The sequence below is a fragment of the Mesorhizobium sp. Root695 genome, from assembly GCF_001428185.1.
In the GTDB taxonomy this organism is placed as follows: Bacteria; Pseudomonadota; Alphaproteobacteria; order Rhizobiales; family Rhizobiaceae; genus Mesorhizobium.
Map to the genome: position 1 here is coordinate 163,549 of NZ_LMHO01000045.1, position 55,210 is coordinate 218,758.

Annotated in this window: 57 protein-coding genes and 2 tRNA genes (1 of these 59 cut by a window edge); 21 read left to right on the forward strand and 38 right to left on the reverse strand. The window is 61.3% G+C overall.

The window, feature by feature from the left end:
- The first annotated feature begins 147 nt into the window (after positions 1-147).
- Positions 148-363: a hypothetical protein gene (locus ASD99_RS29975; RefSeq protein WP_244482998.1), complete on the forward strand. Its 216-nt coding sequence runs from the start codon at positions 148-150 to the stop codon at positions 361-363.
- Between the two features lie 85 nt (positions 364-448).
- On the opposite strand, the gene ASD99_RS29980 is transcribed toward ASD99_RS29975, so the two are convergent.
- The 3 genes from ASD99_RS29980 to ASD99_RS29990 all read right to left on the reverse strand — a co-directional run bounded on the left by ASD99_RS29980 (position 449) and on the right by ASD99_RS29990 (position 2,402).
- Positions 449-637 carry a DUF3008 family protein gene (locus tag ASD99_RS29980; RefSeq protein WP_057145829.1) on the reverse strand — a complete coding sequence of 63 codons (189 nt, stop codon included), beginning with the start codon at positions 635-637 and terminating at the stop codon, positions 449-451.
- 69 nt (positions 638-706) lie between these two features.
- On the reverse strand, positions 707-1,507 hold the full coding sequence (gene murI / locus ASD99_RS29985) for a glutamate racemase (protein WP_057145830.1): 801 nt from the start codon (positions 1,505-1,507) through the stop codon (positions 707-709).
- Positions 1,500-2,402: an RNA methyltransferase gene (locus tag ASD99_RS29990; protein WP_162256734.1), complete on the reverse strand. Its 903-nt coding sequence runs from the start codon at positions 2,400-2,402 to the stop codon at positions 1,500-1,502. Before ASD99_RS29990 ends, murI begins: the two co-directional genes overlap by 8 nt.
- Before the next feature lie 236 nt (positions 2,403-2,638).
- On the opposite strand from ASD99_RS29990, the gene ASD99_RS29995 reads away from it, so the two are divergent.
- A complete protein-coding gene (locus ASD99_RS29995) occupies positions 2,639-3,850 on the forward strand; it encodes an NADP-dependent isocitrate dehydrogenase (RefSeq protein WP_056594320.1) in 1,212 nt (403 codons plus the stop codon).
- Positions 3,851-3,862: 12 nt separating this feature from the next.
- A complete protein-coding gene (locus ASD99_RS30000; RefSeq protein ID WP_057145832.1) occupies positions 3,863-4,489 on the forward strand; it encodes a glutathione S-transferase family protein in 627 nt (208 codons plus the stop codon).
- Positions 4,490-4,761: 272 nt separating this feature from the next.
- Here ASD99_RS30000 and alaS read toward each other — a convergent pair whose 3' ends face one another.
- Positions 4,762-7,428 (reverse strand): alanine--tRNA ligase, encoded by a 2,667-nt coding sequence (gene alaS / locus ASD99_RS30005; RefSeq protein ID WP_057145833.1) that lies wholly within the window; start codon positions 7,426-7,428, stop codon positions 4,762-4,764.
- 294 nt (positions 7,429-7,722) lie between these two features.
- Positions 7,723-8,820 (reverse strand): recombinase RecA, encoded by a 1,098-nt coding sequence (recA, locus tag ASD99_RS30010; RefSeq protein WP_057145834.1) that lies wholly within the window; start codon positions 8,818-8,820, stop codon positions 7,723-7,725.
- A 281-nt stretch (positions 8,821-9,101) separates the two neighbouring features.
- On the opposite strand from recA, the gene ASD99_RS30015 reads away from it, so the two are divergent.
- Entirely contained in the window at positions 9,102-10,046 is a 945-nt protein-coding gene (locus ASD99_RS30015; RefSeq protein WP_057145887.1) for a carbohydrate kinase family protein, read from the forward strand.
- Positions 10,047-10,121: 75 nt separating this feature from the next.
- A complete protein-coding gene (locus ASD99_RS30020) occupies positions 10,122-11,039 on the forward strand; it encodes a pseudouridine-5'-phosphate glycosidase (protein WP_056594567.1) in 918 nt (305 codons plus the stop codon).
- Between the two features lie 56 nt (positions 11,040-11,095).
- On the opposite strand, the gene ASD99_RS30025 is transcribed toward ASD99_RS30020, so the two are convergent.
- Positions 11,096-11,419, reverse strand: coding sequence for a TfoX/Sxy family protein (locus tag ASD99_RS30025; RefSeq protein WP_057145835.1), 324 nt, complete (start codon positions 11,417-11,419; stop codon positions 11,096-11,098).
- A 90-nt stretch (positions 11,420-11,509) separates the two neighbouring features.
- Here ASD99_RS30025 and ASD99_RS30030 point away from each other — a divergent pair, with 90 nt between their 5' ends.
- Positions 11,510-12,007 carry a GFA family protein gene (locus ASD99_RS30030; RefSeq protein ID WP_057145836.1) on the forward strand — a complete coding sequence of 166 codons (498 nt, stop codon included), beginning with the start codon at positions 11,510-11,512 and terminating at the stop codon, positions 12,005-12,007.
- Positions 12,008-12,038: 31 nt separating this feature from the next.
- On the opposite strand, the gene sufA is transcribed toward ASD99_RS30030, so the two are convergent.
- The 8 genes from sufA to ASD99_RS30070 all read right to left on the reverse strand — a co-directional run bounded on the left by sufA (position 12,039) and on the right by ASD99_RS30070 (position 19,555).
- A complete protein-coding gene (gene sufA / locus ASD99_RS30035; RefSeq protein ID WP_013532156.1) occupies positions 12,039-12,419 on the reverse strand; it encodes a Fe-S cluster assembly scaffold SufA in 381 nt (126 codons plus the stop codon).
- A gap of 109 nt (positions 12,420-12,528) precedes the next feature.
- Positions 12,529-12,921, reverse strand: coding sequence for an SUF system Fe-S cluster assembly protein (locus tag ASD99_RS30040; protein WP_056594294.1), 393 nt, complete (start codon positions 12,919-12,921; stop codon positions 12,529-12,531).
- Positions 12,922-12,942: 21 nt separating this feature from the next.
- Positions 12,943-14,184, reverse strand: a complete 1,242-nt coding sequence (locus ASD99_RS30045) for a cysteine desulfurase (RefSeq protein WP_057145837.1) — start codon at positions 14,182-14,184, stop codon at positions 12,943-12,945.
- Positions 14,185-14,299: 115 nt separating this feature from the next.
- Positions 14,300-15,568, reverse strand: coding sequence for a Fe-S cluster assembly protein SufD (gene sufD / locus ASD99_RS30050; protein WP_057145888.1), 1,269 nt, complete (start codon positions 15,566-15,568; stop codon positions 14,300-14,302).
- Positions 15,569-15,587: 19 nt separating this feature from the next.
- Positions 15,588-16,343: a Fe-S cluster assembly ATPase SufC gene (gene sufC / locus ASD99_RS30055; protein WP_057145838.1), complete on the reverse strand. Its 756-nt coding sequence runs from the start codon at positions 16,341-16,343 to the stop codon at positions 15,588-15,590.
- Positions 16,336-16,623 (reverse strand): hypothetical protein, encoded by a 288-nt coding sequence (locus tag ASD99_RS30060; protein ID WP_057145839.1) that lies wholly within the window; start codon positions 16,621-16,623, stop codon positions 16,336-16,338. Before ASD99_RS30060 ends, sufC begins: the two co-directional genes overlap by 8 nt.
- Before the next feature lie 6 nt (positions 16,624-16,629).
- The gene (gene sufB / locus ASD99_RS30065) at positions 16,630-18,147 is read right to left on the reverse strand and encodes a Fe-S cluster assembly protein SufB (protein WP_057145840.1); all 1,518 of its coding nucleotides are present in this window, start codon (positions 18,145-18,147) and stop codon (positions 16,630-16,632) included.
- Between the two features lie 244 nt (positions 18,148-18,391).
- Positions 18,392-19,555: a cysteine desulfurase family protein gene (locus ASD99_RS30070; protein WP_057145841.1), complete on the reverse strand. Its 1,164-nt coding sequence runs from the start codon at positions 19,553-19,555 to the stop codon at positions 18,392-18,394.
- A 239-nt stretch (positions 19,556-19,794) separates the two neighbouring features.
- On the opposite strand from ASD99_RS30070, the gene ASD99_RS30075 reads away from it, so the two are divergent.
- Together ASD99_RS30075 and ASD99_RS30080 are read left to right on the forward strand one after the other, a co-directional pair.
- Positions 19,795-20,469 carry an alpha/beta hydrolase gene (locus ASD99_RS30075; protein ID WP_013532163.1) on the forward strand — a complete coding sequence of 225 codons (675 nt, stop codon included), beginning with the start codon at positions 19,795-19,797 and terminating at the stop codon, positions 20,467-20,469.
- 21 nt (positions 20,470-20,490) lie between these two features.
- Positions 20,491-21,141: an FMN-binding negative transcriptional regulator gene (locus ASD99_RS30080; protein ID WP_057145842.1), complete on the forward strand. Its 651-nt coding sequence runs from the start codon at positions 20,491-20,493 to the stop codon at positions 21,139-21,141.
- A 20-nt stretch (positions 21,142-21,161) separates the two neighbouring features.
- Here the strand turns inward: ASD99_RS30080 and ASD99_RS30085 are convergent, their stop codons facing one another.
- The 3 genes from ASD99_RS30085 to ASD99_RS33780 form a co-directional block, all read right to left on the reverse strand.
- Positions 21,162-21,911, reverse strand: coding sequence for a phosphatase PAP2 family protein (locus ASD99_RS30085; protein ID WP_244497954.1), 750 nt, complete (start codon positions 21,909-21,911; stop codon positions 21,162-21,164).
- Positions 21,912-22,022: 111 nt separating this feature from the next.
- Positions 22,023-23,666 carry an ArnT family glycosyltransferase gene (locus tag ASD99_RS30090; RefSeq protein WP_057145844.1) on the reverse strand — a complete coding sequence of 548 codons (1,644 nt, stop codon included), beginning with the start codon at positions 23,664-23,666 and terminating at the stop codon, positions 22,023-22,025.
- Complete coding sequence (locus ASD99_RS33780; protein ID WP_156389110.1) at positions 23,663-23,968, reverse strand: hypothetical protein; 306 nt, start codon at positions 23,966-23,968, stop codon at positions 23,663-23,665. The genes ASD99_RS30090 and ASD99_RS33780 overlap by 4 nt, the downstream gene beginning before the upstream one ends.
- Between ASD99_RS33780 and tyrS the strand changes: the two genes are divergently transcribed.
- Positions 23,955-25,208, forward strand: coding sequence for a tyrosine--tRNA ligase (gene tyrS, locus ASD99_RS30095; RefSeq protein ID WP_057145845.1), 1,254 nt, complete (start codon positions 23,955-23,957; stop codon positions 25,206-25,208). The genes ASD99_RS33780 and tyrS overlap by 14 nt on opposite strands.
- A gap of 133 nt (positions 25,209-25,341) precedes the next feature.
- Here tyrS and ASD99_RS30100 read toward each other — a convergent pair whose 3' ends face one another.
- Complete coding sequence (locus tag ASD99_RS30100) at positions 25,342-27,084, reverse strand: restriction endonuclease (RefSeq protein WP_057145846.1); 1,743 nt, start codon at positions 27,082-27,084, stop codon at positions 25,342-25,344.
- 98 nt (positions 27,085-27,182) lie between these two features.
- Positions 27,183-30,563 carry a DUF3971 domain-containing protein gene (locus ASD99_RS30105; protein WP_057145847.1) on the reverse strand — a complete coding sequence of 1,127 codons (3,381 nt, stop codon included), beginning with the start codon at positions 30,561-30,563 and terminating at the stop codon, positions 27,183-27,185.
- Between the two features lie 95 nt (positions 30,564-30,658).
- Between ASD99_RS30105 and ASD99_RS30110 the strand changes: the two genes are divergently transcribed.
- Entirely contained in the window at positions 30,659-31,126 is a 468-nt protein-coding gene (locus ASD99_RS30110) for a peroxiredoxin (RefSeq protein WP_056594560.1), read from the forward strand.
- A 150-nt stretch (positions 31,127-31,276) separates the two neighbouring features.
- Positions 31,277-32,581 carry a M23 family metallopeptidase gene (locus tag ASD99_RS30115; RefSeq protein ID WP_057145848.1) on the forward strand — a complete coding sequence of 435 codons (1,305 nt, stop codon included), beginning with the start codon at positions 31,277-31,279 and terminating at the stop codon, positions 32,579-32,581.
- A 72-nt stretch (positions 32,582-32,653) separates the two neighbouring features.
- Here the strand turns inward: ASD99_RS30115 and ASD99_RS30120 are convergent, their stop codons facing one another.
- Both ASD99_RS30120 and ASD99_RS30125 read right to left on the reverse strand, forming a co-directional pair.
- A complete protein-coding gene (locus ASD99_RS30120) occupies positions 32,654-33,868 on the reverse strand; it encodes a M20 metallopeptidase family protein (protein WP_244497955.1) in 1,215 nt (404 codons plus the stop codon).
- A gap of 10 nt (positions 33,869-33,878) precedes the next feature.
- Entirely contained in the window at positions 33,879-35,057 is a 1,179-nt protein-coding gene (locus ASD99_RS30125) for a M24 family metallopeptidase (protein WP_057145889.1), read from the reverse strand.
- Positions 35,058-35,280: 223 nt separating this feature from the next.
- On the opposite strand from ASD99_RS30125, the gene ASD99_RS30130 reads away from it, so the two are divergent.
- From ASD99_RS30130 to ASD99_RS30150, 5 genes are all read left to right on the forward strand, one after another.
- Positions 35,281-36,447: an ROK family transcriptional regulator gene (locus ASD99_RS30130; RefSeq protein WP_057145850.1), complete on the forward strand. Its 1,167-nt coding sequence runs from the start codon at positions 35,281-35,283 to the stop codon at positions 36,445-36,447.
- Positions 36,444-37,208, forward strand: a complete 765-nt coding sequence (locus ASD99_RS30135) for an ATP-binding cassette domain-containing protein (RefSeq protein ID WP_057145851.1) — start codon at positions 36,444-36,446, stop codon at positions 37,206-37,208. The genes ASD99_RS30130 and ASD99_RS30135 overlap by 4 nt, the downstream gene beginning before the upstream one ends.
- A gap of 39 nt (positions 37,209-37,247) precedes the next feature.
- Entirely contained in the window at positions 37,248-38,288 is a 1,041-nt protein-coding gene (locus ASD99_RS30140; protein WP_057145852.1) for a sugar ABC transporter substrate-binding protein, read from the forward strand.
- A 115-nt stretch (positions 38,289-38,403) separates the two neighbouring features.
- Positions 38,404-39,399 carry an ABC transporter permease gene (locus ASD99_RS30145; protein WP_057145853.1) on the forward strand — a complete coding sequence of 332 codons (996 nt, stop codon included), beginning with the start codon at positions 38,404-38,406 and terminating at the stop codon, positions 39,397-39,399.
- A 13-nt stretch (positions 39,400-39,412) separates the two neighbouring features.
- Positions 39,413-40,183 (forward strand): SDR family NAD(P)-dependent oxidoreductase, encoded by a 771-nt coding sequence (locus ASD99_RS30150; protein ID WP_056594244.1) that lies wholly within the window; start codon positions 39,413-39,415, stop codon positions 40,181-40,183.
- A 536-nt stretch (positions 40,184-40,719) separates the two neighbouring features.
- On the opposite strand, the gene ASD99_RS30160 is transcribed toward ASD99_RS30150, so the two are convergent.
- The 9 genes from ASD99_RS30160 to ASD99_RS33785 form a co-directional block, all read right to left on the reverse strand.
- Positions 40,720-41,712: a tyrosine-type recombinase/integrase gene (locus tag ASD99_RS30160; protein WP_413813967.1), complete on the reverse strand. Its 993-nt coding sequence runs from the start codon at positions 41,710-41,712 to the stop codon at positions 40,720-40,722.
- Positions 41,613-41,912 (reverse strand): helix-turn-helix domain-containing protein, encoded by a 300-nt coding sequence (locus ASD99_RS35565; protein ID WP_082583460.1) that lies wholly within the window; start codon positions 41,910-41,912, stop codon positions 41,613-41,615. The genes ASD99_RS30160 and ASD99_RS35565 overlap by 100 nt, the downstream gene beginning before the upstream one ends.
- 178 nt (positions 41,913-42,090) lie before the next feature.
- The gene (locus tag ASD99_RS35570; protein ID WP_057145856.1) at positions 42,091-42,396 is read right to left on the reverse strand and encodes a DUF6074 family protein; all 306 of its coding nucleotides are present in this window, start codon (positions 42,394-42,396) and stop codon (positions 42,091-42,093) included.
- Positions 42,393-42,962, reverse strand: coding sequence for a DUF1376 domain-containing protein (locus ASD99_RS30170; RefSeq protein WP_162256735.1), 570 nt, complete (start codon positions 42,960-42,962; stop codon positions 42,393-42,395). The genes ASD99_RS35570 and ASD99_RS30170 overlap by 4 nt, the downstream gene beginning before the upstream one ends.
- Complete coding sequence (locus ASD99_RS34015; RefSeq protein ID WP_057145858.1) at positions 42,959-43,165, reverse strand: hypothetical protein; 207 nt, start codon at positions 43,163-43,165, stop codon at positions 42,959-42,961. Before ASD99_RS34015 ends, ASD99_RS30170 begins: the two co-directional genes overlap by 4 nt.
- Positions 43,165-43,356, reverse strand: coding sequence for a helix-turn-helix transcriptional regulator (locus tag ASD99_RS30180; protein WP_057145859.1), 192 nt, complete (start codon positions 43,354-43,356; stop codon positions 43,165-43,167). The genes ASD99_RS34015 and ASD99_RS30180 overlap by 1 nt, the downstream gene beginning before the upstream one ends.
- Before the next feature lie 227 nt (positions 43,357-43,583).
- Positions 43,584-43,790 (reverse strand): hypothetical protein, encoded by a 207-nt coding sequence (locus ASD99_RS30185; RefSeq protein WP_057145860.1) that lies wholly within the window; start codon positions 43,788-43,790, stop codon positions 43,584-43,586.
- On the reverse strand, positions 43,787-44,005 hold the full coding sequence (locus tag ASD99_RS30190; RefSeq protein ID WP_057145861.1) for a hypothetical protein: 219 nt from the start codon (positions 44,003-44,005) through the stop codon (positions 43,787-43,789). Before ASD99_RS30190 ends, ASD99_RS30185 begins: the two co-directional genes overlap by 4 nt.
- Positions 44,006-44,233: 228 nt before the next feature.
- Positions 44,234-44,488: a hypothetical protein gene (locus ASD99_RS33785; RefSeq protein WP_156389111.1), complete on the reverse strand. Its 255-nt coding sequence runs from the start codon at positions 44,486-44,488 to the stop codon at positions 44,234-44,236.
- 253 nt (positions 44,489-44,741) lie between these two features.
- On the opposite strand from ASD99_RS33785, the gene ASD99_RS30195 reads away from it, so the two are divergent.
- Positions 44,742-45,383 carry a hypothetical protein gene (locus tag ASD99_RS30195; RefSeq protein WP_057145862.1) on the forward strand — a complete coding sequence of 214 codons (642 nt, stop codon included), beginning with the start codon at positions 44,742-44,744 and terminating at the stop codon, positions 45,381-45,383.
- Positions 45,384-45,440: 57 nt separating this feature from the next.
- On the opposite strand, the gene ASD99_RS30200 is transcribed toward ASD99_RS30195, so the two are convergent.
- Positions 45,441-45,686: a hypothetical protein gene (locus ASD99_RS30200; protein ID WP_057145863.1), complete on the reverse strand. Its 246-nt coding sequence runs from the start codon at positions 45,684-45,686 to the stop codon at positions 45,441-45,443.
- Between the two features lie 75 nt (positions 45,687-45,761).
- On the reverse strand, positions 45,762-45,983 hold the full coding sequence (locus ASD99_RS30205; RefSeq protein WP_057145864.1) for a DUF768 domain-containing protein: 222 nt from the start codon (positions 45,981-45,983) through the stop codon (positions 45,762-45,764).
- A gap of 74 nt (positions 45,984-46,057) precedes the next feature.
- On the opposite strand from ASD99_RS30205, the gene ASD99_RS30210 reads away from it, so the two are divergent.
- Positions 46,058-46,363 carry a hypothetical protein gene (locus tag ASD99_RS30210; RefSeq protein WP_057145865.1) on the forward strand — a complete coding sequence of 102 codons (306 nt, stop codon included), beginning with the start codon at positions 46,058-46,060 and terminating at the stop codon, positions 46,361-46,363.
- A 47-nt stretch (positions 46,364-46,410) separates the two neighbouring features.
- Here ASD99_RS30210 and dgt read toward each other — a convergent pair whose 3' ends face one another.
- The 3 genes from dgt to ASD99_RS30225 all read right to left on the reverse strand — a co-directional run bounded on the left by dgt (position 46,411) and on the right by ASD99_RS30225 (position 49,263).
- Positions 46,411-47,871: a dGTP triphosphohydrolase gene (dgt, locus tag ASD99_RS30215; RefSeq protein ID WP_082583462.1), complete on the reverse strand. Its 1,461-nt coding sequence runs from the start codon at positions 47,869-47,871 to the stop codon at positions 46,411-46,413.
- 783 nt (positions 47,872-48,654) lie between these two features.
- Entirely contained in the window at positions 48,655-49,008 is a 354-nt protein-coding gene (locus ASD99_RS30220) for a phage portal protein (protein WP_057145867.1), read from the reverse strand.
- Between the two features lie 179 nt (positions 49,009-49,187).
- Positions 49,188-49,263: transfer RNA gene (locus tag ASD99_RS30225), tRNA-Val, on the reverse strand.
- Positions 49,264-49,479: 216 nt separating this feature from the next.
- Between ASD99_RS30225 and ASD99_RS30230 the strand changes: the two genes are divergently transcribed.
- Positions 49,480-49,556: transfer RNA gene (locus ASD99_RS30230), tRNA-Asp, on the forward strand.
- 129 nt (positions 49,557-49,685) lie between these two features.
- Here ASD99_RS30230 and rbsK read toward each other — a convergent pair.
- Genes rbsK through ASD99_RS30245 form a run of 3 tightly spaced genes read right to left on the reverse strand, consistent with a single transcriptional unit; the run spans position 49,686 to position 52,152 of the window.
- Positions 49,686-50,615, reverse strand: coding sequence for a ribokinase (rbsK, locus tag ASD99_RS30235; RefSeq protein WP_057145890.1), 930 nt, complete (start codon positions 50,613-50,615; stop codon positions 49,686-49,688).
- A 4-nt stretch (positions 50,616-50,619) separates the two neighbouring features.
- Positions 50,620-51,072, reverse strand: a complete 453-nt coding sequence (locus ASD99_RS30240; RefSeq protein WP_057145868.1) for an RbsD/FucU family protein — start codon at positions 51,070-51,072, stop codon at positions 50,620-50,622.
- Positions 51,073-51,093: 21 nt separating this feature from the next.
- Positions 51,094-52,152: an ABC transporter ATP-binding protein gene (locus tag ASD99_RS30245; protein ID WP_057145869.1), complete on the reverse strand. Its 1,059-nt coding sequence runs from the start codon at positions 52,150-52,152 to the stop codon at positions 51,094-51,096.
- A gap of 289 nt (positions 52,153-52,441) precedes the next feature.
- Here ASD99_RS30245 and ASD99_RS30250 point away from each other — a divergent pair, with 289 nt between their 5' ends.
- Positions 52,442-54,106 carry an ABC transporter substrate-binding protein gene (locus ASD99_RS30250; RefSeq protein ID WP_056594552.1) on the forward strand — a complete coding sequence of 555 codons (1,665 nt, stop codon included), beginning with the start codon at positions 52,442-52,444 and terminating at the stop codon, positions 54,104-54,106.
- Between the two features lie 89 nt (positions 54,107-54,195).
- Positions 54,196-55,210, forward strand: partial view of a carbohydrate ABC transporter permease gene (locus ASD99_RS30255; protein WP_057145870.1) — the 5' portion only. It continues 107 nt past the right edge of the window; the window shows 1,015 of its 1,122 coding nt (coding positions 1-1,015); it begins with the start codon at positions 54,196-54,198; its stop codon lies beyond the right edge, outside the window.

The window sequence follows — 55,210 nt, forward strand, 5'->3', positions numbered from 1 at the left end:
AACGGAGATTTAACCGGTGTCAAGCTTGGCGGCTGGCCTTGGCGATGGCGACGATATAGCGTTTGGGGGTTAAGGGCGGTGCCGGAAGTGGCGGGAGGTTGCGCCACGGCATTGGGAAGGGACTGGAGCAGAGGAGCCACAATTCGCATGAACATGAAGAAGTTCTTCCTTACCCTGACGGGAGCCGCGGTGTTGGCGGGATCCATGGCGGTCATAACGCCGGAGCCGGCAATGGCGCGGCATTGGCATGGCCACCGGCATCACGAGGTCTGCCGCATCGTGGTCAAGAAGAAGGTTGTCTGGCGGCACGGCCACAAGAAGGTCATCCGCTACAAGGTCAGGCGCTGCTGGGCGCGTTGGTAAGCTCCGGTTCGGTCTCAGGCGGTCGACAGATCATTTCAAAGCCCGCGGTTTTGGCTGCGGGCTATTTGATTCCGGATGCTTAACCCTAGTCTTTCGATTTCTTTTCCGGCAGGCCCTTGCGCTTCGTCTCGGCGAATTCCTCGAGCTGTTTTTCGCTCATCGATTCGTACATTTCCTTGGAAGCACCCTTGAGTTCGCCCTTCCTGATCTCGCCGCGCTTGGCGGAAAGCGCCGCACCGGCGGCCATTTGCTGGGCTTTTGAGGTGGCAGGCATGATCGCTTCTCCCGTTGCATCAGGAGAAAAACGTAGCGACCGCGGTGATGTTCCCGATACTTCCGAATATCAGGACATTGCCAGCCCGAACCCCTGTATCAGGCGGCGGGTAGGGAAATCGGCTCTGTTCGATGTGAAGACAGCAAGGTCGGGGCCTTCCGGCAGTTTCTCGCCACGGCCGGTCGGATCAATATCCGCAAGAAGCGAAAGTGCCCGACGCGCAATCGCTTCAGCGGGGTCGAGCCAATCGACCGGCCAAGGCGCCGTCTTGCGCATGCGATTGGCGAGAAAGGGGTAGTGTGTGCAGGCGAGCACCACGATATCCGTACGCAATGCATCATGTTCGACGAAGCACGGCGCAATCTCGGCGCGGACGGCCTCTTCGTCGACGAAGCCCTCGCGCATATAGACTTCGGCAAGCCCCGCCAGCCTGTCGCTGCCGACCAGCCGGACATGACACTTCTGCGCCCATTTGCTGATCAGGTCGCGGGTGTACTGGCGTTTGACGGTGCCAGGCGTCGCCAGCACCGAAACCAGTCCTGAACGCGTGCGTTCCGCCGCCGGCTTGATCGCCGGCACCATGCCGACGAAAGGATGCCCGGGAAATCTTTCGCGCAGCGCATCGATCACCAGCGTCGAGGCGGTGTTGCAGGCGATGACCGAAATGGCTGGCGCAAACCGGTCAAGCAACTTGCCGAACAAGTCGAGTATATGTGCCCTCAGCGCTGGCTCCTCCCAAGCGCCATAGGGAAACGCGGCGTCGTCGGCGACATAGATGAAGCGGCGGTCGGGCATCAGCACGCGCGCCTCGCGCAGCACGGTAAGCCCGCCGATGCCCGAATCGAACATCAGGATCGGCCGCTCAGTCATTGTCAGTTCCCCTGCCACCCAGCGGCGGCGTGTCATTGTCGTCACCATTGGCATCGGGCGGCTGGCGATCCACCACTTCCGCCTTGCGGGCACGCGCGGCGGCCGCGGGCAGGCGCCGTGGATCATCGCCAGGGGAGCCATCGCCGCGCGGCATCGCCGGCGAAAATCGGTCGAGCGACGAGATGATGCCGCGCAGCACCTTCAGCTCCGGTTCGGCAAAACCGGCGCGCGTCAGCACCGCGCGCAGATTGTCGATCATCTTCGGCTTCTTCGGTGCCGGCCGGAAATAGCCGCGTGCTTCCAAAGCGCCTTCCAGATAGGCGAACAGACCGTGCAGTTCCTCCTTGCTTGCCGGCTTCATGTCCGGACCGGAAAAATTGGTCTTGGTCTCATCCTCGAGGCCGGACTTCATCCACTCGTAGGACATCAGCAGCGCGGCCTGGGCGATGTTGAGCGAGGAGAAATCAGGATCTACCGGGAAGGTGACGATCTCGTCGGCAAGCCCGACCTCGTCATTGTAGAGGCCGAAGCGCTCGCGTCCGAACAGGATGCCGGTGCGTTGGCCCATTGCGTGACGGGTCCTCAGCACCCTGCCCGCTTCCACCGGCCCGCGCACGGATTTGAAGCCGTCGCGCTGCCTGGCCGTGGTGGCGAAAACGAAGTTCAGGTCGGCGAGTGCCGAGGCCAGATCGTCGAAGACGGTGACAGCGTCGATGACATGATCGGCGCGGCTGGCCGCCGCGCGCGCCTTCTCGCTCGGCCAACCGTCTCGAGGGTTGACGAGACGCAGCTCCGACAGGCCGAAATTGGCCATGGCGCGAGCGACCATGCCGATGTTCTCGCCGAGCTGCGGCTCTACCAGGATGATCGCCGGGCCGGTGGCTGGAATGGTCATGGCGTCTTCAGTGGCTGGCATGATTGTCAATGAACTGCTGTTTGCGGCATTTCAGCGTCCCCTGCCATATTCGGCCGCGAAAATGAAGCATTCGCAAATGACAAAGGTTATCGCCTCGCGTTCGTGACCGATCGCCGTTTGCGTGGCCAAAAACGCTTTGATATACGGGCGGCATCCCCGGCCCAACGCCACGCGGGCAAGGCCGTCCCATTTTCCAGCAACGAGGCATTCTTTCCATGGCGAAGATCAAGGTGGCGAACCCGGTCGTCGAACTCGACGGCGACGAGATGACCCGCATCATCTGGCAGTTCATCAAGGACAAGCTGATCCACCCTTATCTCGACCTCAAGCTCGAATATTACGACCTCGGCATCGAGCATCGTGACGCCACCAACGACCAGGTGACCATCGATTCGGCCAACGCCATCAAGAAATACGGCGTCGGCGTGAAATGCGCGACGATCACCCCCGACGAGCAGCGCGTCGAGGAGTTCAAGCTGAAGAAGATGTGGAAGTCGCCGAACGGCACCATCCGCAATATCCTCGGCGGCACGATCTTCCGCGAGCCGATCATCATGAAGAACGTGCCGCGCCTGGTGCCCGGCTGGACCAAGCCGATCATCGTCGGCCGTCATGCCTTCGGCGACCAGTACCGCGCCACCGATTTCCGCTTTCCCGGCAAGGGCAAGCTGACGATCAAGTTCGTCGGCGAGGACGGCAAGGTGATCGAGCACGACGTATACGACGCGCCCGGCGCCGGCGTCGCCATGGCCATGTACAATCTCGACGATTCGATCCGCGAGTTTGCCCGCGCTTCGCTGAACTACGGCCTGCTGCGCAACTATCCGGTGTATCTGTCGACCAAGAACACCATCCTCAAGGCCTATGACGGCCGCTTCAAGGATATCTTCCAGGAGGTCTACGAGGCTGAATTCGAGGCCGAGTTCAAGTCGAAGAAGCTGTGGTACGAGCACCGCCTGATCGACGACATGGTGGCCTCCAGCCTGAAATGGTCGGGCGGCTATGTCTGGGCCTGCAAGAACTATGATGGCGACGTCCAGTCCGACACGGTGGCGCAGGGTTTTGGGTCGCTTGGCCTGATGACCTCGGTACTGATGACGCCGGACGGCAAGACGGTGGAAGCGGAAGCCGCGCACGGCACCGTCACCCGCCATTACCGCCAGCACCAGAAGGGCGAGGAAACCTCGACCAATTCGATCGCATCGATCTTCGCCTGGACGCGTGGCCTCGCGCACCGCGCCAAGCTCGACGACAATGCCGAGTTGAAGCGCTTTGCCGAGACGCTGGAAAAGGTCTGCATCCAGACCGTCGAGTCCGGCTTCATGACCAAGGATCTGTCGCTGCTGATCGGCCCCGACCAGCCCTGGCTTTCGACCTCCGGTTTCCTCGACAAGATCGACGAGAACCTGCAGAAGGCGATGGCGTAACAGGCAAGCAAGATGGGCAGGCCCATCGTCTACGGGGCGAACTACAGCGTCTATGTGCGCATCGTCCGCCTCGTGCTCGCGGAGAAAGGCATCGACTACGAGCTTGTGCCGGTCGATGTCTTTGCCACTGAGGGCATTCCCGCCTGGTATTTCCAGCACCATCCGTTCGGCCGCATCCCGGCCTTCGAGCATGACGGGTTTCGGCTCTTCGAGACGAGCGCGATTGCCAGATATGTCGACGAGGTTTTTGCAGGCCCAGCTCTCCAGCCAACGGATGCCCGCGCTCGCGCAACCATGAACCAGATCATCGGCATGCTCGATGCCTATGCCTACAGGTCGATGGTCTGGGATGTCGCCGTCGAGCGGCTGAAGAAAGAGGCGCCCGACGAGAGGCTGATTGCCAGCGGGCTTTCACAGGCGAGCAAAGCGCTTCAGACGCTCTCCTCGCTGAAAGCGCCGGGACCGTGGTTGCTGGGCGATGGGCTGACACTGGCCGATCTGCACGCAGCGCCGATCATCGCTTATTTCGTCAAGGTCGCCGAGGGACAAGGCCTGCTGGCCGAATTTCCCGAGATCCAGGCTTGGTGGACGCGCATTGCCGGGCGGGCGAGCTTTCTGCGCACCGAAAAAACGGAGTGATCTGAGGTTTGGCTTATCCGTGAATTGTCCCAAAGCACGATAATTACCGAGGCAGGCGCTGCCCCTCATTGCCCTGCCGGGCATTTCTCCCCGTAAACGGGGAGAAAGCATCTGGCCGCCGCATCCGCGGCCATTGTTCAACGCTAAAAACGGGCGAAAGCCGCGATGGCAGCCCCTTCTCCCCGTTCACGGGGAGAAGGGGCTGCCAGATGAGGGGCAGCGCTGCCCTTAGAGAACCTGGCGCCTGGCTTAAGGCTTCGCTGATTCGGACGTCAGGCGGCCTCCAGCGCAGCCCTCACCGCTGCAATCGCATCATTGGCCTTGGAAGCGTCGGGGCCACCGGCCTGCGCCATGTCAGGTCGACCGCCGCCGCCCTGCCCGCCCAATGCGGCGGAGGCGACGCGCACCAGGTCGACGGCGCTGAAGCGGCCGACGAGATCATCGGTGACGGCGACCACGACGCTGGCCTTGTTGTCCTCACCGGCGCCGACGAAGACGACGACGCCGGAACCGAGCGAGGTCTTGCCGGCATCGGCCAGCGGCTTCAGGTCCTTCGGCGAGACACCGGAAACCGCCTTGCCGAGGAAGCCGACGCCCGCCACCGTCTCGTTCTCCGACGGCGCACCAGCCCCTGCACCGCCGCCCAGCGCCAGCTTCTTGCGCGCCTCGGTCAGCTCCTTTTCGAGCTTCTTGCGCTCATCGAGCAGCGCTTCGACACGCGCAGGCACGTCGGCCGGCGAAATCTTCAGCACGGCTGCGGCCGCCTTTAGACGCCTGTCCTGTTCGTCGAGATGTTTGCGCGCCGCTTCGCCGGTCAGCGCCTCGATGCGCCGCACGCCGGCGGCGACCGCGCTGTCCGACACGACGCGCACCAGACCGATATCGCCGGTCGCCCTGACATGGGTGCCGCCGCAGAGCTCGACCGAATAGGGCCGGTTGGCCTTGGCGCCGTGCACGCCGGTACCCATCGAAACGACACGCACCTCATCTCCATACTTCTCGCCAAACAGTGCCATGGCGCCTTCGGCGATGGCATCGTCGACCGACATCAGACGCGTGGACACCGGGCTGTTCTGCACGACGATCTCGTTGGCCATGCGCTCGACCTCTTCGAGATCCTCCGGTGAAATGGGCTTGTTGTGCGAAATGTCGAAGCGCAGGCGCTCAGGCGCCACCAGCGAGCCCTTCTGCGCAACGTGGCTGCCCAGCACCTCGCGCAACGCCTCATGGATCAGATGCGTCGCGGAATGGTTCGCGCGCAGCCTGGAGCGCCTGGCATGGTCGACCTTCAGCTCGACGGCAGCGCCCGTCTTGACGGTGCCGCTGGCCACCTTGCCGACATGGACGAACAGCCCATCAGCCTTCTTCTGCGTATCGGAGACCTCGATCGAGAACCCTTCGCCCGAGATAACGCCCGTATCGCCCATCTGGCCGCCGGACTCGGCATAGAACGGCGTCTGGTTCACGACGATCGCCACCGCATCGTCCTTGCCGGCGCTGTCGACGGTCTTGCCGTCCCGGACAAGCGCCTGGATGATGCCTTCGGCAGCTTCAGTCTCGTAGCCGAGGAATTCGGTGGCGCCCGCCTTCTCGCGCACGGAGAACCAGATGGTCTCGGTGGCCGCGTCGCCAGACCCAGCCCAATGCTTGCGCGCCTCGGCCTTCTGCTGCTCCATCGCATTGGTGAAGCCGGCAAGATCGACCGAAATGCTGCGCTGGCGCAGCGCGTCCTGCGTCAGATCGAGCGGGAAGCCGTAGGTGTCGTAGAGCTTGAAAGCCGTTTCGCCGTCCAGCATGTCGCCGGCATGCAACGTTTCCGTCGCCTCGGAGAGCAGGCCGAGGCCACGCACCAGCGTCTTGCGAAACCTGGTCTCCTCGAGCTTCAGGGTCTCGGTGATCAACTGTTCGCCGCGCAGCAGTTCCGGATAGGCCTGGCCCATCTCTCGCACCAGCGCCGGCACCAGCTTCCACATCAGCGGTTCGTTGGCACCGAGCAACTGGGCATGACGCATGGCGCGGCGCATGATGCGGCGCAGGACGTAGCCCCGGCCTTCGTTCGAAGGCAGCACGCCATCGGCCACCAGGAAGGAGGACGAGCGCAGATGATCGGCAATGACGCGGTAGGACGCAACCGTCTCCTTGTCGGGACCATGCCCGATGGCGGACGAGGCGGCGTCGATCAGATGACGGAACAGATCGGTTTCGAAGACGCTTTCCACCCCTTGCAGGATGGACGCCATACGCTCCAGGCCCATGCCGGTGTCGATCGACGGGCGCGGCAGGTCGATGCGCTCGTCCTTCGTCACCTGTTCATACTGCATGAACACCAGGTTCCAGAATTCGAGGAAACGGTCGCCGTCCTCTTCCGGGCTGCCGGGAGGGCCGCCCCAGATGTGTTCGCCGCGGTCGATGAAGATCTCCGAGCACGGCCCGCAAGGTCCGGTGTCGCCCATCGCCCAGAAATTGTCCGAGGTCGCGATGCGAATGATGCGGTCGTCGGAAAAGCCGGCGATCTTCTTCCAGAAGCCGGCAGCCTCGTCGTCCGTGTGATAGACGGTGACCAGCAACTTGTCCTTGTTCAGCCCGAATTCCTTGGTGATCAGGTTCCAGGCAAGCTCGATGGCGCGCTCCTTGAAATAGTCGCCAAAGGAGAAATTGCCGAGCATCTCGAAGAAGGTCAGGTGGCGCGCTGTGTAGCCGACATTGTCGAGGTCGTTGTGCTTGCCGCCGGCGCGAACGCTCTTCTGGGCGGTCGAGGCACGCGAATAGGGCCGCTTCTCAAGGCCGGTGAAGACGTTCTTGAACTGCACCATGCCGGCGTTGGTAAACATCAGCGTCGGATCGTTGCGCGGCACCAGCGGGCTCGACGCGACGATCTCGTGACCCTCCTTGCGGAAGTAGTCGAGAAATGTCGACCGGATTTCGTTCACGCCACTCATGAATGATGCCTTTTCGGAAGAGCCGCCGGCGAACCGGCGGAAATGGGCTCTGCGTTTTAGAAGATAGGACTTGGCCTTTTAGCCGCCGCGCTTCACCCTGTCCAGAAACACGGAAGTGGTCCAATCCGCAGCCTTTGCCAGCTGTTCGAACCGGCCTCGTTTCGCCGCCAAAACGCAAAACCGCCGGCCCAGGGCCGGCGGTTTCAAAACGCAATAACGCGGAACTCGATTACATAAGCCCGAGATAATAGAATGCGATTATGGCCGAACTCCGGCCGACATCGCGCGAGGCTGTCACATCGCGCCGGATTCCTCCTCGAACCCGTCGTCGCCACCTTCAGAACCACCATTCTCAAGGAACTTCTCGGCGATCAGCCCGGCATTCTGCCTGAGCGCCAGTTCGATCTCGCGCGCGGTGTCGGGGTTGTCGCGCAGGAACAGCTTGGCATTCTCGCGGCCCTGGCCGAGACGCTGCGAATTGTAGGAGAACCAGGCGCCCGACTTCTCGACCACGCCGGCCTTGACGCCAAGATCGACCAGTTCGCCAGTCTTGGACACGCCTTCACCATACATGATGTCGAACTCGACCACCTTGAAGGGCGGCGCCAGCTTGTTCTTGACCACCTTGACGCGGGTCTGGTTGCCGACGACCTCGTCGCGGTCCTTGACCGAGCCGATGCGGCGGATATCGAGGCGCACCGAAGCGTAGAATTTCAGCGCGTTGCCGCCGGTGGTGGTTTCGGGCGAACCGAACATGACGCCGATCTTCATGCGGATCTGGTTGATGAAGATGACCATGGTGTTGGAACGCGAGATCGAAGCGGTCAGCTTGCGCAGCGCCTGGCTCATCAGCCGGGCCTGCAGGCCGGGCAGTGAATCGCCCATCTCGCCTTCGATTTCGGCGCGTGGCGTCAGTGCCGCCACCGAATCGACCACCAGCACGTCGATGGCGCCGGAGCGCACCAGCGTGTCGCAGATTTCCAGCGCCTGCTCACCGGTGTCGGGCTGCGAGATCAGGAGGTTTTCCAGATCGACGCCAAGCTTGCGGGCATAGACCGGATCAAGCGCGTGCTCGGCATCGACGAAGGCGCAGATGCCGCCCTTCTTCTGGGCTTCGGCCACGGTGTGAAGGGCCAGCGTCGTCTTGCCCGAGCTTTCCGGCCCGTAGATCTCGACGATGCGGCCGCGCGGCAGGCCACCGACGCCAAGCGCGATGTCGAGGCCAAGCGAGCCGGTCGGCACCGTTTCGATCTCGACGACCTGCTCGTTCGCGCCGAGCCGCATGATCGAGCCCTTGCCGAAAGCCCGCTCGATTTGCGACAGCGCCGCATCCAGAGCCTTTGATTTGTCCACCGCTTTGTCCTCTACCAGCCGCAAAGAATTCTGAGCCATGATACATCACCCCTTGGTCGTCAATGAAGGCCGGACAATCCGTAATCCCTGCCAATTTGTACCTTTTTTGTTCTCGTTTGGCAAGAGGGATCAAATATCTGAAAAACAATCACTATCCGGATTTGTTCTTTTTTTGTCTCACGATCTCGCTCCACGATGCATCCCGCATTGGGCAAGACGGCTCGGCTGTTTCGATCTGCCGAATCGCTGCCTTGCATGCGAAGCTTCGCCAAGCAGCCTAGCGCTTGTGCGGCTGGAATAACAAAGGTCATATCGCCGGCATGCTGAAATCCGCGAAAATACTGGCTATAGGCGGCGCCCATATCGACCGGCGCGGCAAGGTGTCCGGCGCTTACGTGCCTGGCGCCTCCAATCCCGGCACGATGCGCGAGGATGTCGGTGGCGGCGTCTTCAACGCGCTGCGCAGTGCCGTGCACCGCGGCGTCTCAGCGTCGCTCATGTCGGTGCGTGGCGGCGATGCCGCTGCCGACACCGTTTCGCGAGCCATCGCCGAGGCAGGCATTGCGGACCTGTCGGCCGTGTTCCTTGACCGCCCCACGCCGAGCTATACGGCGCTGATCGACCGCGAGGGGGAGCTGATCGTCGGCTTTGCCGACATGGCGCTCTATGACCTGGCCTTTCCCAAGCAGATCAGGCGCTCCAAAGTCCGGGAGGTGATCGCTGCCGCCGATGCCGTCTTCTGCGACGCCAACCTGCCGACGGCGGCACTGGAACGGCTGATTCAGCTTGCCGCCGGAAAACCCGTCTTCGCCATTGCCGTTTCGCCGGCCAAGATCGTGCGCTTGAAGCCGGTGCTCGGCAATCTGGCCGTCGTCTTCATGAACCGGCGCGAAGCGGTCGCACTGGCAGCCCTGGACGCCACGACTTCCCCGCAAGACATCGTCGACGGGCTGAGACGCGCGGGGCTCAAGAGCGGCGTGGTGACGGCGGGCGGCGGCCCCATGCTGGGCTTCGATGAGGCCGGCGCCTTCTCGATCCTGCCGCCGCCGCCAAGAAAGGTCGCTGACGTCACCGGCGCCGGCGATGCGCTGGCGGGCGCAACGGTCGCCGCCTTGCTGCGCGGCCTGCCGTTGCGGGTGGCCCTGCGCGAAGGCATTGCCGCGGCGACGCTTGCCATCGAAAGCTCCAACGCCGTTCCCGAATTCACCACGGCAAGCTTCGCGGAAGCGCTGGCTCTTGTGCCGGAAGCGCAGGAAGTGGCATGAGACCGGCAAATTCTTAGTGCCGCAGTGTTGCCAAGCGTCCCGATGGACGCGCCGCACTCCGGATTGGAGATCGAGATGACCCCAGAGACCGCCCGCCCCTTCATCGACATCCACGCGCCGGTGGCGCAAGCCCTGGCCACTGGGCGGCCGGTGGTGGCGCTGGAAAGCACCATCATCACCCATGGCATGCCCTACCCCGACAATGGCGCCATGGCGGCCGATGTCGAAAAGATCATCACCGATGGCGGCGCCGTGCCGGCGACGATCGCCGTCGTCGGCGGCCGCATCAAGATCGGACTTTCGGACGGCGAGCGCGAATCGCTGGCGATGACGGGCGACGCCATGAAGCTGTCGCGCGCCGACCTCGGTTTTGCGGTAGCGCAAGGGCGCACCGGCGGCACCACGGTCGCCGCCACGATGATCGCGGCGCATATGGTCGGCATAAAAGTGTTCGCCACCGGCGGCATTGGAGGCGTGCACAAGGGTGCGGAAAAGAGCTTTGATATTTCCGCCGATCTCGACGAGTTGGCGCGCACGCCGGTCATCGTCGTGTCGGCCGGCGCCAAGGCTATCCTCGACATCGAAAAGACGCTGGAGGTGCTGGAGACGCGCGGCGTGCCGGTGATCGGCCATGGCTGCGAGACGATGCCGGCCTTCTGGTCGCGGCATTCGCCGTTCCGCGCGCCGCTGACCTTGCACGGACCGGAAGAGATCGCGCATTTCTACCAGACGAGGGCAGCGCTGGGGCTCGCCGGCGGCATGCTGATCGCCAATCCGGTGCCTGAGAACCACGAAATTCCCGCTGAAGAGATGGCCTCCTATATCGAAGCCGCGCAGAAGGCCGCCGAGGCGCTCAACGTGACCGGCAAGGCGGTGACGCCCTTCCTGCTGTCGAAAATCCTCGAACTGTCCGGTGGCAGGAGCCTTAAGACCAACATCGCGCTGGTCGAAAACAATGCGCGGCTGGCGGCGAGGATCGCGAAGGCGCTGTAGGGTGCTGCCGCCAAGGTCGGCGGGGGTGCTGTCCCTCGACCGTTCCGAATTGCCCGTCACTTCCCCGCGCGCCGCCCCGCCTCATAGGCCCGGCGCGCCCAGACAGTCATCTCGTCGGGGTCATCGAAAGCGCTGTCGGGAATGCTCCAGTAGGGCATGGAGACCAGCTTGCCGTGACGCGAGCCGGTATAGGTCCACTGCCGGCAACCGGCGGCTTCGAAGTCGGGCGCGCTTTGCTCGTCGGCCTTCAGCATCAATTCACCGCGCAGCACGATGGCGACGATGACACCGTCGAAATAGATGCCCTTGCCGCCGAACAGCTTGCGGATGCTGACTAGGCCAAGGCCTTTGAACAGTTCGGCGATGCGTTCATTGTCCATGCCGCGATCATGTCACCGGCATTTGGCCTTGTCATCGCCGCAACCAAAATCATGCTGACAGGTTGAGAGCCATCCATCGGAGTTTTTGTCATGCCGCTTTTGCTCAAAGGGTCCTGCCGCTGCAATGCCGTGCGTTTCGAGGTGGAGAGCCACACGCCGGCGCCATTCATGCTGTGCTATTGCTCGATCTGCCGCAAACAACAGGGCGGCGGCGGTTTTGCCATCAATCTCGGCGCCGACAGTGAGACGTTGAACATCAGAGGCAAAAGGAGCCTTGGCGTCTACCGGGCCAAGATCGAGGATGACGAACATCCGCAGTGCGAGATCTCGACCGGGGAGCGCAATTTCTGCAAGAAATGTGGATCAGCCCTTTGGCTCTACGACCCGACCTGGCCGGAGCTCGTGCATCCTTTCGCGTCGGCGATCGACAGCGACCTGCCCATTCCGCCAAGCAAGGTGCACCTGATGCTGAAATACAAGGCGAACTGGGTCGAACCCGATATCGGCAAAAGAGACAAGGCGTTCGACATCTATCCCGAGGAATCGATCGCCGACTGGCACAAGCGGACGGGCATGTGGGTGGAGTAGCCTTCTTCGCCCGTCGACGGGCGAAGGAAGATCAGGCCGAGGCGCGTGCTTCCGCCAGCGCCTTGAGATCGGCCGGCTTCAGTTCGACGGATTCGCCGCATCCACAGGCCGAACTCTGGTTCGGGTTGTGGAAAGTGAAGCCGGTGCGCAGCGTCGTCTGCTCGAAATCCATCTCGGTGCCGAACAGGAAAAGGGCTGCCTCTGGCGCCACATAGACATGGGCGCCGTCGCGCTCGATGTGGTCGTCCTTGGTGTTGGGCTCGGTCACCAGGTCGACCGTATATTCCATGCCGGCGCAGCCGCCCTTCTTGATGCCAAGCCGAATGCCATGCGCGTTGTCGCGGGTGGCGACGATCTCGCGCACCCGGTCAGCGGCCTTTTCGGTCATCGTGATGACGGCGAAGCGTCCCATTCTTTTTCCTTCCATTCCATGCAGGTTCAAGGCCTGCCGAATGATTCCTCACCTAAAATGGTGAAGTTTTATGACTGGCGCAAGTGTGCCAACCCTGTCGGGCCCAACGCTAGTACCAGCCCACCGCGACCTGCGCCTCTTCCGACATGCGGTCGGGCGACCAGGGCGGGTCGAAGGTCATGTTCACTTCGACGCCGGAAACGCCTTCGACGGCGCCGACGGCATTTTCCACCCAGCCGGGCATTTCGCCGGCGACCGGGCAGCCGGGGGCGGTCAGCGTCATGTCGATCTTAACCGAGCGATTGTCCTCGATGTCGATCTTGTAGATGAGGCCAAGCTCGTAGATATCGGCCGGGATTTCCGGATCGTAGACGGTCTTCAGGGCCGAGACGATGTCGTCGGTCAGTCGTGCCAGTTCATCAGCTGGAATGGCCGATCCCGAAACCAGCGCATTGGGCGCGGTTTCCTGAGTGGTCTCGGCAGCGATGCTTGCATCATCCATGGTCGTCACCCAAAAAAATCTTCACCCGAAGAACTTGCGCGCTTTTTCAAGCGCCTCGGCCAAAGCATCGACTTCGGCCCTGGTATTATACATGCCGAACGACGCCCTGCATGTGGAGGTTACGCCGAAGCGTTTCAACAGCGGCTGGGCGCAATGGGTGCCCGCACGCACTGCAACGCCTTGCCTGTCTATCACCATCGACACGTCGTGCGCATGAATTCCTTGCAGCTCGAACGAGATGATGGCGCCTTTGCCGGGCGCATCGCCGAAGATGCGCAGCGAATTGATGGCGCGCAGCCGCTCATGCGCGTATGTCTTGAGGTCTTCTTCATGCGCGGCGATGCGCTCGCGGCCGACCGATTCCATATAGTCGAGCGCAGCACCGAGCCCGATCGCCTGCACGATCGGCGGCGTACCGGCCTCGAAGCGGTGCGGCGGCTCGTTGTAGGTGACGATGTCTTCCGTCACCTCCTCGATCATCTCGCCACCGCCCATGAAGGGGCGCATGCCCGACAGAATGTCCTTCTTGCCGTAGAGCACCCCGATGCCCGAGGGGCCGTAGACCTTGTGGCCGGTGAAGACGAAGAAGTCGCAGTCGAGATCCTGCACGTCGATCGGCATATGCACGGCGCTCTGGCTGCCGTCGACCAGCACCGGAATGTTTTTCGCATGCGCGATGCGCACGATTTCCTTGATCGGCGTCACCGTGCCAAGCGCGTTCGACATCTGTGTGATGGCAACGAGCTTTGTCTTGCTGGTCAGCCGCTTCTCGAATTCCTCGATGTGGAAGACACCGAGATCGTCGACCGGCACCCAGACCAGATTGGCGCCCTGCCGCTCGCGGATGAAATGCCACGGCACGATGTTGGAGTGGTGCTCCATGATCGACAGCACGATCTCGTCGCCCTCGCCGATGTTGGGCATGCCATAGCCATAGGCGACCGTGTTGATGGCCGAGGTCGTGTTCGACGTGAAGACGATGTTGTCGGTGCTTGGCGCATTGAGAAAACGGCGCACCGTCTCACGCGCCTTTTCATAGGCATCGGTCGCGGCATTGGAGAGGAAATGCAGGCCGCGATGGACGTTGGCGTATTCCTGGGAATAGGCGTGCTGGATCGTATCCAGCACCACCTGCGGTTTCTGTGCCGAGGCGCCATTGTCGAGATAGACAAGCGGTTTTCCGTAGACTTCCCGCGACAGGATCGGGAAATCGCGGCGGATCGCTTCGACGTCGTACGGGATGTTTTCGAGTTTCTGGTCCATCGTCTGTCTTTCAATACCCGGGCTTCACCGTCATCCGGCCCTTCGCTATGGTTCCGGGCGTTCGTCGCTCAAAAAGCCAAATCGTTGGCTTTTTGCCTGCTACGCCGACCCCTCCTCACCCGTGTGTCACGAACCAGTCGTCGAGCCGCGCTTCCAGCGCCTCGACGATCGACTCGTCGTCCAGTTCCTCGATCACCTCGGCAACGAAGGCCTTCACGAGTAGGCCCCGCGCGGTCTTCTCGTCGACGCCGCGCGCCATCAGGTAGAACAGATGGTCGTGGTCGATTTCGGTGACCGTCGCGCCATGGCCGCAGACGACGTCGTCGGCGAAGATCTCAAGCTCCGGCTTGGTCGAGAACTCGCCGTCATCCGACAGCAGCAGCGTGTTGCAGGCCATCTTGGCGTTGGTCTTCTGCGCATATTGATGGACGTTGATGCGGCCCTGGAAGACGCCGCGCGCCTTGCCCGTCACCACGTTGCGGATGACCTCCGTCGAGGTCGTGTGCGGCACGGCATGGTCGAGCACCATGGTCACATCGGTATGGGTGTCGCCGGCCAGAAGGTTGATGCCGCGCAGTTTGAAATCGGCGCCTTCGCCTGTCGTCCTGACCACGATTTCCTGGCGCACAAGCTTGCCGCCGGCATTCATGAAGAACACCGTCAGCTTCGAATTCTTGCCGAGATGCGCCTTGAACTGAGCCAGATGCGTTGCCGTCTCCGGCTGTTCCTGGACGATCAGCCACGTCACCTCGGCGCCCTCGCCCAGCACGAGCTGGCTGACCGAGCTGACCAGAGCAGGCCCATCACCCGTCTGGCGCTCGACGATAACGGCCTTGGCGCCAGCGCCGACACGAACGGCCAAGCGCACATGGGTCTGGCCGCCGGCCTGCAGGTTCTGCAGTTCGATCGGCTTTTCGAGTTCCGCGCCATCGGCGATATCGACGAAATAACCGTCGGCAACGAAAGCCGTGTTCAGCGCGCCGATGGCGTCGTCGCTGCCGTAGGAATCGAGCCCCGGTGCGATGCTACCGTCGGTCAGCTTTTCCGACAGCCGCTGCACGGTGACGCCCTCAACTCCCGGCAGCTTCGTGCCAGATTCTCCATTCAGCACGGCAAAGACGGCCGAGCCTTCCACGATCGGAGCAATGGCCTTGGCTGCGGCGACCGGGTCGAAGTCCGGCACCGTATTCAGCAACCGGCGCAGGTCGGTGTAATGCCAGGATTCGACGCGCCGCGTCGGCAGGCCATGCTTGATCGTTTCGATTGCGTCGTCGCGCTTCAGCATCACCGCGCCGTCGCCCGGCAGCAGCGACAGACGGTCGCCGAACGCGTCGATCAACGCTGTCTCGGCCGGTGTCCGCTGCGGTTGTGTGTGCATATTCATCAGTGTCGCCTCTGGCATCTCACGCGGCTTCGCCGATCACGCCGGCATAGCCATTGGCTTCCAGGTCAAGCGCCAGCGACTTGTCGCCCGACTTGATGACCTGGCCCTTGTAGAGCACGTGCACGGTGTCGGGCACGATGTGTTCGAGCAGGCGCTGGTAGTGGGTGATGACCAGGAACGACCGGTCCGGCGCGCGTAGCGCGTTGACGCCGTCCGAGACGATCTTCAGCGCATCGATGTCGAGGCCGGAATCGGTTTCGTCGAGCACGCAGAGTTTGGGCTCAAGCAGCTTCATCTGCAGGATCTCGGCGCGCTTCTTCTCGCCGCCGGAGAAGCCGACATTGAGCGGCCGCTTCAGCATCGCCATGTCCATCCTGAGCGAGGCGGCTGCTTCCTTCACCCGCTTGAGGAATTCCGGGATCTTCAGCGGCTCTTCGCCACGCGCCTTGCGCTGCTCGTTCATCGCCACCTTCAGGAATTCCATGGTCGCCACGCCCGGTATCTCCATCGGATACTGGAAGGCAAGGAAGATGCCTGACGTTGCGCGCTCGGCCGGATCCATTTCGAGGATCGACTGGCCGTTGTAGAGGATGTCGCCCTCGGTCACCTCATAGTCCTCGCGGCCGGCGAGGATGTAGGACAGCGTCGATTTGCCCGAGCCGTTAGGCCCCATGATCGCGGCGACCTCGCCGGCTTTCACCGTCAGGTTCAAGCCGCGGATGATTTCGGTGCCGTCATCGACGATGCGGGCGTGCAGGTTTCTGATTTCAAGCATTGTTCTTTTCTCTGAAATAATCGTCGTAAGTGATGGAGTAGTCGGTGTGCCGGCGCTGCAGGGCCATGAACCACGATAGGGACAGGCCAAAACTGGCCGAGAAGACGGCGATGCCGAGGAACACATTGACGAAGGCAATGAGCAGGAAGCCGGCAAATGCCGAAATAATTGTCGCGGCGGCAAATTTGGTCATGGCGATCTTGCCCTCGCGGCGGACAGCCCGCAGCCGCCGCCAGCGGACGGCAAACCAGATGTCCTCTCTCGGAAGCTGCGTCGCCATGGTCACTTAGCCCACCGAGCCTTCCAGCGAGATGCCGATCAGCTTCTGTGCCTCCACGGCGAACTCCATCGGCAGTTGCTGGATGACGTCCTTGACGAAGCCGTTGACGATCAGCGCGATCGCTTCCTCTTCAGGGATGCCGCGCTGCATGACGTAGAATTTCTGGTCCTCGGAAATCTTCGAGGTCGTCGCTTCGTGCTCGAACTGCGCCGTCGAGTTCTTGGCTTCCATGTAGGGCACCGTATGCGCGCCGCACTGGTCGCCGATCAGCAGACTGTCGCAGTTGGTGAAGTTGCGGGCGTTGGTCGCCTTGCGGTGCGCGGAAACCTGGCCGCGATAGGTATTCTGCGAGAAGCCGGCGGCGATGCCCTTGGAGATGATGCGGCTCGACGTGTTCTTGCCGAGATGGATCATCTTGGTGCCGCTGTCGACCTGCTGATAGCCATTCGACACGGCGATCGAATAGAACTCGCCTTGGGAATCGTCACCGCGCAGGATGCAGCTCGGATATTTCCAGGTGATCGCCGAGCCGGTCTCGACCTGCGTCCACGAGATCTTCGAACGGTCGCCACGGCAGTCGCCACGCTTGGTGACGAAATTGTAGATGCCGCCCTTGCCCTCGGCGTCGCCGGGGTACCAGTTCTGCACCGTCGAATATTTGATCTCGGCATCGTCGAGCGCCACCAGTTCGACGACCGCGGCATGCAACTGGTTCTCGTCGCGCTGCGGCGCCGTGCAGCCTTCGAGATAGGAGACGTAGGCCCCCTCCTCGGCGATGATCAGCGTACGCTCGAACTGGCCGGTGTTCTTCTCGTTCATGCGGAAATAGGTCGACAGCTCCATCGGGCAGCGCACGCCCTTGGGCACGAAGACGAAGGAACCGTCGGTGAACACGGCCGAGTTCAGCGTCGCGTAGAAATTGTCGGAGGTCGGCACGACCGAGCCGAGATATTTCTTCACCAGCTCCGGATGCTCACGGATGGCTTCCGAGATCGAGCAGAAGATGACGCCGGCCTGCGCCAGCTCCTTCTTGAAGGTGGTGACGACCGATACGGAATCGAACACGGCGTCGACTGCGACGCGGCCCGACTTGTAGACATTGTCGCTGACGTCCTCGAGCTCCGAAGCGTCGGTCTTCTGGACGCCGGCGAGGATTTCCTGCTCCCTCAGCGGGATGCCAAGCTTTTCGTAGACCTTCAGCAATTCGGGATCGACGTCGCTAAGCGACGTCGGGCCGGGCGTGCTCTTGGGCGCCGCGTAGAAGTAAATGTCCTGGAAATCGATCTTCGGGTAGTGGACGCGCGCCCAGGTCGGCTCGTCCAGCGTCAGCCAGCGGCGATACGCTTCCAGACGCCATTCCAGCATCCAGGACGGTTCGTCCTTCTTGGCCGAAATGAAACGGATGATGTCTTCGCTCAGACCTTTGGGGGCCTTATCAACAGCGATTTCGGTCTGGAATCCGTATTTGTATTGGTCGACGTCGATCTTTCGGACCCGATCGATCGTGTCCTGCACAGCAGGCATATGCGTTCTCCATCCACGCCGGGGTCAAGGCCCGACAGTTTTCAAACTATGGCACCACCAAAAACGAACGCCGAAGAAGCGCTCGCGGCAGCGTAAGTTCCATATAGTGCGTTCCGACCGGAAATTCACCCGGCCAGCATGAAACGCACGGCTCTACCAGGCCGAAAGGCCCAAATACATTTTCCTGAAGCATCGGATTTTCCGAAAACCGCTACGCACTTTTCGGTCCGATGCTCCCAACCGCTTACGCGGCTTGTTCTCTGCTCGCCCGACGGGAGGCGATTCCCGTCAGCGCAACGCGAAACAACTCGATGTCTTGCGCGACGGTCGCCGGTCCGATCGACACGCGCAAGGCGCCGAGACTGTCACCGTATCCCATGGCTTTCAGCACATGGCTTGGCCCGACCTTGCCCGACGAACAGGCGGAGCCGGCCGACAGCGCCACACCGGCCAGATCGAATGCGATCTGCGCGGTTTCGGCTTTGACGCCCGCAATAGCGAAGAATGTCGTATTGGCAAGCCTTGGCGCACCGGTTCCAAAGATTTCAGCGTCAGGCACCAGCAATTTCACGATGGCCTCGATCTCGTCGCGGCGCTGCTGCACCGCTTCGATGTCCGGCAATCCGGTCAGTGCCTCGCGTGCCGCGACGCCAAAACCAGCGATGGCGGCGAGATTTTCCGTGCCGCCGCGATGGCCCTTTTCCTGGCCACCGCCATTGATCAGCGGCCTCGGCATCATCAGATCGGAAGCGGCGACGATGGCGCCGACGCCCTTGGGACCGCCGATCTTGTGCGAGGACAGAATCAGATAATCGGCATAGCCCGCTGAAATGTCGATCGAAACGCGCCCTGCGGCCTGGACCGCGTCGACGACGAGGATGCCGCCCGCCGCTTTGACGATCCCGGCGATGCGATCGATCGGCTGGATGACGCCGGTCTCGTTGTTGGCGGCATGGATGGCGACCAGCGGCAGGCCATCGGCCTTGTCATGATGGCCGAGCGCCACCGCCAAGGCGTCGAGATCGGCGATGCCGTTGGCGTCGACGCCGATCCGCGTCACCTGTGCTGCCGGGAAACGGCCGCCGTTCAACAGGCAGGGGTGGTCGGCCTCGGACACGTAAAGCCGGCTCGTGCGCACGCTGCCGCGCCCCATCTGCCAGTCTGATGTCAGCAGCGTCGAGGCGGCTTCCGTCGCGCCGGAGGTGAACACGACATGCTCTGATTTGGCGTTGACCAGTGCCGCGACGTCACGCCTGGCGGTTTCGATCAGGCGCCGAGCAGCGCGCCCTTCGGCGTGGACCGATGACGGGTTGGCGGCGACATCAAGGGCCGCGACCACAGCCTCGCGGGCCGCGGCAAGCAGCGGCGCACTGGCATTGTAGTCGAGATAGGCGCGTATTGCGGCCATTTTCGTCCAGTTGGTCCCGTTAGAAGCCATTCCGCTGACGTATCGCGTTATTTCCTTGAAATTCCAAGGCGAGCCGTCCTATTTACGCGGCTTGCGGCGCGGGTGGCCGGGCTCGATGTCTTGCCACTCAGTTTTGAACAATTCTAAACTAGCTTCTAAGAAGACGCTCGCCCTGCGTCAAGGCCAGAGGAAGACACGTTCCGGGCGCCGCGCATTCGTATACCCAAGTGGAGTATTTCATGCCTGAGGTCATTTTCACCGGTCCTGCCGGCCGCCTGGAGGGTCGCTACCAGCCTTCCAAGGAAAAGAGCGCGCCGATTGCCATCGTCCTGCACCCGCACCCCCAGTTCGGCGGCACGATGAACAACAAGATCGTCTACGACCTCTTCTACATGTTCCAGAAGCGGGATTTCACCACGCTTCGCTTCAATTTTCGCGGCATCGGCCGCAGCCAGGGCGAGTTCGATCACGGCACCGGCGAGCTGTCGGATGCCGCGGCAGCGCTGGATTGGGTGCAGTCGCTGCATCCGGATTCCAAGAGCTGCTGGGTCGCCGGTTACTCCTTCGGGTCCTGGATCGGCATGCAGCTTCTGATGCGCCGGCCGGAGATCGAAGGCTTCATCTCGATCGCGCCGCAGCCCAACACCTATGATTTCTCGTTCCTGGCTCCCTGCCCGTCGTCGGGTCTGATCATCCACGGCGATGCCGACAAGGTGGCGCCGCCAAAGGATGTGCAAGGCCTGGTCGACAAGCTGCACACGCAAAAGGGCATCACCATCACGCAGAAGACCTTGCCTGGCGCCAACCATTTCTTCTCCAACGACGCCGACCTGCTGCTCGAGGAATGCGCTGATTATCTCGACCGCCGGCTGGCCGGCGAATTGTCGGATCCGCGCCCGAAGCGGTTGAGATAGGCAAAGGACGAAGCGGCGGCGATGTACGAGCCTCCTCATTTCAAGGAAACGCGGCCGGAGATTCTGCACGGGTTGATACGGGCGCATCCGCTGGGCCTGTTGATTTCCAACGGGCCCGAGGGGCCGATCGCCAACGCCATCCCGTTCCTGCTCGACGCCGACGTGCCGCCGAACGGCCGACTGCGCGCCCATCTGGCGCGGGCCAATCCGCAATGGCGCCTGCTGGCCGACAATCCGGCTTCGCCCGTGCTGATCGTCTTCCAGGGCAGCGACGCCTATGTGACGCCGTCCTGGTACGAGACCAAACGCGAGACCGGCAAGGTGGTGCCGACCTGGAATTATGCCATCGTGCAGGTTCGCGGCACCGTCAAGGTGATGGATGACCAGGACTGGCTGGCGCAGCAGATCGCCGATCTGACCATATCCCAGGAAGGCGCTCGCGAGGCACCCTGGGCGGTGACCGATGCGCCGGCGCCCTTCATCCAGTCGCAGATCAAGGGCATTATCGGGCTGGAAATCGAGATCAGCGAAATCCACGGCAAGTGGAAGGTCAGCCAGAACCGGCCCGTGGCCGATCGCGCCGGCGTTGCGCAGGGGCTCGAAAGCGAGGACCATTCGTCGCCCGGCATGGCTGGCCTGGTCAGATCCTATGGCGGGCTGGACGGCAACTAAGCTGCGGCAACGCCGAGCGATCAGAGAGTCTTCCTTGTCGGTCCAATCAGCCGAAACGTCCTCTTGCGGACCGGCAATCCCGACGGCATCGGCCGAAAGATGAAGCCGAGCCGGGCAAAGACCAGCCCGCAGGCAAGCGCGAATGCGCAGCCGAGGCCGAAGCCGGCGACGGTGTCGCTGGGATAGTGCGCGCCCACGAAGACCCGCGTCGAGGCGATGCATGCGGTGACCGCCAGGGCGATGTACCAGCGCCTTGGAAACAACAGCAGGGCGACCCCGAACACGGCGCCCATGGTCGTGGCGTGGCCCGACGGGAAGCCGGCGAAGCGCGCATCAAAAGCGAACGGATGCAGCGACAACACCCCGAATTCATTGAAATACATCGGACGAGCCCGGCCAATCGCGTATTTTAGCACATTGACGGCGAGGCCCGACAGGCCGGCGGCGCCCAGCACCAAAAAAGCCAGGCAGGTCCAGTTGTAGGCGAGCATCAGCGAACGCCTTGAAAGGCTTCGCCAGTCCGTCAGGTTCGCGGCAACGAGCAGAAGCACTGACGGAATGAGATACCAGCCACCCAAGCCGAACTGCGTGAAAAAATCGGCCAGATGGACGAATCCCGGCGACCATTGGTCGCGAAGCATTCCAGCCGGGGTGTCGAGGCGAACAAATGCTGCCGCCGTCAGCAAAACCCACACCAGCACCCAGACCGACCACAAAATGTTCGGGTATCTGACGGGGCGAGCGGCAAAGCGCTTTCTTGCGATCCGCATCGTATCGCGAAAATTGTCGACCGATCGGCGCCCCACTCCAAGGAGCATAGCGGAAACGGAAGGGCGCGATTTCACCAGCATTTGAAATTCGACCCTGTCATCGACGAGCCGTCATGGGGACACACGATAAAGGCCGAGCGACAGTTTGTCTCCCGACGAATAGTTGAGGCCGTCGACTTCGGCAACGCGGGTCGCCGACTTGCCTTGCGCCGCTAGCAGCCCATTCAGTTTCTGCTCGTCCCCGATTTGTGCCAGCGCCAGCGCGCAGGCCGGATCGCCAAGCAGATGTCTGGCGACGCCATCGACATCGGTCAGCAAGGTCTTGGTGCCCACCAGGAACACCAGGCTCGGCTCGTGATATTCCGCCGAGGCGAGCACCGTGGTGTCGCAAGGCCAGTTGGCGCGGACCGCCGCCTCGATGGCCGGGCTCAGCCAGATCGGCTTCAGCGACGGCGCGATGACGCCGAACAACAGCCCATAGGTGATGCCCGCGCAGACCGCGATGGCGCCGATGCGGCGCAGCGGCACTTGCAGCTCTCTGGAAAAAGCGAGGTAGCCCGCCCCCAGTGCCGCCGCGGCCGCCGGTACGCTCCACCAGGAGAAGGTGCCGGTGAGGTAGATCGGCGCTCCAACGCAGACCGACGCCAGGCCGAGGCTGACCACGGCCAGACCGAATGCGGTCGACCACCACAACCAATCCTGCCAGCGCCTGAGCGGCGCATTCGCCTCCTGCGGCGGCAATGTCAGCAGCCAGCCGATCAGCAGCGCCATGCCGGGATAGGCCGGCAGGACATAATGCGGCAGCTTGGTCGGGATCAGTTCGAACACCAGCCAGAACGGAATGTACCAGGCGAGGCAGAAACGCAGCCGCGGATCGTCGTGCAACCGGTTGAGGGCCTGGAGCCCGGCGCCGACAGCGATCAGGCCGAAGGGCCACATGAACAGCGAATAGGTCAGCATGTAGAAACCAGGCGGCAGGCCGTGCGATTCCTCTCCCGACGCGACCTTGGCCACCATGTCCTTGCCGACGGCATCCTGCAGAAAGGCGCCGCCGCTCTTCCAGGTGATGAGGGCTACCCATGGCAGCACGATAAGAAGCACCAGGGCGACGCCGCGCATGAGCTTCAGCTTCAAAAGCCAGCGCCAGTCGCGTTCGAACGCAAACAGCGTGGCGACCGTGAGCACCGACAACAGCGGAGCGACAGGCCCCTTGATAAGGATCCCCAGGCCTTGAGCCGCCCAGAATATCCATGGCAGATGGCTGGCTACCGGTTCGTTCCGGCGCGCTGCCAGATAGATCTGGGCGAGCGCGCCCTGCGCCGCCACGCAGCAGGCCAGCAGCATGGCGTCTGTCTTGGCGTCACGGCCCTCGAAGGCGGTCGCGAAGATCGCCGCCATCATAAGGCCGGCGGCGAGACCTGCATTGGCCCCGAAGAGCTTCGTGCCCGTCCAGGCGATGCCGACGACGGCCAGGGCAATGCCAAGCATGGAGACGAGGCGGTAGACCCAGATCGGCGCCGCCGCCCCCTCGCCGCTTAGCGCCACGGCCGCCGATTGCAGCCAGTAGATGCCGATCGGCTTCTTGTAGCGCGAGGCATCCTGAAAACGGATGTCGACATAGTCGGAGGTTTCGACCATCTGCTTGGTCGCCTGGACAAAACGCGACTCGTCGCGGTCGATCGGTGGAAGGCTCATCAGCCCACTGAGCGTCATCAGCAGGCTGAACAGAAAAAGGATGAGATAGTTCCTGTTCATCGCGGAGCTTTCCGGATCTGGTCTGCGGGATGGCCCCGTCGCGGCGCTTCAGGCCCTGCCTCCGCGCGGCGCCTCAATACGCCAGCCAAAACGGCGAAGCAAGGATTCGCAATACCATCCGCGCGGGCCGCAAAACCGGAAACCACTTTTGCTGATCGCTGGATCTCTATCTGGCGCGCGATCGAACGCAAAACCGGAAACCACTTTTGCTGATCGCGCTTGGATGCTAAACGCGCGCGTTCATGCACGTCCGAGCCGCAGCGGCCGGGCGCTTTCGGGAAAGAAACAATGTCCGCCTTCAAATCCGATTTCCTGCGCACGATGAGCGAGCGCGGTTTCATCCACCAGACTTCGGATGATGCCGGCCTCGACAATCTCTTCGCCAAGGAGACGGTGACGGCCTATATCGGCTTCGACGCGACCGCCAAAAGCCTGCACGCCGGCTCGTTGATCCAGATCATGATGCTGCACTGGCTGCAGCAGACGGGTCATCGGCCGATCGCGCTGATGGGCGGCGGCACCTCGATGATCGGCGACCCGTCGTTCAAGGACGAGGCGCGCAAGCTGCTGACCCCGCAGGACATCGACGACAACCTCGCCGGCATCCGCCGCAATTTCATGCCGTATCTCAAATTCGGCAGCGGTGCGAACGACGCCATCATGGTCAACAACGCCGACTGGCTGATGGAGATCAACTACGTCAATTTCCTGCGCGACGTCGGCCGTCACTTTTCCGTCAATCGCATGCTGGCCTTCGATTCCGTAAAACTCCGGCTCGATCGCGAACAGTCGCTGTCGTTCCTTGAATTCAACTACATGATCCTGCAGGCCTATGATTTCGTCGAGCTTTACAAGCGTCTCGGCTGCCGCCTGCAGATGGGCGGCTCCGACCAGTGGGGCAACATCATCAACGGCATCGATCTCGGCCGCCGCATGGAGGACGCGCAGCTCTATGCGCTGACCACGCCGCTGCTCACCACCTCGTCGGGCGCCAAGATGGGCAAGTCTGCCTCGGGCGCGGTCTGGCTCGATGCGGAAATGCTGAGCCCCTACGAGTTCTGGCAGTACTGGCGCAACACCGAGGATGCGGACGTTGCCCGCTTCCTGAAACTCTACACGACGCTGCCGCTGGACGAGGTCACGCGGCTCGAGCGGCTCGGTGGGTCCGAAATCAACGAAGCCAAGAAGATCCTCGCCACCGAGATCACCGCCTTGCTGCACGGCCGCGCAGCGGCGGAGCAAGCCAGCGATACGGCGCGCAAGACGTTCGAGGAAGGCGCGCTTGCCGAATCGCTGCCGACCGTCGAGGTTGACAAGGCGGCGCTCGAAGCTGGCGTCGGCGTTCTGTCGCTGCTCGTCACCGCCGGATTGGCGGCGTCGAATGGCGAGGCGCGGCGGCATGTGCAGGGCGGTGCGGTGCGCCTGAACGACGAGCCGGTCAGCGACGAGCGCCGGCTGGTGACTTCAAAGGATTTGAGTCCGGAAAACGTCGTAAAGCTTTCTCTGGGCAGGAAAAAACACATTCTGGTGCGGCCGGTGTGAGGCCCGCCCTCCGTCAGCTCGGTCTGTTGAGGCGCTGGCGTTTGCCGCAGGAACAGCCAGGATTGAGTTAGGCTAATGCACTCACCCCGCCCTGCGGAACCATGGCTATAGCCGGTCCACTAAAGACCAACGGTTATTGCCTTGCGCTATAATCGCGCAAGTTGAGTTCCTTGCGGGCCTCGCGCAAATCGATCTTCGCATTATACCCATGCCTCTGAAGAAGGTGCAGGAGGTTGGCCCCAGTAAAAAGTGTGATTGGCTTCCCAGCTGCGAATTTGTGCGCATCAGGGCCATAGTCAGCAGTTGTAATGAGGACACCGCGTGACGCGCCTTCGTGCTGCATAGTTCCGTATAGATCGCGGACGGCTGCAACGCCGACTGTTCGGGTGTATCGCTTGGCCTGGATCACGATCTTCCCGCCAGTAATGGGGTCGGGGTCGAAAGCTACAGCGTCAACTCCTCCATCATTGCTCGACTGCGTGACCTTTACCTCGCCTCCGCGTGAAGCAAATTCCTTTTCGAAGAGCTCGCGAACGAGATGTTCGAAATCCTCCCAATCCATGGACGCCAAATTCATTGCGGTATCAAGCGTGTCCACAACCATACGGGGGTCAATAAAACGCCTGTCTTCCTTGTTCAGGACCATCACGGGAGGGATAGGTGCCAGTGCTGCAAGTGAAGAAGCAGACACGCCCTTGAGGTTTTTGAAGCAAGCCTTCGGATCGACGCGGCTAAGGTCAATTCTAAGGAAGTCCTCGCGATTCACCAAGATCGACATGATACACGATGTCGTATCCCGACCTGTTGTCCGATCGACGAAGGTCGAAATGCCGTTGAACAACACATTTTGCAGATTGTCGGACTCGTCGGCTTCAAACAGTTCATGAATGGTTCGAAGGCAAATCTGGTAGCAGACTGAGTCATAGTTTGCCTTCTGCTCTTTCTCTGAGATATGCGTATCTTTGAGTTCGCCGGTCGCAGCAACGAAGCGAACGGATTTAACGGTCGGCAGATCATCAGGCGATGGCAATTGGTATTCGAGCATCAAAGTTTTTGCGTCCGGGGCGTATTCAATTTCATAAGACTTTTCATACATTTCGCTATAATCTGAGGCATCGAGAACCAGCGTCGCGTGCTCTATCACCGCTTGCGGATCGCCATTCGCGACATTCGCGACCAAAGCGTCGACACGTTGATTGGCCTCAGCCTGCGTTTCTAGAAATTCACGTCTTTGCCGCTGCGCAGTTGCTTCAAACTCTGCCTTTTCGGCTGTCCAATTGGCAATCGACTGGTTAAGCTTCCCGGTTTCTCTCTGCTCGATAGTATGCCAATCGGACCTCTCTCGCTCAAATCTCGCTTGAGCATCTGCAATCCGACGCTTTGCCCTACCGAATAATTTGTCGAAGAATGAGATGTCTGGGGGTGTGAATTTGGGCTCGACATGCTTCTTGCGTTGAGGCATGGGCCTTTGGAAGGTCATTGGGCCATCATACGAGCTGTGGTCCTTGAGGGCGTTCCAATTAACGCGGTCATTGACCGCAAGTGTGTGATTTAGAATCCGATGCAGCCCTTCAATCCGCACCGTTGCTTCAGCTGTATATTGCTCGGCCTGATATTTGCTGGCAAACACTTTTAGCTTGCGATGCTGCTCGTCCGCCCTTTCATCCCATTGCTCCATCAGTGAGTCTATTTTGTGCTGAAGCATGAACAGCTCTGGCGCACTTAACTCCTTGTGCACATGGAGCAACTTGTGCCGAAAGTCGATGTACCAACGCAAGATACGCGAGCCGTCTGCGCTAAATTTTGCGGTGAGCTCGCCGCTTTCGATAGCGCTCTGATATTTTGAGCGCCAAGTAACGTCGGCCTCTTTTACCATGAGTCCCAAGTCCCTCCCAAACACCCCGATCTAGCCGACTTTCAGTAAGACTCACAAGCGCTAGCTATGCAACATGCGTAAAAGCTGGCTGACCGAGTTCACCGGTACTCGAAGATCGACCTGAATATTCCAGGCGCGATCACCGACAGCGGATTGACGTCCAGCAGTGGCTTGTTGGCATTGCCCTTGAGCCGGTAGGTGACGCCGATCAGGCCCCGGTCGCGGCCATTGCCGAGCAGCGCGCCGACGATGGGCAATTCGCCGAAGATGCGATTGAGGCCATAGACCGGCATGAACGTGCCGGTCATGTCCATATTGTTGTTCTGGTCGTAGAGCGTGCCCTGGAACGTCGTGCCGATGCGGGGGCCGCGCAGCACGCCATTGGCCAGCTTCAGATAGCCGCTGCCCTTGTCGATCTCGGCGTAGCCGCGTTCGAACTTCACCCGCGACGTGTCCAGCTTGCCCTTGACCGCCTGATTGAGGCTGCGGTTGTCGCCGGCCGGCGTGGTCGAGACGATGGAGGCGAGTTTCGGTTCGTTGACCACGAAAAAGTTGCTGGTGTCGACCTTGCCCTTCAGCGATCCGTCGCTCGGCCCCGCCAGCGCCAGCGTGATCGCTCCGCCTTCCATATGCTCGTAGATGTTGAGGAACCTGAGGATGGCGCCGGCGTCCGCGGACTGCATGTTCAGCGCGCGCCGGCCGGCGCCGGTGGTGTTGCTGATGCTGATCGCAGCGCCCGAACTTGCCGTGGCGCTGACCTTCAGCCCGTTCACCCGCGAACCGGCCGCGCTGTAGTCGAGCTTCAGATTGGACAATTGCTCGTCGTGGAAACCGGTCAACTGTTCGACATCGGCGCTAACGGAAATGGCATCGGAACCGGTGGTTTTGGTGGCGGTGTCGACGTCCGAGGTAAACTGCTTGATGAGCGAGCGTGCATCCAGCGCGTTGCCTGATATGTCGACCGCATAGCCCTTACCGGATCGCTTCACCGACACCGCAACGTCGTCACCCCTGTTCAAGGTGACCTTGCTGAACCGCGCCGACGACAGCGCGCTGTTGACCAGCACGATGCTGCCGTCGATGGAGAAGGTCTTTCCGTCGAGATTAAAGTCGGACAGCGTCGTGGTGTCGCCGGACTTGGTCATGACGAAGGTGACATTGGCGGGAACCCCTGCCCCCTTGCTCCAACCCGCCCAGGGAATGTCCAGCCTGGCATTGGTCAGATCGGCCGAAACGTTCTGGTCGCCGCTGCCGCTCTTGTCGATCGCGACCTTGACCGTTCCGCCAAGCAGCGCCTTCAAACCGGGCATGGCGGCGGCGCGGATCTTGTCGTCGAGCACCAGGGCCACCTTGCGGCTGCGCGCCGGCCCGTCGTCGCCGAGCGGCTCGATCAGATCGAGTTCGGCCGGTATGCCGTTCAGCGACGCCTTGGCAGAGATCACCGCCTTTACAGGGTCGACCGTGATCGAACCGTCGGCATCCGTCACGGTCTGCCCCTCGAAAGGCTTGGCCAACGACATACCGCTGTAGTCGAGCGACACCAGCCAATCGAGCTTCGAGGAGTCGATGCCGGACTGCAGCGGAATATCCGCCTTGACGTGGCCGGTGACGCTGCCCGACAGGTCTTCCGGCAGAATACCGACGTGGCGCATGGCGTTGATCGGCTCGTAGGATGCGAGTTCGGCAACAGCGGATGCGTCGCCAGCAACGTCGATGTCGAGCGCGCCGACGACCGGCGGGCGATTGGCCGCCTCGACCGTCAGCGTGCCGTTGCTGGCCGCCACGGTGCGGCCGCTGGGCATATAGACAGTGCCCGAGGACAGGGAAATATCGACATCGTTGCCGTGGAAGCCGACGACACCAACCGCGTCGCGTATCGGCGGGATGCGGCCGGCGGTGTCGAAGCGCGATCCCTCGATCTGGAAGCGACCGAACACCTCATCGGCGGAAAGCGGCACGCCGTTGCCGAGGCGGCCCGGCACGACCTGGAACTGGAGGTTGGCGTCGACGACGCGGCCGCCGAACAGATTGGCCAGCACCCACAGCCGGGCGTTGCGCGCTGAAAACCACGGCCACAGCTGCTTGACGTGGGAGACCTGCATGTTGTGGATGTTGAACGCAAGATTGATCCCCGGGGCCTTGCCGTCGACGAACGCCACGGCGGCGGTGCCAAGCACCTCTCCGGAGGCAGCGGACCGAAGCGCGATCTGCTCGGCGACCAGTCTGTGGCTCACGGTGTTGTAGACTCCGGCAATCCGGGCAAGGAAGGTGAGCGCGGGCTCAGGCGACTCCGAAGGCGCCAGCGACGAACCGTCGCTGGTCAGGTCATAACGATAGGAGGGTTCCTCGCCCGCCGCTCCGGTTGCCGGCTTCGGCCCGATCGAACCGGCGAAATCGAATGTCGAGCGGCCGGTCTTCAGTAGCAATCTGTCGACCTGGACCTTGTTGCTACCGGCAACCAGCGTCGCATTGACATCGACATCTGCCGGCAGCAGCCCGCGTGTGCCGAGATCGAGGATGGAACCCGTGGATGACAAAGCGGCCGTCAACCGCGATGCATTCACGCCGAACCCCTCCGATCCTGTCAGTTTCAGCGCGACCGCGCCCAACTTGCCGGCAGCGGCCCCCGTGTCACCGGCATCCGCCAGATCGATGCTCGCATCCAGCGCCGTGACCCGGTGCGCCGCGATATCGCGGGTGGCGGAAGCGGCAACGGTAACAGTCCTGCCGTCGACATCCGCCTTGGAGGAAAACCGCATGCCGCCGGTTCCCGACTGCACGACAGTGGCGTCGGTGACCTTGAGGAGCTTGATCGTTCCGGTGTCGGGCAGCACGAATTCGACGTCGCGAAGGTCGATCTGGCGCAGCGAATCCTCGCGCACGGCATCGAGTGCACGGTTGACGTTTGCGAACACCGCAACGGACAGTTTTTCCGGATCGATGAGGCCGTCCGCATTGCGCAGGGCGGCAGTCCAGTCGCCGCCTGACGGCATCGCAGCCACGACGATGCGGGCATCGGAGATCCTGGCGCTGGTCAGCCGAACATCTCCCCACAGCAGCGGAACCAGGCGCACGCCAAAGCGCACGCGGCCGGCATCGGCCATCGGCTTGCCGTCAGCGGTCTTCAGGCTGACGTCACTGACTTGAAGCGCTATGAAACTCGAACTGTCGAGCGTGATGCGGGCAGGCCCGACCGCGACATTGACATCGACACCAGCCAGTTTCTCGAGAGCCGTTTCCGCCTCGGTGCGAAGCCGTTCGGAACCGACGCCGGACGCACCGATGAGATAGACAACGACGGCCGCCAACAAGACGAGACTGGCGAAACCGGCGAATACCCTTGCCAGCATGCGAAAGCCGCGTCCGATCGACGCCTGACCGAGCGGCGGCACGCGGCACGCCGACGGAAAGGTCCCCAGGTCGGTGATCTCATCACGCCTGAACCGGATCTTCTCGTGCTGCGGTTGCTCCTGATCCACGCAATTTTCCGTTGTACGAACTCGATCGTGGACGAATCCCCGCTCGACACTATATCGGTGTGGCTTGGCGCGTAACCACAAACAAGGGCATCGGTATGGCTGACCTCGACGTAGGCGATCTGGCGCCGCAATTCGACCTGCCGCGGGACGGCGGCGGATCAGTCAGCCTTGCCTCATCCCTCGGCAAGCCCACAGTCCTCTATTTCTACCCCCAGGACGACACGACGAGCTGCACGCAAGAGGCAATAAGTTTTTCGCAGTTGAAGCCGGCGTTCGAGAAGGCCGGCGCCGTCGTGATCGGCCTCTCACCTGACAACGCCAAAAAGCACGACAAGTTCAAGTCGAAATACAATCTCACCATCGACCTCGCGGCCGACGAGGAGCGCAAGGTGATCGAGGCCTACCATCTATGGGTCGAGAAATCGATGTATGGCCGCAAATACATGGGTGTCGAGCGCGCGACGTTCCTGATCGGCCGCGACGGGCGGATCGCTGGGATTTGGCGCAAGGTCCGGGTCAAGGGCCATGCCGAGGACGTGCTGGCGGCCGTTCGCGCGCTTTGAGGTCTTGCGGGCACAGCTGACGCGCCTTCCCCACAACCTCATACCCGTCAGACGGTCAATCCCAGGCGGCAAGTTGGCGCCGCAAGCCTTTGTTAACCCTAATAATGTGTAATCAAGCTGTCGTGGTGTCGTAACCGAAAGCTTGGTCCCGTGAACGCAACCGGTCAGTCAGCAGTCTTCGGCAGGCGTAAGGAGCCCCATACGGTCATCATCGCCCGGGGCAACGAGATCAGGCACTTCACGATCCGCCCCTGGCTTGTGGCCTTTATCGGCTCGGCGCTCGCGGCCATTGCCATCGGCTACCTGATGGCCACCTCCTATCTCGTGCTGCGCGACGACCTGATCGGCGCCACCACGGCGCGGCAGGCGCGCATGCAGCAAGCCTATGAAGATCGCATTTCGGCGCTTCGCGCCCAGGTCGACCGCATCACCAGCCGCCAGTTGCTCGACCAGCAATTGATGGAAACCAAGGTCAGCGAACTGCTTGAACGCCAGAGCCAGTTGAGCCAGCGTCACGGCCGGCTTGGCCCGCTGCTCGAACGCGCCGAGAGCGAAGTCGGAACGGCGCCGGCCGAAGATCCGGCAGCGGCGAGCAAGCCGGACAAACGCGCCGAAGTGACCGGCAGCATCATCCCGCCCGCGCAGAATTACGCGGTCGCCAGCCTGAGCGCCGACCTCGGCGCCGGCGACACCAGGCCGTTCTCGCTGTGGTCGACGCGCTCCGATCCGCTGCCCAACGATTCAGCCGCGGATCGTGCCGACAAGCTGTTCGTCTCGATCAACCAGTCGCTGAAATCCATCGAAAGCGACCAGCTCACCCGCATCAGCACGCTTGCCGACAATGCCTACAAGAGCGCCGACGCGATCACCCAGGCGCTTCAAGCGGGCGGACTGCCCGTCGATAGCGATTTCGGCAAGAACGACAGCGATGCCGGCGGACCGCTGATCCCGCTCGACTCCTCGATGATGTTCGACAGCAAGGTCAAGGAGTTGGACGAAGCGCTTGACGCGCTCGACCACCTCAAGAAGGAAGCCCGCCGGCTGCCGCTCACCAATCCCGCGCCGGGTCACCCCGTCACCAGCCCGTTCGGCGTGCGCACCGACCCCATCCTCGGCACCGCCGCTCTGCATTCAGGTATGGATTTCAGGGCGCCGATCGGCATGGCCGCAAAGGTCACGGCACCGGGCGTCGTCACCAAGGCAGGCTGGAACGGCGGCTATGGCCGCATGGTTGAAGTCGACCATGGCAACGGCTTTGCGACGCGCTATGGGCATCTCAGCGAGATCGACGTGACCGTGGGCGAGAAACTGGATGCCGGCGCCGTCATCGGCAAGACCGGCAGCAGCGGCCGCTCGACCGGCCCGCATCTGCACTACGAGGTCCGCCACAATGGCGAAGCGATCGATCCCTTGCGCTTCCTGACTGTCGGCAAGAAGGTCGCCCAGTACCTCTGAGCGTTTTTTGCTCCTGCCCCGCACGGCTGATGGCCATCATGCCGGCACGAGCCACTGCATCCCGTGCCTTTGTCAGTCGGCATTTTCCCGGTGCATCGAGAGGAACGCGGTCACCGCCGAAACCAGGGTGGCGGCACCGACTTTCAAGGCGGCCTCATCGACGCGAAACCTGGCATGGTGAAGCGGAAACACCGATCCGACCGCCTCGTTGCGGATGCCGAGCCGGAAGTAGACCGACGGACGCTTCTCGCTGTAGTAGCCAAAGTCGTCCGCGATGGTCCATCCTGGCGTGTTGAGGACATTGTCGGGCCCGACACAGGCCTTGGCACTGGCGACAATCAGCTCGGTCATCTCGACGTCGTTGACGACGCCGGGTTCGCCCTTGTGGATGTCGAGCTGCACACTGGCGCCATGGGCCGTCGCTATTGCCTCCAGTATCGCACGAACGCGCCGCCAGGCTCGTTCGCGGGTGGCGTCGCTGCCGCTGCGGATAGTCCCTTTCAAGGTGACCTTGCCGGCGATCACGTTGTAGGCGTTGCCGCCATTGATGCCGGTGACGGAAATGACCAGCGGATCGTAGGGATCGATCTCGCGCGAAACGATCTTCTGCAATTCCCCCACCATGGAGCAGGCCACGGCGATCGCATCGATGCCCTCATACGGCTTTGCCGCATGCGCGGCCGAGCCGGTGACGACAACGTCAAATGTATCGCAGGCCAGAGTATACGGACCGGAACTCACGGCGATCTTGCCGGTCGGCGTGTACGGATCGACGTGGACGCAGATAGCGGCGTCGATATCGTCGAGAAGCCCCTCTTCCACCACCCTCTTGCCTCCCGACGGTTCGTCTTCCTCCGCCGGCTGGAAGATCAGACGGACGGTCCCGCCAAAACTGTTCCTTGACTGGTGAAGATGCTCGGCAACCGCAAAGGCCATCGATGCGTGGGCGTCATGGCCGCAGGCATGCATCACGCCTGGGTTCATCGATGCGAATTCGACACCGGATTCCTCCGCGATCGGCAAGGCATCGATGTCGGCGCGAATGGCCAGCTTTCGATTTGACGGCTTGCCGGTGCCGACAATGTCGACCGCCAGGCCAAAGACCGCCACGTCGCGAATGCCGGCAATTCCCTGCCCGGCCAGCATCTGCCTGAGATAACGCTGCGTGTTGACTTCGCGGTTCGAGAGCTCCGGATTGCGGTGCAGATGGCGGCGGATCTCGATCATCCGGTCGAGAATTCCGGCATCGATATCGATCGTGCCGGGAATTGCAGAACCGCCTGCCATGGCCGGATCCTCAGGATTTGACATGGATCTCTCGCGGGAACCTCGTCAGCGTCTCATTGCCGGTTTCGGTGACCAGGATGGTCTCGCTGATCTCGATGCCCCAGCCGTCCATCCACATGCCGAGGATGGAATGAACGACGTTGCCCGGTTCAAGCATAGTCTTGTCGCCCGGCCTGAGGCTGATCGTGTGTTCGCCCCAATCCGGCGGATAGGCGACGCCGATGGAATAGCCGATGCGCGACTCCTTCTTCAGTCCGTAGCGTTGAATGACCTTGCGCCAGGCGCCCTCTACCGCTTCGGCTGATGTTCCCGGCCTGACCGCATCGAGCACCGCGTCCATGCCTTCGATCACTGCTTTGGCCGTATCCGAGACATTTGTCGGCGTTTTGCCGAGTTGCAGGGTTCTTGCCAGCCCGGCGGCATAGCGGCGGCAGACCCCGGCAAGCTCCAGGGCAATCGTCTCGTTTTCCCCGAACCGCCTGTCGCTCCACATGATGTGCGGTGCGGAAGCATTTTCGCCGCCGAGAATTGTCGGCGGCAGCGCGGTGATGTCGCCCGCGAAGTCCGGGCTGCCGGCGATCTGCGCAGCCTGGATGGCGGCGATGGCATCGCACTCGCGAACGCCCGGCGCGATCACTTCGAAGGCCCGTGTGACCGCCGCCTCCGCCAAGGTCGAGGCCTTGCGCAAATAGGCGATCTCGGGCGCCGATTTGACCGCGCGGATCCAGTTCACCAGCAGATCGGCATCATGCCATTTTGCGTTGGGAAGTCCGGCGACGAGCCGGGCGTGCCCTTTCGGCGAGAAATAGTAGGCTTCGAGTTCGATGCCGATGTGTCTGATACCCCAGCCCTTCGCGACGATCCAATTCGCGATCCAGTCCATGGGATGGCGGTCGACGCGCTGGACGTGGTCTTCCGGGAAGCCAACCACGTTTTCCGGCTTCATCCAGGCCGTCAGAAGACCGCCGGCCGCATCCATGGCGCGCCCGATCCAGACCGGCTCGACGTCTTCGACCGGAACGAGCACCACCTGCGGCGTATAGAATGACCAGCCATCATAGCCGGTGATGTAATGCTGGTTGGCAACGTCGTTGACAACAAGGAGCTCGAGACCGCGCCTGGCCATCTCGGTGCGGATCTTGCGCAGCCGCTGCTGGTACTCGTCGCGGGCAAACGGCAATTCAATCATCTTTGCTCCATGCTTTGTCGGATCAACGGTCGCGGGGTTCGCCCACCTTTGAAACGGTTTCGACATGGCGGCAATCAGCCAGGGCGGTGCGTAAGCAGGTCCTGAACCGAATACGCCCTCCGCGGCCTTCTTTTGGAAAAACTCCGCTATCAATTTATTTTTGAATTCCATTTGACTGAATAAATAAGCGGTGCCAAGTTACCCTCTCGAAGGGGTGCACGTCATGGCACTGCGGGGGACCAATCAGGAGTTCGGGCGGCCGTACAACCGGCGCATCGTGCTTGAGTCCATCCGCCTTCATGGACCGATCGCCCGCGGCGAGATCGCCCGGCGCGTCGGACTGACCGTCCAGACGGTATCGACCATCGTTCGCGAACTGGAAGATCAGGGCTACATCCTGTCGCTGCGCGAAGAGCCGAAGGGGCGCGGCCTGCCCCCGGCGACCCTGCGCATCAACCCCGAGGGCGGCTATGCCGTCGGCGTCCACATCACCCCGCTCGGCATCAGTGCCGCCTTGATCAATCTGAGCGGCGACGTGATCGAGAGTAACCATCGCGAAGCTCCGAACGCGGCGCCGGACCATGCCTTCGACCTGATCGGGGCGATGGTGATCGAATTGACCAGGCTGCGGGCTGGCGGACGGGTGCTGGGCGTCGGCCTGGCCCTGCCCGGACCGTTCGGCGTCGAATCCATGAGTTTTGTCGGCCCGACCACCATGACCGGCTGGAAGGATGTGGCGCTGCGCGAGCGGCTGGCGGCATCGACCGGATTGCCGGCCTTCTTTGAAACCGACATGGCGGCAGCGGCCATGGGCGAGCGCCTCTACGGCCTCGGCGCCCAGTTTTCCGAATACTACTATCTCTATTTTGGCGTCGGCCTTGGCGGTGTCATGGTTCATGACGGCGGCGCCTTGCGCGGTGCCTGGGGAAATGCCGGCGAGATCGGACACATTCCCGTCGTTCCCGGCGGCGAGGCTTGCCCGTGCGGCAACAGCGGCTGCCTCGAAAGATACCTCTCACTCGAGGCGCTCCGGCGCTGGAACGGCAGCGAAGCCGACTGGGTGGCCGAAGTCGGCCCGATCTTCCACAATGCCGTCGCCATCATCGAGAACCTCTTCGACCCGGAGACGGTCATCCTCGGCGGGCTGGCATCCACCGATCTGCTCGAACGGCTGGCTGGTTCGGCCAGAGGCCTGCACAACTCCGTTTCCGCACGGAAGGACCGCACGACACCTCGAATCATCGTCGCGCGCGGCGGGCAACATTCGGTGTTGCGCGGCGCCGCCGCCCTTGCGGTTTCCGGGGTGCTGTCGCCCCGCTTCGGGCAGATGTTCGCCGCCGAACGCGAGCGCGAGCGCGACCTTCTCAAAGGCAAGGAGATTGCGGCATGAACGAACCCCTGCTGGTGCTCGACAACGTCACCAAGAACTATGGCGCGATCGAAGCGCTCAAGGGGATCAGCTTCTCGATCGGCAAGGGCGAGGTCGTGGCGCTGCTGGGCGACAACGGCGCCGGCAAATCGACACTGGTCAAGATCATCGCTGGCGGACTGGAGCCGACCTCGGGCCGCATGCTGTTCGAGGGCAAGGACTTTCTTGCCCGATCGCCCGCCGAGGCCAAGGCGGCGGGCATAGAGACCGTCTACCAGGACCTGTCTTTGTGCACCAATGTCGACGTGGTCGCCAATTTCTTCATGGGCCGCGAGATCACCAGGAAGGTTTTCGGCATTCCCGTGCTCGACGAGCGCGCCATGGAAGCCGTCGTCGAAAAGGCGCTGGCCAGTGCCGGCACCCGCATTCCCTCGCTGCGCACCAATGTCGAGCATCTTTCGGGCGGCCAGCGGCAGGCCATCGAGCTCAACCGGTTCGTGCACTGGGGCGGCAAGCTGGTGCTGCTCGACGAACCGTTCGCAGCGCTTGGCGTCGAACAGACACGGCGCGGCCTCGACATGATCCGCCAGGTGGCGAACCAGGGCATCGGCGTCGTCATCATCACCCATATCATGCAGCAGGCCTTCCAGGTCGCCGACCGGATCGTGGTGATCCGGCAAGGCGTCGTGGCCGGCGATGTCGCACGCAACAAAACAAGTCCCGATGCGGTGATCAACATGATCACCGGTGAAACGCTTGCCGGTGCCGGACCGACAGGCTGAGGGACAAAAGAGGGGTCCGGCTTAAGAGGAGCGAACGACATGAAGCGAATACTTCTTGCTGTCTTCGGTATCCTTGCACTGGCCTTTGCCACGCTCACGCCGGCATTCGCCCAGTCCAAGGGTATCGTCTACTATATGGTACCGACCCTGCTGGATGAGTTCCAGACCGGCTCGGTGAGCGCGCTGGAACTGTTCCTGAAGCAGACCGGCTACGAGATGAAGACGCTGAACGCCGACAACAAGACCGACGCCCAGCAATCACAAATGAACGACGTCATCGCGCTGAAACCGGCGGCCATCATCCTGGCGGCGGTCGACTTCAATGCGCTGAAACCATCCATCGAAGCCGCTCGCGCGGCCGGCATCCCGGTGGTCGAGTTCGACCGCCAGATCACGTCGACGCCATCCGACTTCACCTCTGTCGCCGGAACGGTCGAGATCGGCTACGTCGCCGCCGACCAGGCCGAGAAGCTGCTGAAAGCGAAGAACGGCTCGGTGAAGGGCAAGGTGCTGCAGGTGCTCGGCGACCCGGGCGATCCCTATACGCTCGACATCCAGAAGGGCTTTGAGGAGAAGATGAAGGCGTTTCCGGACGTCAAGATCATCTCGCTTCCCGCCATGCAGTGGGAGGCCAGCAATGCCGGCACCATCGTTGCCGACCAGATGCTGGCGAACCCCGACATCGACCTGATCTTCAGCCATGCCGCCCACCTCTCGGTCGCTGCCGTCGCCTCGCTCGAGGCCGCCGGCAAGAAGCCGGGCGACGTCATGCTGATGAGCTCGAACGGCGCTCCGGTCGGCCTCGACCTGATCCGCAAGGGCTGGCTCAACGTCGAAGTCGAGCAGCCGCTCTACGCGCAGGCCGCGGCTGTCGCCATGTTCATGGACAAGATCGCCAAGAAGGAAGAGATCAAGCCCGGCGAATACGACGTGCTCGGCCTGAAATCGACCGTGACCAAGGAAGCCTGGGGCCCGAACATCAAGATCCCAGGCGCCGCCATCACCAAGGAAAATGTCGACAATCCGGCCTTCTGGGGCAACCAGAAGCCGCCGACGGACACCGTCAAATCAGTCGAATAGTCACGTCGCAGAAAACGCTCCGGGCCATCTCGGCCCGGAGCCAATTCTCCAATTCCAACCCGCGCATGATCTCTCGAAAAATCGAGTTTGGATCACGCGCCAGCCGGATCAGCCCATGAACCCCCGCACACGCCGCGCCCTGGAGTTCGTCCTCGACAACCTCGTCTGGTTCATGCTGCTGTTCGTGCTCGTGGTCTTCTCCATCTTCGTCCCGAACTATTTTCAACTTGGCATCTTCGCCAACATCATCGAGGCCTCCAGCGTGCTGGGCGTCATGTCGATCGGCCTGGCGCTGGTGATCATCGCCGGTCACATGGACCTGTCGGTCGAATCGGTGGCGGCGCTCAGCGCCATGGCGGTCGGCATCCTGTTCTGCTCGTCCGGAATAGGGCTTGGCGTTCAGTTGTATCCGGAATGGCTGATGGTTCCGGTGTCGCTGCTGCTGGCGCTGGCCGTCGGCGGCCTCATCGGCGCCTTCAACGGCTATCTGGTGGTCAAGGTGAAGATGAGCGCCTTCATCATCACGCTGGCGTCCTACATCTGGGTGCGCGGCCTCGTGCTGGTCATTTCGGGCGGCCGCTCGGCGCAGGACCTGGCGCCGGCCATCCGCTGGTTCGGCATCCAGCGCCTTATCGGTCTGCCGCTCACCGCCTGGATCGCGGTTGGCTGTTTCGTCGTCTTTTCGCTGATCATGGCCAAGACGCCGTTCGGCCGGCATCTCGTCATGATCGGCGGCAACGAGACGGCAACCTTCCGCGCCGGCATAAGGGTGAACCGCAATCTCATCATCGCTTTCGTTCTCGCCGGCTCAATCGCCGGCCTCGCCGGCTGGCTGCTGGCGATCCGCACCTCGGGTGCCACCGCCAATCTCGGCGTCGGCCTTTTGTTCAACGCCTTCGCCGCCGTCGTCATCGGTGGCGTCAGCCTCAAAGGCGGCGTCGGCACCCTGCCCGGCGTCTATGCCGGCGTCCTGCTGCTCTCGGCCATCAACACGGCGATCAACCTGATGGGCCTGCCGGCCAATTTCACCCAGGTGATCCACGGTCTGCTGGTGCTGGCCGCCGTGCTGCTCGACGCTTTCAAGCAAACCATCCGCCAAAGGCTCGCATGACAGGACGGCTCGCATGACCGGACGACTGAAAGACAAGGTAGCGCTGATCGTCGGCAGCGCCCGCGGCATCGGCAAGGGCATCGCGCTACGCTTCGCCGAAGAGGGTGCAAGGCTGGTGCTCGCCGACACGGAGGTCGAGGCCGGGCAAGCGACCGCGGACGAAATGGGCGTCCCCTTCATCCGCACCGACATCTCGCAAATGAGCGATGCCGAGGCCGCCGTGGCGCTCGCGCTCAAGCTCCATGGCCGCCTCGACATCATCGTCCAGAATGCCGGCATCTATCCCTGGCAGTTGATCGAGAACACCAGCGCCGACGACTGGGACCGTGTCATGGCGGTCAATCTGCGCGGCACCTTCAATGCCAGCCGCGCGGCCCTGGTGCCGATGAAGGCGCAAGGTTTTGGCCGCATGCTCTACACCTCCTCCATCACCGGCCCGCATGTCACCAGCCCCGGCCATGGCCACTATTCGGCCAGCAAGGCCGGCATCAACGGCTTCATCCGTGCCGCGGCGCTGGAATTCTCCGGTTACGGCATCACCGTCAACGGTGTCGAGCCCGGCAACATCCTCACCGAGGCCATCGAGATGCATCGGGGCGCGGCCTATATCAAGAACATGGAGGACTCGATCCCACTCGGCCGCCTCGGCAGCCCGCGCGACGTGGCCAACGCCTTCCTGTTCCTCGCCTCCGACGATGCCAGCTACATCACCGGCACGACCATAATCGTCGACGGCGGCCAGCTGCTGCCGGAAGGCAACGACTTCCGGCTCCTGCCGCCTTGACCGTTGCAGGGATGGCGACGGACCGCTGAGTCTCCTGACGAGGAGCGAGAATGAGAGCCGTAGTTCAAGCGACAGATTCATCGCCCACGCATTAGTTGCCAACATTCCCCCACAAGTTGCAGCGGAACAACTTCGCGTCTCAAAGGTTGTTCACCAAGTGCTGATCAAGGGGGATGTTTGCCAATGGCCAACGACATCAGAACCAGCCGGCGGAGGGCGGTTTCCACCACTCTCCGGCCGAGATCGTGGCACATTGCTGGCCGAGGGTTATCCCGAAGCCGCCGAGCTGTTGAACTCCAAAAACATCCATGCCGACCTGCGCCGGGTTTGTGAGGCAGCGGCTGATGGATAGCCAGGCACTCCATACCGTGGGCTTCGCCATTGACGCGGCCGTGGGATGGATTGTGTGACTGGAATGGTGGGCGATGACGGGCTCGAACCGCCGACATCTTCGGTGTAAACTTTTTACCCCCTTCTGAAAGGCGCAGCGCGCTGGGAATAGAGCCCTTCGTAAAAGGGCGTTTTCGGCACCATGTTCATCCTGTGTTCTTCATTGCAGGTTCAGGCGTGCCAGAGGGAACTTCGTAAATTCCCAATTCCAAAGCACTGGCGGCCTTGCGGAGGTGCATTGGGCTGTACCTCGCATACACGCGGTACGTAATTGCGATGTTGCTGTGCCCTAGATATTGACTGATCTCAGGGATAGGAACGCCCGCCTCTGCCATCCAAACAGCGGCGGTGTGCCTGAAGACATGCGGTGAGACATCCTGAAGCCCGGCCTTCGTCGCGGCCGTTTCGATGGCCTTCTTTACCGACTTGATGCGGTCGCCGGCCCATTCCACCACATGGTCACTCAGGGCGCCTTTTCTGGCCTCCTGTAGCGCGACAAGGAGCGTGTTGTTGATCGGCGGGTTTGCTCGCCCTTTCTGGTTCTGTGTGTTGTCCGGATCGGTGAGGTAGATCACGCGCCGCTGGAGGTCGACACGATCCCAAGTCAGTTCCAGAAGGGCCGATATGCGCGCCGCCGTGCCAAGCATGAGATGAATGACCAATTTGACATGTGGCAGCGTGGCGGCGGCTAGGATGCGCTTTGCCTCGTCTCGCGTGAGGTACCTGTCTTTAGGCGCCGGCTTCTTTGGGCGTTCGATCTCCGGCGCAAAACCGATGAGCCGTTTCTTAAGGGCCCATACGAGCACCGTCCGCAGGTGGCCCAACTCGGTGTGTATGGCACCATCGGAACGGCCCAGCTTGCGCCGTGCAGCGGTGTAGGCGTCGCATTCGGCCTTGGTGATGTCCTCGCCGTCCCTATGCCCGAAGTGCGGCAGGATGGCTTTGCCTGTGAAGCTCATGGTCGTGGCGATGGACTTCGCCGCCTTATCCAGCCGGTACGCTTCCCATAGGTCCGCGACCTTGCGGCCTTGCGGCCTGGTTAGCTCCGCATAGACGGCCGGCGCAAGGCGTTGAGCCTCGCGCGGGTCACTGGTGCCGAGGGAATGGCGGTGACGTTTTCCGTCCCTGTAGAAGGCAATGGCGAGACCACCCCTAAGCCGTGTGATGCTCCAGTCCGACATTCGTAAGCCTCCACATCCTCACCTCTGATTCGCAGCAACTTACCTCCCAATTTGAATGAAGGTAAATCGCCCGCGGCGATCAGGTTGCGGACATGGCGCTCTGAGCAAAGCCAGAGATCGGCAACCATCTTCGGGGTCATAGCGCGAGGAAGGGTCATTGCCGCCCCCCGCTGGCCTTAGTTCTTAGCCACTGGTCGAGCTCGGAACGGAAGGCGACATACCGGTCCGAGGGCCGGTAAATCGGGCAACGGGGATCATTCGCCAGTTCGTAAACGAGGCTTTCAGAGCAGCCGAGGTACTGAGCTATCCGCCGCGCGGTCCATATCTTGTCGTCCCTCATGCCGCGCTGCCTCCAGGCCTCGAGCTTGGTCGTTGCCTGGCAATCTCGGCGCGGACGGCGTTCCAGAATTCCTCCGACAGGCGTTGCCTCTCGATCGGAAGAATCCCCAGTTGGCTAAAGCGGTCCTGAAGATCGTCGTCGACTTGAATGGCATATGCATCAGCCTGCTTCGAACTACGATGACCCAACCATCTTTGAGCCGTTTCGCGAATCTTTCCGAGCTGCTTTCCAGGCGGAAAGGTTATCAGCCGGCAAGTCGGGGTCCACTCGAAGAGAGGAAGGTTTTTGTACCGGTCGATCATCCAACCCTCCTTTTTTCGATCGCAAAATCATCGGCCTCAAGATTGCTACTATCCAAGGGCGGCTTTCGACCGGAGGGAGAAAGTTCTTTGGCCTCGCAGAGGCCCCCGCCCGTAGCGCCGACGGCAGCGACTAGCGAAGCGACGTCGCTCCTCTCTTCCTCTACTTCTCTAGACTCTGAACTCTGGTATGCATTTGCATCAAACTCTGTTTGATTTTGCTCTCTTTTTTCCCAACGTTGTTCAGCATTTTTGCTGCGCTTATCGCTCACATTTTTGCGGTGATCGATTTCGGATTGAACCAGGTCTGACCACAGCCCCCCGTCGTCGCTCCGGATGATTCGACCGTCATTTAGGAAGATGCCAATCGTGCGCGCGAAGGTGCGCGAGTTACATCCGCAAAGGCGCGCCAAGCGCGAATGATCTTCTGCGATTGGCTCGCCGCGCTGGTGCATGTGGGCAATGAGATTGATCAGGATGCCAGATTCCGTAGCCTTAAGGTCCCGCGTCCATGCGATCCAGTCGGCCACAAAGAAACGCAACCAAGGTGCCGACCGCCGCGCGCTCATGCAGTGCGCACCATCCGCGCATGCGCGTTGAGCAGCCGTTCGGCCGTCTCTGCCATGTCTCGGGCCTTGTCGATCTCTGCGGGCCTTGGCGACAGCCCACATCCCTCCTGCGCAGCTTCCCGCTGCCGTAGGAGCGCGTCAAGTCTGGCGCGGGCTCCGTCAGCTTGAATGAACAACCGTGCGAGCTCGTCGGCGTTGTCCATCACGCGGCCTCCGCGTCTCGCTCGGCAATGCGAGCGTTGATCCACGCATCAATTTCCGAGTCGACGAAGCCTTTCCGTTTGGGCGTGATTTGGATGGTGCGAGGGAATTTGCGGTCCTGCATCAATTGCAAGATGGTCGACCGGCAAATCCCGACACGTTTGCAGGTTTCTTTGATGGAGAGAATTTGCATTGTTTGCTGCCCATTGTTGTGCAGCCGGGTATAAACAGCGCAGAAATCGATCTGTCCACAACCCCCCGGAATCTTAGCTGTTTACGGAATTTCGAGTAGCCTCCGAGGCTTCAATGTTTTCAGGCTTTATCTGCAGGTTGATTAAATCTCTGTAATATACGCTGTACGAGCAAATAAAAAGCCGCCCCGGAGGGCGGCCTGAATTCTTGGGCCGGGTAGGCAGGGGTTCAATTTCCCCTTACATGCTCGCCGAACCCAACCAGCATTCCAGTCAAATCGATCATCTCGAACCGATATTCGGCACTCTGTTGACCGCAACATTCTTGTATGCGGTCTTTCAATTCCCCGTTGGCGATGGTGCCGTCCAACACCTCCCGGGCCGCTTGAAGACATGCGCGCAGTTGGCCAAAGGTGACGTTGTCGTCCTCACTCATGCGGCTGCCCTGCCCATATCATCCAACCAAGACTCCACGTACTCAATCGACAGGTCGTAGCGTTGCCCGTCGACGCAGATGTTTCGGTCGTTTTCGACAATCATGTAGTCTCCATGGTTGTCGATTGTGTCCCTTCGCCAGTTGGACTTGACGATCCGATAGCCGAGATTGGCAGCGCGGCGTTTAATGCGGGCTTCTCTGTTTTGGTCGTGCATTCGAGATTATCTCCTATTTTTGCGGTTAAGGAGCAGCCCGGCAGCGGCCGCCACGGAATATGATCAAACACCCAACTGCCTGTTGGGCGGCGCGAAGCGCGCGTGTTCGATCTCCGGTAGGGCGCCACAATTGGCATGCGTCGGGCTGCGATCAGATCGCAAGGGGTGCTGCAACTTGCAGGGGAGTGCCCGAGACGCGCGAATGCATATCAGAAAACTCTGCAAAACTCAAGGATCGACGCGCCAACCCGAAAGAGTGACGATCTGGGTACGGCCGCGAGAGCCATTAAAATTGAAGATATCCCATTGGAAGGACGGATCTCTCGCCCGCAGTAGCTTGACGGCCTCGGCAAGATGATACTCAAGCGGGTCTTGCGCTTGCCCTGCCAGGGTGACGCCGGCAGCGCCGGCGCCCGATGCTACAGCCAAAGCACCAAGTATTGAGCGGCGGGATAGTTTCGTGGTATCAAGGCAATCGGTCATTAGAAGCTCCTATCAGCTTGTGGTGACAAGTAGCGGGGAGCTTGTGTCCGCAAGCCCCCGCTGCGAACCTCAGAATCGTTGCATCGTTTGCATATTTTGTCGAGTGGAAATCAATTAATTATACACTTGTGCTATTTTATTGACTTCAGTGTTTCTCGAAATCGCTCGTCAGTTATCGTAATTTGGCGCTCCAGTTCTTTGCGCGCAAACTCTCCTGTATTGTCCCAAGTGGGATTTGAGCAAGGGGGTTTTTATGGAGCAGTTGATAGCAATTGCGACGGTGGTAATCGCCGTCGGCACGGTCAGTCTTTGGTATGTGACTTGGGCACTGGCACGGGAGACCAGAAGGATGGTCGACGCCGGTTCCAGGCCGCACATCGTTGCGACGCTGGACCCAAACCAATGGTCAATGATGCACTTCGATTTGCGAGTGGAGAACACCGGAAACGCGACGGCTTACGACATCAAATTGTCTTTCGACCCGCCGCTTGTGTCTAGCTCCCCAAGGGATCCTGCCGAGCCAGCGCCGCTCGGGACCGTGGACGTCCTCAAGCCCGGGCAAGGTCTCACCAGTTATCTCGCGGAAGCGGGCGTAGTCCTGCCAAACACTTATCGGGTCTCAATCACGTGGAAGCGCGACCCGCAGGCCGCAGTAAGAGAGACCAATTCTTACACGCTCAACATGAACACGATGGAAGGAATCAGCACCCTTGGGACTGATCCGCTGATCCAGATCTCGAATGACGTTAAAAAGTTCACTGAGAACTTTGCGAAGCTCGCAAGCGGGCACCCAAAGCTACAGGTTGATGTCTTCACTTCCGCCGACCGCCTCCATGAGCGACGGCTGATCGAGCGCCGGCGCCGCCAACGGCGTGGGCAACAGCCAGACCGCTAAGCTGGCGCCGCCCCTCATATCATAGGCCGCGCGGTGGCTTGCGGCTTAGAGAGGCGTTCACCGAGGATCCCTTGGCGGCCGCACGGGTCCCGTGGTATTCCACTGGATGAACTCGACTTCCTTGCCGGTCACTTCCCGCACGGCTTTCAGCAGCGCATGGTGCACCGCCTGAAGCGATCGATAATGATCGCAGCTGGGCGATATCAGCGGCTTGACGATGATCTTGTGCAGCGCCTCTGCCGCAGTCAGGAAGCGTTCGATCTCTTCCTGTGAGAGCTGTTTGGAAGATTTGGTCCTGGCCATTTGGCGATCTCCGTTCGTTTGAGGGTCGCCGCAACGGGAGGATTATATTCCTCGCATCGATGCCCGTGGCAAGGGCTATTCGGGCAGGCCAGGATCGTAATGCACAATCGCGTCGAGGATCGTGCGATAGAGGCTGTCCACTTCTTCGTCGATCTCGGCCCGCTTGATGCCTAGCGCCTTCGCATCAGCGATAAGCTTGTGCGTGAGTTCGTCAACGGAGATCACATCGGCCTTCGTCGTCTCGGGGACGTTGTTGGCCAGCCATCGGTCCAGGAAGTTGATTCCGCGTGTGCTCATGCCGCGATAATCTGCGCATCCATATTAGGTTCCGCTCATCTTGACGCAGGCGCCGGCTGCTACAGAATCATCGCATGGGCCAAGGCATCAAAGTCGGCGATACCGTCGCGATCACTGCAACCGTGCGCAAGCGGGTCACGGACGACCGCGTGAGTGTTCTTATCCCTTCCTACGGTCAGCCACACTCCATCGTAGACAGCACGCCGCACATAAGCAGCGGGCAGAAAATCGAGCTGACCGGCGAAGTGGTTCGCGTCGACGATGATACGGTGACGGTAGGCGGCAAGGATCTGGGCATTACGGTAAAACACAGCGCCGTGCGGCTCATCACCAGTTACGTCGCGCCGAAGCGGAAAACGCAGCTTGTCGATAAGGCTTAGCCTTGGGAATGGAATGCTTGGTGAAATGCAGGTTCGCCGCGCCGTTGCTACAGCGGTTTGTGCATCGTCATGCCGTTTGCACCAAACAAGCGACTATAAAATTCGACGGCATATCGATCAGTCATTCCTGCAATGAAATCGCATATTGTTCGACACCTATTTAACTCGTCACCATTTTTATAAACGTCGCGAAAATCTTTCGGCAGTAATCTGTCCCCGCCTTTTTCGTTTATGGCTCCGTATATTTTCTTTATTATGTCTTTCCCTCTGTATTCAACTACTTGCAGTGCAGGCGCTCTTATAACTGCTTCATAAGTGATATTTTTCAATACTTCGACAGTTACAAATGTTTTCAAGTCCAAACGAACGTTGTGGAGTTGTGGATAATCTGAATTTGACTGAACCTCAACACCTTGTATGAATGCCCCCACTAGATTCGATGTGAAAGCCGTTCTAGAGTAACCATCTTCCGCGTACTGCCTTGACCTTTGCTGCGCTTCGACAGAAAAATACATCTTCTTATATTCGTTCGAAGCTCTACGATTCTTCAGAATATCGAGTTGTTCCGTCCCAAAAGTGAACAAGTCGGAAAAGACGTCATGCAATATCTCGTGCACGTCCTTAACGCTAATGCGTGTGACCACGTCTGAGTATTGCTTGCCTAATCGCTTATTGATGGTGCTGACCACCTTTTCGTATATTGCTGGCTCTAAGGCGAATAAGTCGAGAGGACTTAAAAATCCGCTCTTAAAGACATCTTCCAGATCATAAGTTGAATACGCTATATCGTCAGCAATATCGATTATTGAACATTCAACTGTCTTGAACTTTCCCGCGAAGATTCCGCCCAATACCATCTCTTTAATTTTTTTTACGATCTCTTGATCGGCTTCATAGTAACCCTTGAGGACTTCGCCCTGTTTGTCCAATGGTCGGTCTTTGGAGCGGACTGGTATTGGGGAGTCATACTTTAATATCGACGCAAGAGATCGATAAGTCAGGTTCAACCCGCGCCTTTGATCTTGGTCATCGATGAATGCTCGAAGGTCGTTAGGCGAGTTTAACGTTACCTTTTTCTCGAGTCGCGACAGTATTCGGAAAGTCTGTGCGTTACCTTCGAACCCGCCACTATGTTCACGCATGCACTCATCAAGGGCTTCCTCGCCATTGTGACCGAACGGAGGATGCCCAAGATCATGTGCCATCCCAGCGAATTCGACGAGATCTGGAGCTAGCTTTTGGCTTGGGTCGGCAAATAGCTCGTGTGTTGCGTTCAGCCTTATCGCAATGGACTTTGCGATCTGGGCGACCTCTAGCGAATGCGTCAGCCTGTTTCTAAAAAAATCGCCTTCATGGCCGGGGAAGACCTGCGTCTTTCCCTGCAGTCTGCGAAAGCCAGAACTGTGTATGAGGCGCGCATAGTCTCGGCGCCATTCGTCCCGGTACTCTTCCGAATTTGGGGTGTTAAGTATGCGTCCGCAATCGGACTCAGAGTACAACGGACGCATACCCCCCCAGGCGCGCTATTATTTTAGCTTCTCAACGAGCCTACTGTTAGCTGACGAACGCTCTTTCAGCAATGTCCAACTTCCACTTGGGCTTTCTACTGCGGTCTGTAGGGTGCGCAGTTCACGAACCACAGTCCTGTAGACGGGATTTTTGTCGGTAGCAGCGGCAACTGCCGCTTTCCTTCCGGTCGCCATAGTCATGGGCTTTGCCATACCATATCTCCCCTTAGTGCCACGAACTGCTAATGCGTTGTTTTTTGCAAGACAGCGTTTCGCCGATGTCCCAGTTTCATATCGCACAATTGCGAATTGGTTAAGCGTTGCATCTTCTCGGAATCAACGGGGTCAGCTCGTGCAGGTTCCGTCATATCCCAACGCAAATCAACGTTCTATCGTCGCGATGATCGCGATTGTCGCGACATCGCGCCATCATGATAGCGTGTTTCGTTGAATGCTGTATGTGGTCATTGCGCGTTTCTCCGTGGAAATTGTTGTCAAAGTGAACCGCTCCAACCCCTCTCCAAACGCCCCCATCGCCGTCTGCCAGGCCGATCGTCGTACAGCCGGGTGATGGTTGGTCCGCCGGTGCCAGTACATCCGTGGTCAGCGGCGGCGCGCGCCCCCTACCGCCATCTGACGGAGACGCCCACCAGGCGCCGCTGCGTTCGGGTCGCCGGGAGGTATTCTGTGTTCTCGACATCGTCTCGCCACACCGTCGCGAACTTGCCGGCAAACGTGCCGCTCTTGTCCCGTGTCGCTGCAATGACGGCGTCACCAAGGGCCTCAGCCGCGGACCTTGACCGCTACCGCCAGACCGTCGGCGCGAAGGATTGCATCTCCGGTGAGTTTCTTCCGGAATGTCTCGTTGTGCTCCCACGGGCTCACGAAGCCGCTCAGAAGCTTTTCAACTGGATGCTCCGCGCGCTGCTTTCCGCCGCCTGGCAACCGCTGGTAGACGTGCACAGGCAGTGTGGCGATGGTGTCGACCAAGAGCCGGTAACACGCCAGCGTTGTCGGTGAGGTCAGCGCCGTCTCGGCTGACACCGCAACGCCCGTGGACGACAGTGGCACAAGCCACATGTAGTCCGCGTATTGCATCGCCCGCTTTTCGGTTCTGAACCAGTCGAAAATCTTCATGCCTCGGATGTGCAGGCATGCCGGCTGATTTGCTATTGGCTAAAGTCTTGTTGAATCTCGTTAAAACTTGGAAATTCTGCGATTCTCAAAGGGGCAGATAGCGGGGCCCCGCCCAGCGCGAAAAGGTTCATTGAACCATAGGAGCGCTTCGTATTTTCGCGCTAAGGCATTGATTGGAATGGTGGGCGATGACGGGCTCGAACCGCCGACATCTTCGGTGTAAACGAAGCGCTCTACCAACTGAGCTAATCGCCCGCTCCGGGCCGGACCTTTAAGCGGTCGTAACCGGCTTCGCAAGGCCAAATGAGTGCAGGACGCCCTGGTTGGACGCCGGTTTTGCCAACAAAACGCCGGCTGTCAAAAAACCTTCTCCTGTTTGCTGTTATGCTGTCCTGTCACGCTTGACACCCGGTGGCGAACCCCTTATCCAGCGCCCCAACGACGAACACGGCTGACACGTGTTCGCCATGCGCGGGTGTAGCTCAGTTGGTTAGAGTGCCGGCCTGTCACGCCGGAGGTCGCGGGTTCGAGCCCCGTCACTCGCGCCATTTCTCCTAGGGGTATCAAGCCCTTGGCTTCGGAGAAATGTCGACATTGATTGTCAAAAATATTGTCTTGCAAGAGACCTGAGGCCACTCAGGTCCTTTCGGCATGTGCCTACGTCTGGCCTCGCAAGATCACCCACTCGCCAGCAGCGCCTCGACCTCCTGCAGCGTCGGCATCGACGGCGCGGTCCCTGGTCGCGTCACGGAAATGCCGGCGACCGCACAAGCGAAGCGCACCGCTTGCAGCGGTTCCACGCCCCGCGAAAGTGCTGCGGCAAGACCGCCATTGAAGGCATCGCCCGCCCCCGTGGTTTCGACCACCGGTCCCGCACTGACGGCGGGAACATGGTCGGAGCGGTCCTTCGAGTGCAAAAGCGCGCCCTTGTCGCCCAGCGTGACGATGACGGTGCCGACGCCCTTTTCGAGCAGCTTGTCCGCAGCGGCTCGCGCCTCGTCGACAGAGGAGACCTTCATCCCTGTCAGTTCCTCCGTCTCCGTCTCGTTGGGCGTGAGATAGTCGCAGAGCGTGTAGATGCGGTCGGGAATCTTTGCCGCCGGGGCCGGGTTGAGGATCGTCGTCACCCCTGCCCCCCGCGCGATCTCCAGCGCCCGCATGGCTGTTTCGATCGGCTGTTCGAGCTGGGTGACAAAGACGCCGGCACTGCTGATCAGCCCGGCATTGGCCTCGATATCGGCTGGCGAGATCAGCATGGCAGCACCGGGGCTGACGATGATGGCATTGTTGCCGGTGGTCTCCTCGACGAAGATGTAGGCCGCACCAGTGTAGCTTTCCGGCGTATCGATGACGGCATTCTTGACGCCCGCCCGCGCCCAGGTCTGCCTGGCCATGTCGGCGAACGGGTCGACGCCGAGGCGGGTGAGGAAGGTGACATCGGCGCCGAGCTTGCCGGCGGCGACCGCCTGGTTCGAGCCCTTGCCGCCCGGCCCCAGCGTGAAAGATGTGCCAAGGATGGTTTCGCCCATGCGCGGCTGCCGCTGCGCCCTGTAGGCGGTGTCGGCGACGAACACGCCCAGGATGACGACCGGCTTGCCCGAAGCCATGCCGCTACTCCGCATCCGGCGGCACGACGCCCTTGCGGAAGGCGAAGCAGCCATAGAAGCGGCGTTCGCCGGTCTGGATGACGCAATAGGCCTGTTTGGCGCGCTCATAGAAGGCATAGCGCTCGACCGCTATCATCGGCCAGGACTTGCCCTCGGCCTGGTCGACTTCCTTCTGCACCTCTTTCTGCACAGCCGGAATCTCGTCCGGCTTGCCGACAATCTCCATGCGCGCGGCCGAGTCATCGACGAATGTATCCAGCGGGTAGAGCGACAGCACCGCCTTGGCTACCTCGGCGGCCGAGGCATTGATGCGCAGCAGGCGGCCGAGCGCGGTCTGGCGCGCCACCGAATCGGACGGGAAATTGGTGTCGGCGATGATCAGATCATCGCCATGGCCCATCGCCCGCAATGCCTGCAGCACGTCGGCATTGAGCAACGGATTGATGCCTTTGAGCATGATAGTCCTCGTGAGTTGAGATCAGAGACGCTTGCCGGTCTCGGCGTCGAAAAGATGGATCTGGTCGAGCCGCGGCTTCAGGGTCAGCGTGTCGCCGGGTTTGAAGTCGTGGCGCTCGCGAAACAGCGCCACCATCTCGCCGTCGCCGAAGCGCAGGAACACCACCGTTTCCGAGCCGGTCGGCTCGACCACCGAAATCTTCGCCGGCACGCCATCGGGATGGATCTCGAGATGTTCCGGGCGCACGCCATAGACGACGGCCTGGCCGTCCTGCGCGGCATTGCCTGGTGCAATCGGAAACAGCGTGCCTGCAATGTCGACACCGGGCTTGGCGCCCTTGCGCATGACGCCCTTGAGCAGGTTCATCGAAGGCGAACCGATGAAGCCGGCGACAAACAGATTGGCCGGCCGGTCGAACAGCTCCAGCGGCGCGCCGACCTGCTCGATGCGGCCGTCGCGCATGACGACGATCTTGTCGGCCATGGTCATGGCCTCGATCTGGTCATGGGTGACGTAGATGGTGGTGGTCTTCAGCCGCTGGTGCAGTTCCTTGATCTCGGTGCGCATCTGCACGCGCAGCTTGGCGTCCAGATTGGAGAGCGGCTCGTCGAACAGGAACACCTGCGGGTTGCGCACGATGGCGCGGCCCATGGCCACGCGCTGGCGCTGTCCGCCGGAAAGCTGGCGGGGATAGCGCTTCAGATAGGGATTGAGGTCGAGGATGTCGGCGGCGCGCTTGACCCGCTCGGCGACCACGGCCGGATCGGTTTTCCGCAGCTTGAGCGCAAAGGCCATGTTCTGCTCGACCGTCTTGTGCGGATAGAGCGCGTAGTTCTGGAACACCATGGCGATGTCGCGCTTGGCCGGCGGCAGGTGATTGACGACGCGGTCGCCGATGGCGATGGTCCCAGCGGATACGGTCTCCAGCCCGGCCACCATCCTGAGCAGCGTGGACTTGCCGCAACCCGAAGGGCCAACCAGCACCACGAACTGTCCGTCTGCGATATCGACGCTGACTTCATGCAGAACCTTGACCGTTCCGAACGCCTTGGCCACCTTGCTGATTGCGACTTGAGCCATATACTCCCCTTCCGGCTCCACTGGCCGTAGACGCAGAAGCTAACCAAGGCGACCGGTCAGGGCAAGTCGGTCCCTTATAGATAAAAACCCGTTCTCGTTGACACGGCGTTGGGTTGTGAGAATAGTGGCGAGCGCTGGTCCAAAGTCGGCACCCGAACCGTAATCGGAACCTCAATCGACGCAGGGTGGGGTCCTGCCTAGTTCGTTTCCGAACCGGGAGCATCGTTGGCGCTCCGGCGTCCGACAGATGGCCAATTTATTCACACTGATGTTCTGGGAGGAACAGGCGATGAGAACGGGTCTTTACGAGAAACTGGTTCGAGCCGGCGCCACAAGGCGCGACATATTGAAGGGCGCTGCCAGCATGGCCGCAATCGCGGCCGCATCCGGCGCCGGGCTTGGCGCCTTGACGCGTCCGGCTTCCGCGGCAAGCGAACTGCGCACCAAAATCCTGCAGATCCCCGGCGTCGGCAAGGGCCAGCCGACGGACGCCGATTTCCAGAAGGTCGGTGAACTCTGCCTCGAGGCGACCAAGGCGAACGTCAAGGAAGGCGAATTCGCCGGCGTCGAGCTGACCTTCATGGGTCTCAACAACCAGAACCTGCACAATGTGCTGTTCCGCGGCTTCCTGAAGCCCTGGGAGACCTATACCGGCGCCAAGATCAACTGGATCGACCTGGCGCAGGCCGACTACAACGCCCGCCTGCAGCAGTCGATCGCCACCGGCACCGTCGATTTCGACATCATCGAAATGGGCGCACCGTTCGAAGGCGATGTCTGCGGCAAGGGCCTGACGTCGGAAATGCCCGACTGGGTCAAGGAGCAGATCGACATGAAAGATGTCGTGGCCTATCTGCAGCCCCCGGTCGGCACCTGGAACGGCAAGCAATATCGCGTGACCGTCGACGGCGACGCGCACAATTTCAACTACCGCACCGACGTGTTTGCCGATGCCGACCTCGCCAAGGCCTGGAAGGACGGCGGCGGTGAAGGCGAGTGGGGCGTGCCGAAGACCTGGCAGCAGGTCCAGGCGGTCACGAAGTTCCTCAAGGGCAAGAAGCTCAAGGACCAGGACGTCTTTGGCTATCTCGATGCGCCAAAACCCTGGGGCGGTTTCGGCTTCTACTTCCTTGGCAGCCGCGCCAGCGCTTACGCCAAGCACCCCGACGACAAGGCCTGGCTGTTCGACGCCGACACGATGAAGCCGCGCGTCAACAACCCGGCCTGGGTGCGCGCCATCCAGGACGTCATCGACGCACTGCCTTCGGAGCCGGCCGACCAGATCAACGCCGACCCGAACACCACCGCCTTCCAGCAGTTCCTGGCCGGCACCGGCTCGATGGTCACCTGGTGGGGCGACGTCGGCTCCAACGTCAAGACCAACGATTCGTCTGTTGTCGGCGACGTCACCGGCTTCTCGATCCTGCCGGGCTCGGACGATGTCTACAATTCGAAGACCGGAGCCTGGGACAAGCTCGCCAGCGGCCCGAACTATGCGCCCAACTGCGCCTATCTCGGCTGGGGCGTCTATGTCATGGCCCGCGTCGATGCCGACGAGAAGAAAAAGAAGGCGGCCTGGTCCGCCGCCGCCCATCTTGGCGGCAAGGACCTGTCGATCTGGACGGCGATGTATCCCTCGGGCTTCCAGCCGTACCGCAACTCGCATTTCGATATTCCGGAATGGGTGGCGGCCGGCTACGACGAGGCCTTCATCACCTCCTACCTCAAGTCGGAATCCGACAGCTACAATCATCCGAACGCGGCGATCGAGCCACGCATCCCCGGCATCTTCCAGTACTACAGCGCCGCCGAGGACATCCTGGCCAACACCTTCGCCGGCAAGATGAAGGCGCAGGAAGGCGCCGACGCCATTGCTGCGGCCTGGGAGAAGCTGACCGACCAGATCGGCCGCGACAACCAGATCAAGCTCTACAAGGCCTCGCTCGGCATGTAGGCTGGCCCTATGAACCGTGGTCCGGCGGCAACGCCGGACCACTTTAGACCGGCTCCGGCTCCTTGAGAGCCTTCAAACGGGCGAGATTTGTGGCTGACCAGACTTCGACCGCAAGCCAGTGGCCGGCAGATGCCGGCCCTTCCGATCTGATTTCTCCAGGCCGCAAACGGCTCGGCTGGGCGCTGATGTCCGTTGCGACGCTCGGCCTGCTGTCCATGATCGCGCTGGAAATCCTCTACAAGGGCAGCGCCGATACGATCGGCTTCGAGACCTGGCGCCCCGTCGTCTATGCCTATGTGTTGTGGGGCGTGGCGCTCGGCATCGGCCAGGTGCTGACGCGCGGCGAGGACGGCCAGCGCGCCCTGTTCCTGCTGCCGGCGCTGCTGTTCACTATCGCCATGGTGATCTTCCCGACACTGTTTGGTTTCTACATCGCGCTGACCGACTGGAATCTCAGTTCCTTCAGCGGCCGCAGGTTCAACGGGCTCGACAATTTCTGGCAGATGCTGGGCGATCCCTACTACCGCAACGCGCTGTTCAACATGGTGCTCTATGTGCTGGCGGTGGCGGTCGAATATGTGATCGCCTTCGGCCTGGCGCTGTTGCTCAACGCCCAGATCCGGGCGCGAAAATTCTTCCGCGTCGTCTTCCTGATGCCGCTGATGCTGTCGCCCGTCGCGGTGTCGTGGATGATCGGCAAGTCGCTGATGGAATACCGCTTTGGACCGGCCGCAACGCTGGCACGACATCTCGGCTGGGAGAATCCAGCCTTCTTCAGCGATCCCATCACCGCGCGCATCGCGATCATGGTGCTGGACGCCTGGACGTTCATTCCGTTCATGATGATCATGCTGCTGGCCGGGCTGCAGGCGATGTCGCGCGAGGTGCTCGAAGCCGCACGCGTCGACGGCGCCAATGCGTGGCAGACCTTCTGGCAGGTCACCTTCCCGCTGATGCTGCCGGTATCGGTGACGGCGGTGATCCTGCGCATCATCTTCAAGCTGAAGCTTGCCGACATCATTATCACAGTGACCTCGGGCGGTCCGGGCGGTGCCACCGATTCCGTGTCGAGCTTCATCTACCGCGAATATCGCGACCGCTCGA

Coding starts and splice junctions, on each gene's coding strand:
- recA (WP_057145834.1), bottom strand. CDS start 8,820: ATGGCTCAGAATTCTTTGCGGCTGGTAGAGGACAAAGCGGTGGACAAA.
- ASD99_RS30120 (WP_244497955.1), bottom strand. CDS start 33,868: ATGGCAGGCGGTTCTGCAATTCCCGGCACGATCGATATCGATGCCGGA.
- ASD99_RS30090 (WP_057145844.1), bottom strand. CDS start 23,666: ATGAACAGGAACTATCTCATCCTTTTTCTGTTCAGCCTGCTGATGACG.
- tyrS (WP_057145845.1), top strand. CDS start 23,955: ATGTCCGCCTTCAAATCCGATTTCCTGCGCACGATGAGCGAGCGCGGT.
- dgt (WP_082583462.1), bottom strand. CDS start 47,871: ATGCGTCCGTTGTACTCTGAGTCCGATTGCGGACGCATACTTAACACC.
- ASD99_RS30080 (WP_057145842.1), top strand. CDS start 20,491: ATGTACGAGCCTCCTCATTTCAAGGAAACGCGGCCGGAGATTCTGCAC.
- ASD99_RS30145 (WP_057145853.1), top strand. CDS start 38,404: ATGAACCCCCGCACACGCCGCGCCCTGGAGTTCGTCCTCGACAACCTC.
- ASD99_RS30020 (WP_056594567.1), top strand. CDS start 10,122: ATGACCCCAGAGACCGCCCGCCCCTTCATCGACATCCACGCGCCGGTG.
- ASD99_RS30205 (WP_057145864.1), bottom strand. CDS start 45,983: ATGAGCACACGCGGAATCAACTTCCTGGACCGATGGCTGGCCAACAAC.
- ASD99_RS30140 (WP_057145852.1), top strand. CDS start 37,248: ATGAAGCGAATACTTCTTGCTGTCTTCGGTATCCTTGCACTGGCCTTT.
- ASD99_RS30000 (WP_057145832.1), top strand. CDS start 3,863: ATGGGCAGGCCCATCGTCTACGGGGCGAACTACAGCGTCTATGTGCGC.
- ASD99_RS30200 (WP_057145863.1), bottom strand. CDS start 45,686: ATGGCCAGGACCAAATCTTCCAAACAGCTCTCACAGGAAGAGATCGAA.
- ASD99_RS30220 (WP_057145867.1), bottom strand. CDS start 49,008: ATGAAGATTTTCGACTGGTTCAGAACCGAAAAGCGGGCGATGCAATAC.
- ASD99_RS30170 (WP_162256735.1), bottom strand. CDS start 42,962: ATGAGCGCGCGGCGGTCGGCACCTTGGTTGCGTTTCTTTGTGGCCGAC.
- ASD99_RS29980 (WP_057145829.1), bottom strand. CDS start 637: ATGCCTGCCACCTCAAAAGCCCAGCAAATGGCCGCCGGTGCGGCGCTT.
- ASD99_RS30245 (WP_057145869.1), bottom strand. CDS start 52,152: ATGGCTCAAGTCGCAATCAGCAAGGTGGCCAAGGCGTTCGGAACGGTC.
- sufB (WP_057145840.1), bottom strand. CDS start 18,147: ATGCCTGCTGTGCAGGACACGATCGATCGGGTCCGAAAGATCGACGTC.
- sufD (WP_057145888.1), bottom strand. CDS start 15,568: ATGAATATGCACACACAACCGCAGCGGACACCGGCCGAGACAGCGTTG.
- ASD99_RS35570 (WP_057145856.1), bottom strand. CDS start 42,396: ATGATCGACCGGTACAAAAACCTTCCTCTCTTCGAGTGGACCCCGACT.
- ASD99_RS30125 (WP_057145889.1), bottom strand. CDS start 35,057: ATGATTGAATTGCCGTTTGCCCGCGACGAGTACCAGCAGCGGCTGCGC.
- ASD99_RS30250 (WP_056594552.1), top strand. CDS start 52,442: ATGAGAACGGGTCTTTACGAGAAACTGGTTCGAGCCGGCGCCACAAGG.
- sufC (WP_057145838.1), bottom strand. CDS start 16,343: ATGCTTGAAATCAGAAACCTGCACGCCCGCATCGTCGATGACGGCACC.
- sufA (WP_013532156.1), bottom strand. CDS start 12,419: ATGGGACGCTTCGCCGTCATCACGATGACCGAAAAGGCCGCTGACCGG.
- ASD99_RS30240 (WP_057145868.1), bottom strand. CDS start 51,072: ATGCTCAAAGGCATCAATCCGTTGCTCAATGCCGACGTGCTGCAGGCA.
- ASD99_RS30190 (WP_057145861.1), bottom strand. CDS start 44,005: ATGCACGACCAAAACAGAGAAGCCCGCATTAAACGCCGCGCTGCCAAT.
- ASD99_RS30085 (WP_244497954.1), bottom strand. CDS start 21,911: ATGCGGATCGCAAGAAAGCGCTTTGCCGCTCGCCCCGTCAGATACCCG.
- alaS (WP_057145833.1), bottom strand. CDS start 7,428: ATGAGTGGCGTGAACGAAATCCGGTCGACATTTCTCGACTACTTCCGC.
- ASD99_RS30195 (WP_057145862.1), top strand. CDS start 44,742: ATGGAGCAGTTGATAGCAATTGCGACGGTGGTAATCGCCGTCGGCACG.
- rbsK (WP_057145890.1), bottom strand. CDS start 50,615: ATGGCTTCGGGCAAGCCGGTCGTCATCCTGGGCGTGTTCGTCGCCGAC.
- murI (WP_057145830.1), bottom strand. CDS start 1,507: ATGACTGAGCGGCCGATCCTGATGTTCGATTCGGGCATCGGCGGGCTT.
- ASD99_RS30015 (WP_057145887.1), top strand. CDS start 9,102: ATGCTGAAATCCGCGAAAATACTGGCTATAGGCGGCGCCCATATCGAC.
- ASD99_RS30030 (WP_057145836.1), top strand. CDS start 11,510: ATGCCGCTTTTGCTCAAAGGGTCCTGCCGCTGCAATGCCGTGCGTTTC.
- ASD99_RS30075 (WP_013532163.1), top strand. CDS start 19,795: ATGCCTGAGGTCATTTTCACCGGTCCTGCCGGCCGCCTGGAGGGTCGC.
- ASD99_RS33785 (WP_156389111.1), bottom strand. CDS start 44,488: ATGACCGATTGCCTTGATACCACGAAACTATCCCGCCGCTCAATACTT.
- ASD99_RS30210 (WP_057145865.1), top strand. CDS start 46,058: ATGGGCCAAGGCATCAAAGTCGGCGATACCGTCGCGATCACTGCAACC.
- ASD99_RS30130 (WP_057145850.1), top strand. CDS start 35,281: ATGGCACTGCGGGGGACCAATCAGGAGTTCGGGCGGCCGTACAACCGG.
- ASD99_RS34015 (WP_057145858.1), bottom strand. CDS start 43,165: ATGGACAACGCCGACGAGCTCGCACGGTTGTTCATTCAAGCTGACGGA.
- ASD99_RS35565 (WP_082583460.1), bottom strand. CDS start 41,912: ATGACCCTTCCTCGCGCTATGACCCCGAAGATGGTTGCCGATCTCTGG.
- ASD99_RS30135 (WP_057145851.1), top strand. CDS start 36,444: ATGAACGAACCCCTGCTGGTGCTCGACAACGTCACCAAGAACTATGGC.
- ASD99_RS30025 (WP_057145835.1), bottom strand. CDS start 11,419: ATGGACAATGAACGCATCGCCGAACTGTTCAAAGGCCTTGGCCTAGTC.
- ASD99_RS30040 (WP_056594294.1), bottom strand. CDS start 12,921: ATGGATGATGCAAGCATCGCTGCCGAGACCACTCAGGAAACCGCGCCC.
- ASD99_RS30150 (WP_056594244.1), top strand. CDS start 39,413: ATGACCGGACGACTGAAAGACAAGGTAGCGCTGATCGTCGGCAGCGCC.
- ASD99_RS29990 (WP_162256734.1), bottom strand. CDS start 2,402: ATGACCATTCCAGCCACCGGCCCGGCGATCATCCTGGTAGAGCCGCAG.
- ASD99_RS30045 (WP_057145837.1), bottom strand. CDS start 14,184: ATGGACCAGAAACTCGAAAACATCCCGTACGACGTCGAAGCGATCCGC.
- ASD99_RS30185 (WP_057145860.1), bottom strand. CDS start 43,790: ATGAGTGAGGACGACAACGTCACCTTTGGCCAACTGCGCGCATGTCTT.
- ASD99_RS29975 (WP_244482998.1), top strand. CDS start 148: ATGAACATGAAGAAGTTCTTCCTTACCCTGACGGGAGCCGCGGTGTTG.
- ASD99_RS29995 (WP_056594320.1), top strand. CDS start 2,639: ATGGCGAAGATCAAGGTGGCGAACCCGGTCGTCGAACTCGACGGCGAC.
- ASD99_RS30060 (WP_057145839.1), bottom strand. CDS start 16,623: ATGGCGACGCAGCTTCCGAGAGAGGACATCTGGTTTGCCGTCCGCTGG.
- ASD99_RS30180 (WP_057145859.1), bottom strand. CDS start 43,356: ATGCAAATTCTCTCCATCAAAGAAACCTGCAAACGTGTCGGGATTTGC.
- ASD99_RS30070 (WP_057145841.1), bottom strand. CDS start 19,555: ATGGCCGCAATACGCGCCTATCTCGACTACAATGCCAGTGCGCCGCTG.
- ASD99_RS30110 (WP_056594560.1), top strand. CDS start 30,659: ATGGCTGACCTCGACGTAGGCGATCTGGCGCCGCAATTCGACCTGCCG.
- ASD99_RS30100 (WP_057145846.1), bottom strand. CDS start 27,084: ATGGTAAAAGAGGCCGACGTTACTTGGCGCTCAAAATATCAGAGCGCT.